Annotated in this window: 49 protein-coding genes (1 of these 49 running past the window's edge); 18 read left to right on the plus strand and 31 right to left on the minus strand. The window is 43.6% G+C overall.

The features are described 5' to 3' along the window. Positions 1-154 precede the first annotated feature (154 nt). Complete coding sequence (locus JMY02_RS11340; RefSeq protein WP_201598357.1) at positions 155-433, minus strand: hypothetical protein; 279 nt, start codon at positions 431-433, stop codon at positions 155-157. Between the two features lie 872 nt (positions 434-1,305). Further along, entirely contained in the window at positions 1,306-1,578 is a 273-nt protein-coding gene (locus JMY02_RS11345) for a hypothetical protein (protein WP_201598359.1), read from the minus strand. A 133-nt stretch (positions 1,579-1,711) separates the two neighbouring features. Here JMY02_RS11345 and JMY02_RS11350 point away from each other — a divergent pair, with 133 nt between their 5' ends. After that, positions 1,712-1,996 (plus strand): hypothetical protein, encoded by a 285-nt coding sequence (locus tag JMY02_RS11350; protein WP_201598361.1) that lies wholly within the window; start codon positions 1,712-1,714, stop codon positions 1,994-1,996. Positions 1,997-2,238: 242 nt separating this feature from the next. On the opposite strand, the gene purC is transcribed toward JMY02_RS11350, so the two are convergent. The 4 genes from purC to JMY02_RS11370 form a co-directional block, all read right to left on the minus strand. Beyond that, on the minus strand, positions 2,239-2,952 hold the full coding sequence (gene purC / locus JMY02_RS11355; protein WP_021814021.1) for a phosphoribosylaminoimidazolesuccinocarboxamide synthase: 714 nt from the start codon (positions 2,950-2,952) through the stop codon (positions 2,239-2,241). 129 nt (positions 2,953-3,081) lie between these two features. Beyond that, entirely contained in the window at positions 3,082-3,396 is a 315-nt protein-coding gene (locus JMY02_RS11360) for a hypothetical protein (protein WP_227678494.1), read from the minus strand. Between the two features lie 72 nt (positions 3,397-3,468). After that, positions 3,469-4,374 carry a 4-hydroxy-tetrahydrodipicolinate synthase gene (gene dapA, locus JMY02_RS11365; RefSeq protein ID WP_201598363.1) on the minus strand — a complete coding sequence of 302 codons (906 nt, stop codon included), beginning with the start codon at positions 4,372-4,374 and terminating at the stop codon, positions 3,469-3,471. Between the two features lie 408 nt (positions 4,375-4,782). Then, positions 4,783-6,147: a Do family serine endopeptidase gene (locus JMY02_RS11370; RefSeq protein WP_406947760.1), complete on the minus strand. Its 1,365-nt coding sequence runs from the start codon at positions 6,145-6,147 to the stop codon at positions 4,783-4,785. A gap of 792 nt (positions 6,148-6,939) precedes the next feature. Between JMY02_RS11370 and JMY02_RS11375 the strand changes: the two genes are divergently transcribed. Further along, complete coding sequence (locus JMY02_RS11375; RefSeq protein WP_201598365.1) at positions 6,940-9,132, plus strand: cation:proton antiporter; 2,193 nt, start codon at positions 6,940-6,942, stop codon at positions 9,130-9,132. A 220-nt stretch (positions 9,133-9,352) separates the two neighbouring features. Here JMY02_RS11375 and tmk read toward each other — a convergent pair whose 3' ends face one another. Further along, the gene (tmk, locus tag JMY02_RS11380; protein WP_201598367.1) at positions 9,353-10,057 is read right to left on the minus strand and encodes a dTMP kinase; all 705 of its coding nucleotides are present in this window, start codon (positions 10,055-10,057) and stop codon (positions 9,353-9,355) included. A gap of 234 nt (positions 10,058-10,291) precedes the next feature. After that, entirely contained in the window at positions 10,292-11,545 is a 1,254-nt protein-coding gene (mltG, locus tag JMY02_RS11385; protein ID WP_201598369.1) for an endolytic transglycosylase MltG, read from the minus strand. A 316-nt stretch (positions 11,546-11,861) separates the two neighbouring features. Here mltG and JMY02_RS11390 point away from each other — a divergent pair, with 316 nt between their 5' ends. After that, a complete protein-coding gene (locus JMY02_RS11390) occupies positions 11,862-13,433 on the plus strand; it encodes an RCC1 domain-containing protein (RefSeq protein ID WP_201598371.1) in 1,572 nt (523 codons plus the stop codon). A 281-nt stretch (positions 13,434-13,714) separates the two neighbouring features. Here the strand turns inward: JMY02_RS11390 and JMY02_RS11395 are convergent, their stop codons facing one another. Both JMY02_RS11395 and JMY02_RS11400 read right to left on the minus strand, forming a co-directional pair. Beyond that, positions 13,715-14,638 carry an aminotransferase class IV gene (locus tag JMY02_RS11395; RefSeq protein ID WP_227678495.1) on the minus strand — a complete coding sequence of 308 codons (924 nt, stop codon included), beginning with the start codon at positions 14,636-14,638 and terminating at the stop codon, positions 13,715-13,717. A 69-nt stretch (positions 14,639-14,707) separates the two neighbouring features. Next, entirely contained in the window at positions 14,708-15,382 is a 675-nt protein-coding gene (locus JMY02_RS11400; protein ID WP_201598375.1) for a hypothetical protein, read from the minus strand. Between the two features lie 379 nt (positions 15,383-15,761). Here JMY02_RS11400 and aroE point away from each other — a divergent pair, with 379 nt between their 5' ends. Further along, positions 15,762-16,625 carry a shikimate dehydrogenase gene (gene aroE, locus JMY02_RS11405; protein ID WP_201598384.1) on the plus strand — a complete coding sequence of 288 codons (864 nt, stop codon included), beginning with the start codon at positions 15,762-15,764 and terminating at the stop codon, positions 16,623-16,625. Between the two features lie 145 nt (positions 16,626-16,770). Here aroE and JMY02_RS11410 read toward each other — a convergent pair whose 3' ends face one another. After that, the gene (locus JMY02_RS11410; RefSeq protein ID WP_201598386.1) at positions 16,771-17,898 is read right to left on the minus strand and encodes an FUSC family protein; all 1,128 of its coding nucleotides are present in this window, start codon (positions 17,896-17,898) and stop codon (positions 16,771-16,773) included. Between the two features lie 394 nt (positions 17,899-18,292). Here JMY02_RS11410 and JMY02_RS11415 point away from each other — a divergent pair, with 394 nt between their 5' ends. Both JMY02_RS11415 and JMY02_RS11420 read left to right on the plus strand, forming a co-directional pair. Continuing rightward, positions 18,293-20,113, plus strand: a complete 1,821-nt coding sequence (locus JMY02_RS11415) for an acyl-CoA dehydrogenase C-terminal domain-containing protein (protein ID WP_201598388.1) — start codon at positions 18,293-18,295, stop codon at positions 20,111-20,113. 125 nt (positions 20,114-20,238) lie between these two features. Beyond that, the gene (locus tag JMY02_RS11420; RefSeq protein ID WP_201598389.1) at positions 20,239-20,715 is read left to right on the plus strand and encodes a hypothetical protein; all 477 of its coding nucleotides are present in this window, start codon (positions 20,239-20,241) and stop codon (positions 20,713-20,715) included. A 52-nt stretch (positions 20,716-20,767) separates the two neighbouring features. On the opposite strand, the gene JMY02_RS11425 is transcribed toward JMY02_RS11420, so the two are convergent. Beyond that, on the minus strand, positions 20,768-21,142 hold the full coding sequence (locus JMY02_RS11425) for a 5-carboxymethyl-2-hydroxymuconate Delta-isomerase (protein ID WP_201598391.1): 375 nt from the start codon (positions 21,140-21,142) through the stop codon (positions 20,768-20,770). Positions 21,143-21,295: 153 nt separating this feature from the next. Continuing rightward, positions 21,296-21,784, minus strand: coding sequence for a Cys-tRNA(Pro) deacylase (gene ybaK, locus JMY02_RS11430; protein WP_201598400.1), 489 nt, complete (start codon positions 21,782-21,784; stop codon positions 21,296-21,298). Positions 21,785-21,931: 147 nt separating this feature from the next. Between ybaK and plsB the strand changes: the two genes are divergently transcribed. Then, entirely contained in the window at positions 21,932-24,727 is a 2,796-nt protein-coding gene (plsB, locus tag JMY02_RS11435) for a glycerol-3-phosphate 1-O-acyltransferase PlsB (protein ID WP_201598403.1), read from the plus strand. Positions 24,728-24,814: 87 nt separating this feature from the next. On the opposite strand, the gene ettA is transcribed toward plsB, so the two are convergent. Further along, positions 24,815-26,476, minus strand: coding sequence for an energy-dependent translational throttle protein EttA (ettA, locus tag JMY02_RS11440; RefSeq protein ID WP_201598405.1), 1,662 nt, complete (start codon positions 26,474-26,476; stop codon positions 24,815-24,817). 447 nt (positions 26,477-26,923) lie between these two features. Here ettA and JMY02_RS11445 point away from each other — a divergent pair, with 447 nt between their 5' ends. The 4 genes from JMY02_RS11445 to JMY02_RS11460 all read left to right on the plus strand — a co-directional run bounded on the left by JMY02_RS11445 (position 26,924) and on the right by JMY02_RS11460 (position 31,065). Beyond that, positions 26,924-28,126: a flavin reductase family protein gene (locus JMY02_RS11445; protein ID WP_201598407.1), complete on the plus strand. Its 1,203-nt coding sequence runs from the start codon at positions 26,924-26,926 to the stop codon at positions 28,124-28,126. A gap of 180 nt (positions 28,127-28,306) precedes the next feature. Next, complete coding sequence (locus JMY02_RS11450) at positions 28,307-29,737, plus strand: fatty acid desaturase family protein (protein ID WP_227678496.1); 1,431 nt, start codon at positions 28,307-28,309, stop codon at positions 29,735-29,737. A gap of 179 nt (positions 29,738-29,916) precedes the next feature. Further along, positions 29,917-30,210 carry a GNAT family N-acetyltransferase gene (locus JMY02_RS11455; RefSeq protein WP_201598409.1) on the plus strand — a complete coding sequence of 98 codons (294 nt, stop codon included), beginning with the start codon at positions 29,917-29,919 and terminating at the stop codon, positions 30,208-30,210. A gap of 561 nt (positions 30,211-30,771) precedes the next feature. After that, positions 30,772-31,065, plus strand: a complete 294-nt coding sequence (locus JMY02_RS11460; RefSeq protein ID WP_201598411.1) for a 4a-hydroxytetrahydrobiopterin dehydratase — start codon at positions 30,772-30,774, stop codon at positions 31,063-31,065. 105 nt (positions 31,066-31,170) lie between these two features. On the opposite strand, the gene JMY02_RS11465 is transcribed toward JMY02_RS11460, so the two are convergent. After that, the gene (locus JMY02_RS11465) at positions 31,171-31,326 is read right to left on the minus strand and encodes a DUF1328 domain-containing protein (RefSeq protein ID WP_021814049.1); all 156 of its coding nucleotides are present in this window, start codon (positions 31,324-31,326) and stop codon (positions 31,171-31,173) included. Between the two features lie 506 nt (positions 31,327-31,832). Here JMY02_RS11465 and JMY02_RS11470 point away from each other — a divergent pair. The 3 genes from JMY02_RS11470 (at position 31,833) to JMY02_RS11480 (ending at position 35,313) form a co-directional block, all read left to right on the plus strand. Continuing rightward, entirely contained in the window at positions 31,833-33,113 is a 1,281-nt protein-coding gene (locus tag JMY02_RS11470) for a saccharopine dehydrogenase family protein (protein ID WP_201598420.1), read from the plus strand. 482 nt (positions 33,114-33,595) lie between these two features. Continuing rightward, entirely contained in the window at positions 33,596-34,423 is an 828-nt protein-coding gene (locus tag JMY02_RS11475; RefSeq protein ID WP_201598422.1) for a hypothetical protein, read from the plus strand. Between the two features lie 389 nt (positions 34,424-34,812). Beyond that, a complete protein-coding gene (locus JMY02_RS11480; protein ID WP_201598423.1) occupies positions 34,813-35,313 on the plus strand; it encodes a hypothetical protein in 501 nt (166 codons plus the stop codon). A 98-nt stretch (positions 35,314-35,411) separates the two neighbouring features. On the opposite strand, the gene JMY02_RS11485 is transcribed toward JMY02_RS11480, so the two are convergent. Beyond that, positions 35,412-37,943, minus strand: a complete 2,532-nt coding sequence (locus tag JMY02_RS11485) for a Tex family protein (protein ID WP_201598425.1) — start codon at positions 37,941-37,943, stop codon at positions 35,412-35,414. Between the two features lie 396 nt (positions 37,944-38,339). On the opposite strand from JMY02_RS11485, the gene ompR reads away from it, so the two are divergent. Together ompR and JMY02_RS11495 are read left to right on the plus strand one after the other, a co-directional pair. Then, entirely contained in the window at positions 38,340-39,098 is a 759-nt protein-coding gene (gene ompR / locus JMY02_RS11490; RefSeq protein ID WP_201598433.1) for an osmolarity response regulator transcription factor OmpR, read from the plus strand. 24 nt (positions 39,099-39,122) lie between these two features. After that, complete coding sequence (locus JMY02_RS11495) at positions 39,123-40,355, plus strand: CobW family GTP-binding protein (protein WP_201598435.1); 1,233 nt, start codon at positions 39,123-39,125, stop codon at positions 40,353-40,355. Between the two features lie 248 nt (positions 40,356-40,603). On the opposite strand, the gene JMY02_RS11500 is transcribed toward JMY02_RS11495, so the two are convergent. From JMY02_RS11500 to ubiG, 4 genes are all read right to left on the minus strand, one after another. After that, positions 40,604-40,870 carry a DksA/TraR family C4-type zinc finger protein gene (locus tag JMY02_RS11500; RefSeq protein WP_201598437.1) on the minus strand — a complete coding sequence of 89 codons (267 nt, stop codon included), beginning with the start codon at positions 40,868-40,870 and terminating at the stop codon, positions 40,604-40,606. A 167-nt stretch (positions 40,871-41,037) separates the two neighbouring features. After that, positions 41,038-41,874, minus strand: coding sequence for a YciK family oxidoreductase (locus JMY02_RS11505; protein ID WP_227678498.1), 837 nt, complete (start codon positions 41,872-41,874; stop codon positions 41,038-41,040). 118 nt (positions 41,875-41,992) lie between these two features. Beyond that, the gene (locus JMY02_RS11510) at positions 41,993-42,703 is read right to left on the minus strand and encodes an HAD family hydrolase (protein ID WP_201598438.1); all 711 of its coding nucleotides are present in this window, start codon (positions 42,701-42,703) and stop codon (positions 41,993-41,995) included. A gap of 69 nt (positions 42,704-42,772) precedes the next feature. Beyond that, positions 42,773-43,639 (minus strand): bifunctional 2-polyprenyl-6-hydroxyphenol methylase/3-demethylubiquinol 3-O-methyltransferase UbiG, encoded by an 867-nt coding sequence (gene ubiG / locus JMY02_RS11515; protein WP_201598439.1) that lies wholly within the window; start codon positions 43,637-43,639, stop codon positions 42,773-42,775. A gap of 391 nt (positions 43,640-44,030) precedes the next feature. Here ubiG and JMY02_RS11520 point away from each other — a divergent pair, with 391 nt between their 5' ends. Then, entirely contained in the window at positions 44,031-44,651 is a 621-nt protein-coding gene (locus tag JMY02_RS11520) for a thiol:disulfide interchange protein DsbA/DsbL (RefSeq protein ID WP_201598440.1), read from the plus strand. Between the two features lie 168 nt (positions 44,652-44,819). Here the strand turns inward: JMY02_RS11520 and yjgA are convergent, their stop codons facing one another. From yjgA to mazG, 8 genes are all read right to left on the minus strand, one after another. Further along, positions 44,820-45,332, minus strand: coding sequence for a ribosome biogenesis factor YjgA (gene yjgA / locus JMY02_RS11525; protein WP_201598448.1), 513 nt, complete (start codon positions 45,330-45,332; stop codon positions 44,820-44,822). Positions 45,333-45,389: 57 nt separating this feature from the next. Further along, positions 45,390-46,355, minus strand: coding sequence for an RNase adapter RapZ (gene rapZ, locus JMY02_RS11530; RefSeq protein ID WP_227678499.1), 966 nt, complete (start codon positions 46,353-46,355; stop codon positions 45,390-45,392). 42 nt (positions 46,356-46,397) lie between these two features. Further along, positions 46,398-47,306: a pantoate--beta-alanine ligase gene (gene panC, locus JMY02_RS11535; RefSeq protein WP_201598450.1), complete on the minus strand. Its 909-nt coding sequence runs from the start codon at positions 47,304-47,306 to the stop codon at positions 46,398-46,400. Positions 47,307-47,342: 36 nt separating this feature from the next. Continuing rightward, complete coding sequence (gene panB, locus JMY02_RS11540) at positions 47,343-48,143, minus strand: 3-methyl-2-oxobutanoate hydroxymethyltransferase (RefSeq protein ID WP_201598452.1); 801 nt, start codon at positions 48,141-48,143, stop codon at positions 47,343-47,345. An 86-nt stretch (positions 48,144-48,229) separates the two neighbouring features. Further along, positions 48,230-48,766 (minus strand): 2-amino-4-hydroxy-6-hydroxymethyldihydropteridine diphosphokinase, encoded by a 537-nt coding sequence (gene folK / locus JMY02_RS11545; RefSeq protein ID WP_406947761.1) that lies wholly within the window; start codon positions 48,764-48,766, stop codon positions 48,230-48,232. Positions 48,767-48,879: 113 nt separating this feature from the next. Beyond that, positions 48,880-51,123 carry a polynucleotide adenylyltransferase PcnB gene (pcnB, locus tag JMY02_RS11550; RefSeq protein ID WP_201598461.1) on the minus strand — a complete coding sequence of 748 codons (2,244 nt, stop codon included), beginning with the start codon at positions 51,121-51,123 and terminating at the stop codon, positions 48,880-48,882. A 166-nt stretch (positions 51,124-51,289) separates the two neighbouring features. Beyond that, on the minus strand, positions 51,290-51,664 hold the full coding sequence (locus JMY02_RS11555; protein ID WP_201598462.1) for a ComEA family DNA-binding protein: 375 nt from the start codon (positions 51,662-51,664) through the stop codon (positions 51,290-51,292). Beyond that, positions 51,648-52,514, minus strand: coding sequence for a nucleoside triphosphate pyrophosphohydrolase (gene mazG, locus JMY02_RS11560; protein WP_201598467.1), 867 nt, complete (start codon positions 52,512-52,514; stop codon positions 51,648-51,650). Before mazG ends, JMY02_RS11555 begins: the two co-directional genes overlap by 17 nt. A 215-nt stretch (positions 52,515-52,729) precedes the next feature. On the opposite strand from mazG, the gene JMY02_RS11565 reads away from it, so the two are divergent. After that, positions 52,730-54,220: a phosphohexomutase domain-containing protein gene (locus JMY02_RS11565; RefSeq protein WP_201598469.1), complete on the plus strand. Its 1,491-nt coding sequence runs from the start codon at positions 52,730-52,732 to the stop codon at positions 54,218-54,220. Between the two features lie 31 nt (positions 54,221-54,251). Here JMY02_RS11565 and JMY02_RS11570 read toward each other — a convergent pair whose 3' ends face one another. The 3 genes in view from JMY02_RS11570 to JMY02_RS11580 are tightly spaced (at most 39 nt apart) and all read right to left on the minus strand, a layout consistent with a single transcriptional unit that may run on beyond the window. After that, positions 54,252-55,676, minus strand: coding sequence for a UDP-glucose/GDP-mannose dehydrogenase family protein (locus tag JMY02_RS11570; RefSeq protein WP_201598471.1), 1,425 nt, complete (start codon positions 55,674-55,676; stop codon positions 54,252-54,254). 39 nt (positions 55,677-55,715) lie between these two features. Further along, positions 55,716-57,386, minus strand: coding sequence for a glucose-6-phosphate isomerase (gene pgi / locus JMY02_RS11575; RefSeq protein WP_201598473.1), 1,671 nt, complete (start codon positions 57,384-57,386; stop codon positions 55,716-55,718). 3 nt (positions 57,387-57,389) lie between these two features. Next, on the minus strand, positions 57,390-57,671 hold the end of the coding sequence (locus tag JMY02_RS11580; protein WP_201598475.1) for a UTP--glucose-1-phosphate uridylyltransferase. It continues 603 nt past the right edge of the window; the window shows 282 of its 885 coding nt (coding positions 604-885); its start codon lies beyond the right edge, outside the window — the gene reads right to left on this strand; the stop codon is at positions 57,390-57,392.

A 57,671-nucleotide genomic window follows, 5' to 3' on the forward strand; every position in this document is an offset into this window, starting at 1 on the left:
CTACGGGTCACCATCTAATCAGCTTAAAACTCTGAGGAAATGGTGTGATATTTAATCCTTATCTACTACAGCCCCTTATTTTAAGTGTTTAAGCTAAAGAAACGAAAAAACCACGACTTGTCGTGGTTGTAATATTTAGAAATGTGCTTAATTTTTATAAAATTCCAGCACGTTTAGCAATGAATTTACTATTAGGTAAGATTGTTATCAGTTGGTTGTTTCCATCCAATCGATTTGAAATCATTACTTCGACTTTATCCCTAATTGCCGTTAATTCTAATCCAAAAGTACACGCTCGCTCATCCTTTTCTTCTTTATTTTCAGCTGGATAGGCAACTGAAAATTCTTTTATTTTTATCGATATTAATTGATCTCTCAGGAAATTCTTAATTATACCTAACTCGTAAACGGTCAATCTTGTGTCGTTACTCATTTTGTATCACTCATTTTAAAGAACTAAGGAGTAGTTATTACAGACCTGTAAGACTTATTGTAGGCTTTCCAACGAACCTTTAGTGTTTGTTTTTAGGTGTACAAATGTATAAGCTTATGGTTGGAAATATATATTCAGTATTTAAAATGTGTTTTGCTAAAAACTATATTAGCAATTATTTCTGTCAATCATACAAAGCGACCTAAATATTCAATTTTCCTGATAGACAGGTTGGACGAGTAAACCAACTAGGGTCTAAAACAGTTGATGAAGCAGTAGACATTATCGAAACCTTTTTTTATTTTATATAATCATCGATATGAATAAGTACTGATAAGTTAGCATAGAAATAAGATCAGATATTGAAGACACTGTTGGCGCTATGCTTGATTTTTAATATGAATTAAGCTACAAACCTATGCCTACAAGTTTGATATCGGTAGTATGTGGTAGCCATCGATAATTATGACTAAAAAGAAATTCATTATTGCTGGTTATTGATAAATAGATAAGAATAGCAGTCTGTTATAAGTGGTTCCATTATATAAGTCTATTTTAAGTGGTCTATTAGTAGGTTTATTGGTCTTACTATGTGGTTCCCTTAGGGTACACCTAAATAGAACTAGTGAAAACTGCCTTCTTCTATCCAAAGTCATTTGTCATAAACTTTGTTTACAGACTCATAGTCGACATAATAGATCTAATAATTAATCTATATGAAAATGATAATACTAAAACAGTCAAGATCAGGATAAGTATTTTATCATTTCTCATTTTTACTTAACCTCTTGCCTACAGCAATCAAATGTTTTGGGATATACTTTTATGAACTACCGAATTCTATTAAGCTCTAAGCTAAAGGGTATTAATATTTAAGAATACAATTGATTGTTTTCGAAGAAAGCAACCAATCTCCATTGGTCGTTGGGTGCATTGATATCGCTTAGCCAACACATATATACATCTAGCCCCATATATTCATTATTATAAGTATCTTCATCTATATAATTTCTAAAATTTACCCAATCACCACTAGAGTGTCCAAAAATATCCCTGAGAATTGGCTGAGAACTTTTTTGAGCTATAATTTGAGCTATAAGCATATCAAACTTAAGACTCAGATCATTTTCATTTACATTACTCATATTATGGCTCTCTCCAATCAGTTGCTGAACTATCAGAAATAGTGAGTATACAGCTTAAGGTTCGATGCCCGTATAGCGCACCGACCACAGATAGAACATATACGGTTTACACGCTTTTTATAAGGAACTTATTATGGCTTGGGAGAATTGGGAATACTATTTATCAGAAAGAGATTTACACGAAAAGGTAAACATACCAGAATGGTTTAAGGTTATCCAACTGAAACAAGAACAACATTCAGACGGTCGCATTTATCACTTCGATATATTCTCACGTTCTGAAATTATTGAAGCATTAAACCAGTTTGAACCTTCTTGTTATGACTGGATAAGTTCAACTCATCATCAAGATGGAATAGATTACTTGAAAAAATCAGAAGCCACAGAGTTTAAAGTAACCGCAATATGTTGGACTTAAAGTAAATATTGAGTGTGGTTTACATGTAGCGCACTGACCATGAATGAAATATGTATGGTATGTACATCATGGAGTACACTGTGACTATTTTAGCGAGTTAAAACTTTGATACCATTAGCTTACTTATAGCCTAAGATTCAAGTCCTTACTAGGGTAACGAAATTAATGTGATACCATAAAAAAACTGAGCGCTAGGCTCAGTTTCTATGTTTTATACTGTCAAAATAATTTGGCAAAAGCGCTTAACTTAATGGTACACCAATACGATTAGCGACTTCTTCATAGGCTTCGATCACATCGCCTAACGACTGGCGGAAACGGTCTTTGTCTAGCTTTTTCTTAGTAGTCTTATCCCAAATACGGCAACCATCTGGTGAAAACTCATCACCCAAAACGATACGGTCATGGAACACGCCAAACTCTAGCTTGAAATCGACCAATATCAAATCGCCTGCATCAAACAAAGCTTTTAATACGTCGTTGACTTGATGGGTCAACGCTTCCATTCTAGCCAACTGCTCTGGAGTTGCCCAGCCCAGTGACACAGAAAGTGATTCATTGACCATCGGATCACCAAGTGCATCGTCTTTATAAAACAGCTCGTACGTAGGCGGTGTCAATGCTTGGCCTTCTTCTAAACCTAAACGACGAACCAAACTGCCCGCTGCAAAGTTACGCACCACGCACTCAACAGGAATCATCTCTAAACGCTTAACCAAGACTTCGTCTTCAGACAATTGCTTTTCGAAATGCGTTTCGATGCCCGCGTCCGCCAATTTTTGCATAATAAACGCATTAAAACGATTATTGACGACGCCTTTGCGTGCCAATTGTTCGATACGCTTACCATCAAGCGCTGAGGTATCATCACGGAAGTGTAAAATCAAAAGATCGTTGTCTTCTGTCTCGTATACAGATTTGGCTTTGCCTTTATACAGCAGTTGTTGCTTTTGCATTATGGGAGTTCCTGTTCGTTCAAGCTTATGTGGTAAAAACGCGCAGCTACCGCTGAGTCTGTATTACCGTCTTTATCATATGTAAAGAAATAACAGTAACAAGCCGGCGGTATAAATAGGGAAATGGCATTAATTAGAAGGACTGCTTACCGCACGCTGAGGCTTTGGCAGTTGATACTGACTACCTGATTCGTTCTGTAGTTTGAGTGTGTTTGCCCCAGTGCTAGGTGTTGGGTACAAAGGCACAAAAGGCAACGTCTCTTGGTCAGCGGGTAGTTCTACAGGCGCAAGCTTTTTGCTTTGCTGATACTCTAAGCTGCCATTATCACGTTTACCAAGTAATTCTTTTGTGCTTTGGCAGCCGCTCAATACCAAGGTGCTTCCCAAGATTAAGGTCAGCATCGTAGGGAATATCTTTGCAGTTACTGATGATGTTTTCATCATGTTATCTCTCTGAGTTAGCAGTTATAGGACTATTTTTAAGTTCACACAAAACTATAATAAGTTCGCACGAAACTATAGTAATTTTGCACGTACTAGGGCTTCATCAATAGTCGCATGATGTTTTTCAGCCAGCCAAACTAGGGGCAAACGAATACCTGTGTCTATCAGACCCATTTTATGTAGGGCGTATTTCGCTGGAATAGGGCTGGATTCAATAAACAAATCACGGTGTAAATGCTTGACGACATCATGTACTTTATAAGCTGCGTCGAAATCGCCGCGCAATCCTGCAGCGAAGGTTTCGCTCATGGCTTTGGGTGCCACGTTGGCCGTCACTGAAATATTGCCTTTGCCGCCAAATTTCATCAATTCAAGCGCCGTACCATCATCACCTGACAACACAACCATTCTATCGCCAACGGCTTTGATCAATTGCTCACCGCGTACTACTGAGCCAGTTGCGTCTTTGATCGCGACGATATTATCTATATCCGCTAAGCGCTCAACGGTCTCTTGCGCGATATCAACAACCGTACGTCCCGGCACGTTATATAGCATCTGCGGTATATTCACCGCTTTAGCGATGGCTTTATAATGTTGATATAAGCCTTCTTGTGGCGGCTTATTATAATAGGGCGCGACCAATAAAGCGCAGTCTGCACCAGCATCCGCCGCATCTTGGGTCAGCTTGATGGCTTCCATCGTATTATTGGCGCCTGTTCCAGCAATCACTGGTACGCGACCTTTGACATGCTGCACAAAGTAGCGAATGACATCGCTGTGCTCTTGCATAGACAATGTCGCTGACTCGCCAGTGGTACCGACCGCAACCAAACAATGCGTGCCTTGCTTAATCTGCCAATCTATGAGGTCTGCCAGACGTTTATAATCAACCGTGCCGTCAGGATGCATGGGCGTTACCAAAGCTACCATTGAGCCTTGTAGTCGGGTTTTGATCTCGTCGTATGCTGTGCTCATAACCGTGCCTTACTGTATTATCCTAGCTTTTGTCAAAGCTGTCACATGATAGGTCGTGTGCAAGTGCCCATTCTATTGTCTATGTCCGCACGCATGATGGGTGCAGACATAAACACTTTGGGTCATACCTTGCTTGATAGTAGTGCTAAATATTTGTCTATTATAAAGGCGTTCGCAGCATAAATACTTATGCGCTTAACTCCATATTGACGGTGTTTTTGCCAACGATCAATGATGCCGATTCAACAATCAATATTTAGTCATAAAAACGCTTACTAGTGTAGCATATTTTGATTTGACCGCTATCAATCAATTAACACCAAACCAGCCATTATTTCTTTCTGCTTTTATATAGTTCATCCTAAATAAAAGAAATACAAGCATTGTAACCTGCTGAGCATCTAGTATTTACTCGATGCGTAGGCCGATAATCGCTGGGATACCTTGGCGAATGATCTCAATCGTCACCACCCCTTTTTTGGGTAGAGAAGAGATAGCTTTAGAGAAGTCCGTTACCTTCTTAATCGGTTTTTGGTGAAAATTGGTGATGACATCGCCTGCCAATATACCGGAGCGCGCAGCCAGTCCAGTCGGATCCACTGTGGTAACCAAAATCCCTGTTTTATTGTCCGATAAGATTTCTGCTTGCTCGTCAGCGGTCAAGTTTCGTAAACGTAAGCCCAGTTGCACATCATCATTCTGCTGATCGCCGCTTTGTGCTCTGACGTCATTGGGCGCATAAGCGAGTTTACCGCTAATGGTCATTTGCTTGCCATTACGCTGTATTTGCGCACGGAATGCATCGCTGGGTTTTGCGCGATTGAGTAGGTTCAGTAAATCTGAGGCGCGCATAATTTGCACATCGTTGTACTGTAAAATGATGTCACCAGCTTTTAGGCCTGCTTTTTGTGCGGGTGAATCTGGCGAGACACGGGTCAGCAACGCACCTTGCGGACGCGCTAAATTATAGGCTTCGGCCAGATTGCGATCGATATCTTGTGGATAAATGCCCAAATAGGCACGCACCACTTCACCATCTTTTTTGAGTTGCTCATAGATATCCATAGCAGCGTCAATCGGAATGGAGAAAGACAGACCCATATAACCGCCAGTACCGCTAAAGATGCGCGAGTTAATACCGATGACTTCACCGCGCTGATTAAAGAGCGGGCCGCCTGAATTACCAGGATTCAATGCCACATCTGTCTGAATAAATGGCACACTGGTCTCACGCGAAAAACTGCGTGATTTGGCACTGACGATGCCAGCGGACGCTGAATAATCAAAACCAAATGGCGAACCAATCGCTAGCACTGGCTCCCCTACTTTTAACGCATTTGAATCACCAATAGGTAATGCTGGGAACTGACTACCCTTGACTTTCAACACCGCCACATCTGAACGCTCATCACTACCAATCAAGGTTACATCAAGCTCCGTTCTATCATTGAGTGTGACCGTAATTTTATCCGCACCTTCAACCACATGATGATTAGTCAGCATATAACCATCGGATGTGATAAAAAAAGCAGTGCCATACGCATGCTCAATCGCTGGCGTGACCGCCTGATCTGGAATACGCAGACGATCACCAAAAAACTGGCGCAACAACTCAGCAGTCTGCGCCTTGGCAAGTTCGGCCTCACTAACCGTTTTTGTGACATTCACGCGGGCAACCGCTGGCGTGACTTGTTGCACCAACCCAGAAAAATCTGCCGTGGTCACTGCGGCTTGCGCGTGGGTCATGGTCGTGACTGTGATACCAGTGACCATTGCTGTGCTGACAGCAAGTGCCAGCGCACCCCGTTGCAACCAATGCTGTAGACGAAACTCTGAGTGTGCTTTAAACGTATTGATAGGCATGTTGACAGGCATATTGTCCTCCACGTGAGTGGTCGATTATTATTATTAAGAGCGATGTTGTGCAATTACTGATAGCGACTTGTAGAAGATAAGGTCGTTTTTATAATGTAAAGCGATATTAAATAATATAGTCAAAGCAGTTTACTACAGTTAAAAGGCTTTAAAAGCGCCACCCTGCTATTTGCTTGCTTTTTTTGCTTGCTGTGTCGTTGCAGCCAAAATTTATCCCAGTCTCGCTGGCTCTCTTTTGTATTCACCTGATTATATTTCACTGACACTCATTCTTATCGGTGCTAGGACAGATCGATGACATCCTGTTTGGCTCAGCCGTGATAGTCATGAAATAAAACCATGATATGATGATAAGCCAAATAACTTTATAAATGAACAAAAGTTTATTTATATTAATAAGTTTATGACACTGGCAATCATCACCCATATTTTTTATTTTTGCATGTCCAAAGCTTTTCCATATATAGGGAAAAGCTTTTGTCCTCATTACTTTATAGTAGTTATATCATATCTGACCGATGTTGTGACTCATAATGAATAGCATGGGTATGGCTCAGATTTTATAGAAATTTGCCTGTGCCCGTTATTCTGTAAAAGCTGTTGATATAGTCGAATCTAAATAAAACAGAACCATTCTATTGCAACGCTGAACTGGTATAACGTATGACAAGATTATAAAAGGATTCATTTATGGATACCGCCCTATTATTATCCGGCGTTGTTGGGATTGGTATTGCTGCCCAATGGTTGGCTTGGTACTTAAAGCAACCGTCCATTTTATTTTTATTACTGATTGGCATTATTGTGGGGCCAGTGCTGGGTGTCTTCGACCCTGACTTGGTGTTGGGGGAGCTGATGTTCCCTTTCATCTCGTTGGGGGTGGCGATTATTTTATTTGAAGGCTCGCTGACGTTAGAATTTGATGAAATCAAGCAACACGGTACGGTTGTGCAGATGCTGGTCTCGGTTGGCGTCCTTATCACCATTGCTATCGTCGCGTTATCAACGTATTTGTTATTTGATGTTGATCCGCTAATTGCCTTGTTGTTCGGCGCGCTGGTGTGCGTCACAGGCCCAACCGTCATTATGCCGCTACTGCGTAGTGTACGTCCCAATAAGACAATATCCAATATCCTAAAATGGGAAGGTATCATCATTGATCCCATCGGCGCGATTGCAGTGGTGTTGGTCTATGAATACATCATCTCAGGCGGTGAAGCCAGCAGTATCTTATTGTTTGCCAAAATTGTAATATTGGCAACCGCCCTTGGTCTGGCGGGTGCTTGGTTACTGGCCTTTCTGATGCGCCGCCACATGGTGCCTGAATTTTTACGCAATGTTTTTACCCTTGCCTTTGTGTTGGTGCTGTTTTCTGTCTCAAACCATTTAGAACATGAGTCTGGTTTATTGACAGTCACTGTACTGGGTGTGGCATTGGCAAACTGGCCAAAATTCCCGCGCGAAACGATTCTTGAATTTAATGAGTCATTAACCATTTTACTGATTTCTGTGCTCTTTATTATTCTTGCTGCCCGTGTGGAGCTGGCAAGCTTGCTTAATATCGGTTTTGCAGGCTTAGTACTACTCGCCATCGTGATGTTTGTGGCGCGTCCATTATCGGTGTGGGCATCGTCAATCGGCTCAAACCTCAAGACCAATGAAAAGCTCATGATTAGCTGGATTGGCCCGCGTGGTATCGTCGCTGCCGCTATTTCTTCATTGTTTGCTATTCGTCTGCAAGAGTATGATATTCAAGGTGTTGAGCTGCTTGTTCCGTTGGTCTTTATGGTCATTATCGGCACAGTGATGATTCAGGGCTTGGGGTCAAAAATCGTCGGCAATCTGCTGGGTGTACGTGAACCTGAGACCAATGGTATTCTTATCGTCGGCTCAAACCCAATCGCACTTTTGATTGCCACTTCACTAAAAGAGCAAGGCTTTGATGTTATCGTCGCGCACAATAACTATACCAATATTGCCCGCGCGCGTATGAGTGGTCTGCGCACCTACTTTGGTAATCCCATTTCAGACCACGCTGATCGCCACCTTGACCTTATCGGTATTGGTCGTTTGTTTGCCATGAGTATGGATAAGGAGATGAACACTTTATCTGAGATTCATTACCGTCATGAGTTTGGTGAGCGCAAATTATATCGTCTCAAATTCAGTGACGAAAAAGTCAAAAGCGAGCGCGATGACAAACAATCAAACTTCCATTCGCAGTGGTTGTTTGGCAAAGACGTGACGTATACCAAGCTTGCCAGTATGCTATCCAAAAAAGCCCGCATCAAAATCACCAACATCACTGATAGTTATAGTTTTGAGCAATATAAAGCCGATAACAAACAGTTTGTACCTCTCTATACCATAGACAAAGAAGGTAAGCTGCACGTCATTACAGACCAGTTCGATGGCAACGTACCACGTGACCGCAAGCTCATCTCATTGGTGGTAGAAGACGAAGTACAACCAAAACCTGTAGATGTAACGCTGAAGCAAGAGCAAGCGCGTATGGCAGCAGATGCCGACTTTGAGTCCAGCTCAAAAGCGCCTGAGAAGCGCAAATCAATAGAGCTGAACGACGATAGCGTGACTGAATTAAAGCCAGATTCTGTCACAGATAGGGAGACAGAGGCCAAGCCACCTGTTACTAGTGACTCATCAGCAAATTCAATCAGCCAATCCGTACCTAAGACAAGTGAAACATCAAAAACCAAAGCCTCGGTGACTGGCAGTACCAATGGTAATGGCAGTGCCCCTAAAAACAAAAAAGGCGCGCTTGACCCAAACCGTCTGCCCGACTCTGGTCAAGATAACGCTACCAACGCCGATGGCAATATTATCAAGGAGAAAGAGCAAAAAACCTCGGACGATTATGTATAGTTGAAATACTTTAAAGTCGCTACAGTATTGCTGGTGTAAATTTTTTGTAGCCTCTGTCTGCGTAGGCACAGCAAGCAAGAAAAATTTGCACCAGCAGTACGTGTTTTATCGATATTACTTGTCACCGATTATAGATAAACCTTAACTTCCTTTGTCCTGCCAGCGCATAAAAAAAGCCCCAACACGATGTTGGGGCTTTTTTATAATGGTCCAACGCGCTCTAATATTCAACTGAAATATTCAACTGATCTTGCACCGTTTGCCACACCCGCTGACTCACGTCATCAGCGCTGCCTGATCCATCGACACGCTGTATTCGCGCAGGATACTCGCTGGCAAGCGTACTAAAGCCCTTATGCACCCACGTAAAAAACTCAGTGGCCTGCTGCTCAAACCGATCGGCAGTGCTGCGTTTATTGGCGCGTGCCATGCCCTCTAATACTGGCAAATCCAACCACAATGTCAAATCCGGTAATTGCGGGACAAACTGATGAATAAGTGTGTCAATCTTGGCACGCATCGCCTTATCACCATGTCCGCGTCCAAAACCCTGATAAGCAATGGTCGAGTCGGTAAATCTGTCGCATATCACCCACGTACCACGTTGCAGTGCTGGCAAAATCACTTGCTGCATATGATCGCAGCGCGCCGCAAACAGCAACAATAGCTCTGTATCGTCCGTAATGTCAGTCGCTGGATCGAGCAATATAGCACGCAAACGCTCAGCAAACGGACTGCCACCCGGCTCACGCGTACGCAAGTAATCGATGCCGCTGTCTTGCAAGCGCGCGCACAGCTGCTCGATAGCCGTCGTTTTACCCACGCCTTCTGTACCCTCAAAGCTAATAAAGCGCCCTTGAGTAAAAGCTGAGGAAGTTTGAAGCACATCAGATTGTGCTGAATTGGCTGGCAGAGATGCTGACATGATATGACCTTATGTCATTAATGAGCGTTGTATTTTTTATATAGTGGATTCAATCGAAAATAAGTCAGCATTACTGGTATGAGTTTTTCGTAGCATCTGTCACGCTTACGAACAGCAAGCAAGAAAAACCATACCAGTAATACGTGACGGTAAGCGTATTTTTTATACTACACAGTCCTCATAACACTTATTCAATGATAAGTGATTTAAAGAACGGTAATATAAAAAAGTCACTTACTGCGGCGGCGCAAGCGATTTCTTTTCACGCATGACGCTTAGATAGTCTCTTACCGCTTGATTGTGCTCCGCCAAGCTATTGGTAAATTTATGACCACCCGTGCCAGTTGCCACAAAATATAGCGCCTCACTATCAGCAGGATGCAAGGTTGCTTCTATAGCAGTGGCCGAAGGCAGTGCGATTGGCGTCGGCGGTAGCCCATCGATTTGGTAGGTATTATAGGATGTTTTTTCATCGATGTCGCGGCGGCGAATATTGCCTTCATAGCGACTGCCCATGCCATAAATAATGGTGGGGTCGGTTTGCATACGCATGCTTTTATTCAAACGGTTGTTAAATACAGCGGATACCAACGGGCGCTCTTCAGGGACACTGGTTTCTTTTTCGATAATAGAAGCCATCACGAGCGCTTCATAAGGGTTGTTATAAGGCAAATTGGGCGCGCGGTTTTCCCATGCCTCAGTCAGCGCTTGCTGCTGGCGTTTATATAAATCCGTCAGCACCTGCTTGTCGCTGGTGCCTTCACCATAATAATAGGTATCAGGTGCAAACCAGCCCTCAAGATTGTGATTGACGATGGGGTCGTTACTATTGATTACCGCATCTGGCAAGATACCGACCAAATCCAACGCTTGGGCAATACTGGCATTGTCACTATCATCGGTTAGGATTTCTTTTTTGATGCCCGGATTGTCACGCAGGGTCTGATACAAATCTTTAGAGGTTTTGCCTTCGATAATTTGTATCTTGACCATCGCGGCTTTTGCGCCCTGCTCTAATACTTGCAGCGTCTCAGCGATAGTAGGATTCTCCGGTAATTGATAAATACCAGCATGGAGCGGTGCATCGACTTGCGACTTGATATAAAGCTTGGCGACACTGGCAGAAAACAAAGGTATCTGCTGTTGCCACTGCGGCAATAATCCATAATAAGTCTGACCTTGCTCGATGGTGACCATTTGCTGTGGCTGGTCAATACGTCCAAACAACGTTTGATAGACCATCACTAAGAAAAACGCAGCGATAAGCCCCAGCACGAGTAATACCTGATAACCACGCTGCATAAAAAACGATGGATTGTCCGTTTTATATTTGCGGGGTTTACTGGCGCCACTGATGAGCGAGACATCTGTCGCTGGGGTTTCCTTTACGTCATCTGTTGGTTGGGAATTTGGTAGCGCGGTGTCATCTTGATTATTCAATGGGCTATTAGGACGTTCAGGAGGCGTTTCAGGGGTAAGCTTACTCATGGCAACTCGCGAGGCAGATGTTTGCTAGAATTTAGCATTGAAACGTCTGATTTTCAATGTTATTTGCTTAGCTAATGAATTAACTTAGTCTAAACGCTTGCTTAAAAACGAAGAAGTTGTTCTGTGTCTAGATGATTTTAGCATTACTAGGATATGTTGAGCTTTCACAAGAAGACACTGCTACTTCCTTTTTCAAGATTTCTACCGTTCCCAAGAAAGCTTATTTTTACTTATTGTAACTGGATAGATATAACTGTAAAACAACCAACAAAATTTCTACACAAATTTTAACAGTTTACGTTATTTAGGAAAATTTATGAGAACATTTACTAAGACCACACTGGTTATTGCTGTAGCTAGTTTACTTACAGCATGCGGTGGAGGCTCTGACTCCTCTACTTCCCAGCCTGAAACTCAACCACCTGTAGTTTTACCTCCATCTAGTCAGCAAACATTATCGGCTACATTGATTGGGTCTGATATGCTGACATGGGAACAATTAAAAACGACAAATGTTCAACTCTTAGATCAAAATAATGATGTCGTTGAAGTAGCCAAATGTGTGTCTAATGATAATGTCAGATTGACCGTTGCCGCTGACTGTTCGGCAATGACCGTACATCGCTTAGGTCAATCTACGCTTACAGTGACTGGTGCTAATAATTTAACCACCAAGTTAACAGTAAATGGCGTACCGACTAACAGTCCATTAGCCGTTAGTTCTGGAGGTAACAATGATGCTAATCGTATTGTGACGGCTAATGGGCAAGTACTTACTTGGGGTACGAATTATGGTAGTCAGCTAGGTACTGTAGGTGCCGATAAGCTAGAGTACCTGCAGTATCCTGAGGCTGTAATAACCAATGCACAAGGTGACAAGCTAACAAACATCTATCAGGTTGCTCATTCAAAATCTACAGGCTATGCACTAACAAACCAAGGAACAGTGTATGGCTGGGGATACGTATACCGTTCCACTGTATCTAGTCAAAGTAATGTTTTATTTGCTGAGCCAGTACAGGATGCCACAGGTCGTAGTCCCTTAACTAATATTGTCAGACTAGCCTCTGCCTCCATAGGTGAACAAGTTATGGGCTTGACAGATGATGGCAGAGTCATGCGTTGGGGATCTAGTGATGCTAATAATCCTCAGTTTGAGGTCGATAATAATGGTGAACCGTTAAAGGATATCGTAGCAATCGCGCTTAATTATAAGATGGCGTATGCCGTGAACAAACAAGGTCAAGTTTATCAATGGGATTTAGATCCGAATGCTGACATCCACCCTGTAAGCTTGGTAAAAGATAAAAGCGGTAATCCAATCACAGATGTTACAAAAATTGTGACTAATGCACAGCATACTTTAGCATTAACTGAAACTGGAAAAATATATGCTTGGGGTACAAATAATCAACTGCAATTGGGTGATCCAGACCTAGCAGACAATGCCGTTATCAACTACGCTAACTATGTGAAACTTGGTAATTCACCATTAGATAACATTAAGGACATAGCTACAAACTTCAGTTCATCTTATGCGCTTACACGTTCAGGTAATGTGTATGCTTGGGGATTCAATGCATCAGGTGAGCTTGGTGACGGCGTTAATAATCCAGCAGGAGATCGGAATGCTGTTCCAGGACTAGTAGTAAGTGAATCAGGTCAAGGAAAATTATCTAATGTAGTGGCTATAACAGGTATGGAGTCTGGTGCGCTAGCCTATAAGTCTAATGGTACGATAGTAGGCTGGGGTCGGAACTGGCACGGTGTGTTGACACAGGATAATCCTGTAGGAGTCGATGAATACCCTTATCCAGTGCTGATCCAGCAATCAAAAGGTAATACCTTGAATATTGGTAATTCAAGTGAATTTACTAAACTCAATTAAAATTTTTAATATTAGCGCTCTAGTTATCTAACATTAGGGCGTATTGAAAATTTTGAAGATATTGATGGCAAAAAATAGCAAACAGGCAATTCTTATGTTCTCATAACAAAAGACCTCGTTTGCTATGCCTCGCACCACTTTTTAAGATAAGCACTGCAATTGGCTCATACACATATTACTAGAACGTAAGATGTGTATGAGAAAAGTGATCTGAAACAAGAAGTCGGAGGTGTACTGTATCGTATGCATATAAGCTGTCTTTCAAATAACCGCTAAACGCTTCAAAAATTAACAATCTCACCTGACAATAACGTCAGATTACTCATAGGCATGACACCGCGCAGGGCATTACAAAAGAACAGCCGCGTTACTTTTGGCAAATCTTCGTCCTTTAGCGACCGTATCTTAACTGGATACTCCGACGTGGACAACGCATCAATAATTACTTGTCGCATCACGCCAGCGACACCAGATTGTGCCATAGACGGCGTGTACCATTGACCATTGGTTAGATAGTCGGCGTGGTTTTTTGTATCATCAAACAGGTTTTTTGGCTTTACTACTGGTAGCTCGGACGCGCCTAAAGGCGAAGGCACATCTGCCAATTGGTAAAACACATTGCTCATTGTACCCTCAACCCACTGTCCACTCATATCACGTAGTAGGCCTTCACTAAGGCTTGTGACAATGCCAGATGCTAATGGCTCAGCCTTTATACCCTGCAACTCGGCACTTGCCAGCACAGTATCAAGGCGATTGAGGCTTTTTAATCCCGCAAGCGACGGCGGAAGACAGGCAATTTGGGAAGACAAACAAATAGCAGCGCTGGTAGGCTGCACAGGGATTGAGCGCCCATCAGCTAAGTGCAGCTGCTTGGTGGTAGCCACTGTCATCGCTGAGGATGTTAGCCAAATCTCGCAAGCGCTGCCGGACATGCTGGGGGTGTAACCGTAACCGCGAATATCTTGCTTGGCACGGGTCACGATAAGCTTGAGCATGCCCTGCTGCAATTGCTGAGCATGGATTTGTAAAGTCGTTAGCAGTGAGTCACTATCGAGCGCCAATTGCAAAGCGTCCGCATGAGACATAAGACGCTGGTGATGATAGTCTAGCCATAAGATCAAGCCATCAATGACAGCCATGGTGGTAAAAAAACCATCACCATACGCCAGTCCGCGATTGTCTAGCAATGTTGGCACTGCCACGTCATTCTCATTTTGGCCTGACGAATGTAAACATAACCAGTGGTTGGGCGGCATTGTGGCTACCACAGCTTAGCTATTGTCTGTTTGAGCAGCAGATTTATTGATGACCAGCATACAGCTGTAAAATTCGCATTTTGCCAGCTCTACTTTTTGACTGCCAACGACTCTGTTTTTGATGATTTGCCCGTTGAGCATATCCGCTATCAACTTACCGCCCTCATCACCCATCAATTGCCGCGCCAGTTTATAAGATTTTTTGGCATGGTTTTGACTCAGCTCTTTTTCTTGATCAGAGTCGGTAGGATTGGCAAAATACCAGCCAAGCTCCAGATATTTTTCAGAGTCGATAAGATCTAAATAAGGCTCATCGTTATTCATAAAACGATATTTGGTCGCAGGATTACTGGCATAGTCTAGGCTGTTTTCGTCGGTGGTCAGCACCTTACCAAAAGTTGCTTGGATACCATCCAGCTCATCAACATTCAGTGGCTCTACGTTGTCAGTACTCCATGCCGATACGTCATAGTTGATGGGCGTGCCTTGCTCGGCAGTTGCACCATCTAAGTCAGCATTAGCCGATGCGCTGTCCTCTACTGGGGCTGTCTCAGCGACTGTCTGCTCGCTGGTGTCGGCATTCGCGTCTTGATTTTGGGCGTCGCCTTGGCCACTATCACAACCACTCAGCGACACACTGACCGCCATTATTGTACCGACCAGAAGGGTCTGTAGGTTATTATTCCACATGGACAATTTACTCACACTTTTAGATAAGTCTCAAAATAGTATTAACGAGCTGGCAAACATGCCGCTGATAACGCACCTTGTTTTTTATTCACACGCTTTTTGGCATGTCGTTTTTTAGAACGTAATCATTACTATAGCATTTTTTTCTTGCTCTATAGTTTACCCAACTGCTTAGCGCTTGACCACCTTTTACGTTACGGATAACACTCCCAGCGAGTACAGATTTGTTAATTACCTCACGTTGCAAAATTCTGACCTATTCAAGTGCTTATTTACTCAGCCTTAGGTTTGTCAAATGTCGCAGTATCCCTTATGATGATTGAGTTTTACAGACACCTTTATTAAGGGTGTTTTGCCTTTTACCGCCAGTGGAACCGTTATGACTCAGCATTTTATCGTTATTGGTAATCCGATTGCCCACAGTAAATCTCCCAAAATCCATACGCTATTTGCCGAGCAGACGGGCATTGATATCTGTTATCAACGCCAGTATTGTCCCGATGACAATACCAGCTTTACTGCGGTCGTTGAGGCGTTTTTTCATGGCGGCGGCGTGGGTGCCAATGTGACCGTACCGTTCAAACAAGTCGCTTATGATTGCTGCCTATCGCGTGGCGGTTTGTCAGCGCATGCCAAAATTGCAGGCGCGGTCAATACGCTTTTGTTAAATAAAACGCTATTAGAAAATGGCGCACCATTGGCAGAGGCGCTCTATGGTGATAATACGGACGGTCAAGGATTGGTCAATCATATGACCAGCTTGGGCTGGCCGCTAACAGGCGCGCGCGTTGCTCTGATTGGCGCAGGTGGTGCCGCTCGCGGGATCGTCCTGCCGTTGATAGAAGCGGGTATTGCATCGCTGACCATCGCCAATCGCACACTGAGTAAGGCAACCGAGTTGGTCAATGAGCTGAGTGCTGCCAGCCTTCTGATTGCTGCGCGGCACATTGACGCTTGTGAGATTGCGCAACTGAGCGGATCGTTTGATATGATTATCAATGCCACGTCTATTGGCTTGTCCGCTGATACGCTACCGCTGAGCGAATCATTAAACTGCCAGTATGCTTATGACATGATGTACGGTCGCCCGCTACCATTTTTGCAACATTTTGCTGACCGCGGTGCTCAGACATCTGACGGTTATGGCATGCTAATTGGACAAGCCGCCTTAAGTTTTGAGCGTTGGACAGGTCAGCAGATTGATGTGGCACAAGCGACTGAGATCTTGAATAAGCTTAAATAAGAGCTAAAGCCATATAATGAATAAAAAGGCGTATGAATCCAGCTCGTACGCCTTTTTATTATCTATAGTCAAATCAATATAAAAGAGACTCAGTGAGACTGGGATAATTTTTTTGTAGCCTCATTATTATTTTACTCAAAAAACCTTAGCCAAAACGACCAAGTAGCCAGTTTTCCATACGCCGTAGCGGCATACGCAAATTGGTCGAATGCATCACTACCCCGCCACTCAGTCCAATCAAACAGCCAATCACCGTATCGAACAGCCGTGCCCAAATCACCGTTTGATAGGCTTGCTCAGAAAACGGCAAACCACTGCCATACTCAGCAATAAATATGGTCAGCGGCGTGATGAGTATCACTGCCAGCCCATAATGCCGATCCACCAAATTTTCGATGCAGAGCATCATTAGCAAAATCGTCAGTGCCACGCCCCATATCGACAGCCCCCAAGACAACATCCAACCAGCCAGCACCACGCCAACTATTGTCCCTAACAAACGATGTATTTGCTTAATCCACATGGTACGTAAATGGATACCTTGAATAATCAGAAAACAACTAACCGCTGCCCAATAAGGATTCGATAGTTTCAAGGCTAAGGCTATCAGTAAAGTCAAACTGACAAAACCAGCCACAATCACACTCTCACTGATCGTATCTGGCTCGTAGCTATAAGTGGGCGTAGGGGTAGAGGGGCGCGTCGCTAATAAAAACAGAGAATATAGCAGCGCCATTATGAAAGAAAAACCACTACCAAGCATCACCAGACCCGTGGCTGGCATAATGTCTGCTAAAGGCATGGGAATGAATAAGGCAATAGCACCTGCCATCATCACAAACAATCCTGCTGGCGGTGGCTGACGATAATAACGCCCAGAAACCACAATACCAAAAGCCATCAGAGTAAATATTGGTAATATTAATATAGGGATTTGCTGCGCAATCAAACCCAGCGCAAAACACAGAGACATCGCAAAGCCCCATGCCATCACTGTCACCAACCGATAGGACAGCTTACCAACCAAAGGGGTGTTTAAAATAACCATCGCCCCTAATGATGCCTTGATACCAGATGGCAACGTGCCAAAATAAGCCCCTACAAAAACAGGAAAGCTAATGGCAATCGCGGCGACAATCGGCATATGCCATGGTCTTTTGCTACGGTTTATAGTCAGTAGATGATTCATCTCACCATTCATTAAAACTCTTATGCGAGCAAATAACGCTGTTAGCCAAGAGGCTCGATTTGTCTCGCGCTTTAATGCACTCATGATTGGCGTTCCTTATATTGTCAATGCACTTACTTATCGTGTTTTTGCTAAGACTGTGTTGGTAATAAACAGTTAGTTACAAAGCGGATTTTTAGAAAACCACTGTCTTATTCATAACTTATTATTTTCTTTTTATAGATAAACAATGAATATTAGTTATTGGTTGTATATTTGTCGTCAGAGAAGACTTATACTGACAGTACTGTCGTCAACGCTGTTTTATCAAAAAATTCTTAACAGTAATCAAAATAAATAAGATTTTCTTAACAAACCTAAGTGATAATCAGCGATATTGTCTACCTTTACCCCAAATAATGAAATACTCGTTTGTGTAAATGGGGGTTTGATTACCAAGCCAACCGTTTCTGATAACGACTAACTCGAGAGAGCGACTATGTTAACTTACAAAGCCCCTTTGCGTGATATCAAGTTTTTGATTAACGATGTCTTTGACTTTCAAAAGCATTATAAAGATCTGGATAACGGCGAAAACGCTGATCCAGAAACAGTGGATATGATCCTACAAGGCATGGCTGATTTTGCTGAAAATGTCCTTGCCCCTATCTATCAATCAGGTGACGAAGAAGGCTGTCATTTTGAAAATGGCGAAGTGACCACGCCAAAAGGCTTCAAAGAAGCTTATAACCAGTTTGTCGAAGGCGGCTGGCAAGGCATCTCGTATCCTGAAGAGTATGGCGGTATGAACTTACCAACATCAATCAATCTGATTAAAGCTGAGATGATTGGTACTGCCAACTGGTCGTGGGCGATGTACTCTGGTTTATCAACCGGTTGTATCAACACCCTACTTCAGTATGGTACAGACGAACAAAAAGAGACTTACTTGCCTAAATTGGTCGAAGGCTCGTGGGCAGGTACCATGTGTCTGACTGAGCCTCAGTGTGGTACAGATTTGGGTCAAGTCAAATCAAAAGCCATTCCGCAGGATGACGGTACTTACAAAATCAGTGGTACTAAGATTTTTATCTCAAGTGGTGAGCATGACTTAACAGACAATATCATCCATATCGTCTTAGCCCGTTTACCGAATGCACCAGAAGGCACACGCGGTATTTCACTATTTATCGTACCAAAATTTATACCGAACGCTGAAGGTGAGTCTGGCGAACGCAATGGTGTGGTTTGTGGTTCAATCGAACACAAAATGGGTATCAGCGCTTCTTCAACGTGTGTATTGAACTTTGATGGGGCAGTCGGCTACCTGATTGGCGAGCCACACAAAGGCCTAAAAGCCATGTTTACCTTTATGAATACTGCTCGTATCGGTACTGGTATCCAAGGTCTAGCGCATACTGAGCTGTCTTTCCAAAATGCCCTACCGTATGCAAAAGAGCGTCGTTCTATGCGGACACTATCAGGTACTAAAGACCCTGAAAAAGTAGCTGATGCTATCATTCATCATGCCGACGTACGCCGTATGCTATTGACGCAAAAAGCCTTCGCCGAAGGTGGCCGCTCGATGATTTATCATTCTGCACGCTATGCCGATAAGATGGCGCAAGGCATCGTCAATGGTGATGATGAAGAGTTCGAAAAATGGGATGACAAACTGGGCTTCTATACCCCTATCCTAAAAGGCTTCTTGACGGAACTGGGCATCGAAGCTGCCAAACATGGTCAGCAGGTTTATGGTGGTCACGGCTATATCAAAGAATGGGGCATGGAACTCATCGCTCGTGATGCACGTATTGCCACTATGTACGAAGGCACGACTGGCGTACAAGCGCTTGATTTATTAGGTCGTAAAGTGATCTTGCAGTCAAAAGGCAAAATCATCCGCGATTATACCTCTAGCATCATGAAGTGGTGTGGTGAGTACGCCCTTGATAAAGACATGCGTAAATTTGTTTGGGCGCTAACCAAGTTATGTGCTGAGTGGAACACGCTGACTGTGCGCTTGATGCTCATGGCTCGTAAAGACCGTGAAATCATCTCTGCCGCCTCAGACGATTTCTTGATGTACTCAGGCTACGTGATGATGGGTTATCACTGGGCACGTATGGCGGCTGTCGCTTATGACAAGCTGAAAAACGGCGGCACTGAATCGCCAGAATTCTACAAAGCCAAAATTCAAACCGCAGAATTCTACTTTGACAAGCTGTTACCACGTACCTCTGGTCACGCCGAAGCGATGGTCGCACCAAGCGAAAGCATGACCGCTATGGAAATCGATAACTTTGCTTTCTTAGACTAAAAATGACTAACATTGCATCAATAATCAACAAAAAAGCGCCTATCATTTAGGCGCTTTTTTGTGTTTAACTGAAAGTATTCTGACGGAAGACAATAAATAGTAGATAGCCAAATCAGGAGTTCCTCATGCTACCAACTCATTATAAGACCGCTTCATTAGCCGCACGATATATACGAGCATTGGTCATTAGTACCACTCTCGTCAGCATAGCCACAAATAGTGCAATTGCTAAAAGTAGCGACACCCCTATTCAATTTGTTAAAGGCGCTATTAGTAGCACCACTACTGGTCAGTTAAATCCCAACGAAGATGAGCGCTGGTATAGTTTCGATGCTGCAAGTCAGCAGTATGCCGTCATTAATATTGCACCACTCGCAGGCACGTCCGAGACGGCGAATGTTGGCATACTACATATGCCAAACGGCATGCAAGATGGCACTAAAGGCGGTATCATTTATCAAGGCTGTTTGCCCTCAACGGGAAAATATCGTTTGCGTATCGCACGCAATCTCATGGCCACCGAGGGTAAGACTGCTGGTTATAAGGTTGAAGTAATGATACTACCGAAGTATGCCAGCGAGTCTTTATGCAAGAGCTTATAGCCATTTATGACGAATGGCTTCAGCTTATAAGTAATGGAAGGTACAAATGCTCTTAACTGCCCAGCATCTTCTTATGATATACCGCACTAATCTCTTCGACTTCTACACATATCTGTAATGCGGCGCGCCCTGATTGCGCGGCACTTAGCGTATTTTCTATAGCGACCGTCAATAGCTCAGCGAGTTGATTGCGAACATCCATATCACGTCCGGTCATTATTTTTAAATGCGCAAAGATAAAACCATTGTTTTGCTCATCGTCCTCTATTCCCACCAAAAATGTCTCCAGTGGCACGATACGTGTTTTTATTTCAGCAGGCTGCTTGAAGTGACCACTGTCCCACAATGCTTTGTTTATCGATTTGAGCAATGACTCTTCATGAGCGATACTGACGTTGGGGGTTACTTGAATGGTTAAATGCGGCATAAATATATCCTTATAAAATATGAGTGAAAGATGACAGCTCAGCCGTTTTGCAGTGCCGAATCTATCCTATAATTAGGGCGTGTTTGATTATTCAACCATGGCACTGACAGAGACTACTTGTGAATATCAAACACGCCCTAGTAATAAAAACGTTTATTCATCGGTAATAGTATCAAAGTGAGCGGCTAGCGTTTCAGCCAATTGCATAGGTGGCAATTCAATCTCCAAACCACGGCGACCGCCACTCACATAAATCATTGACTGAGTCTGCGCTGAGCGATCTATCACTGTTTTTAAACGCTTTTTTTGTCCCAATGGACTGACGCCGCCCAGCACATAACCAGTACTACGCTCTACTTGCTTTGGGTCTGCCATCTGTACTTTTTTGCAAGACAGTAATTTACTAGCAGATAAGGCTTTGGCCATTTTTTTAAAATTTAATGTTTTGTCTACTGGTAATATCGCCACAGCAAGTACACCTGCATCCGTCGATACTACTAGCGTCTTAAAGACTTGTGCCACATCCCCACCAAGCTTTTCGGCGGCTTCGAGTCCAAAAGAAGGGGCGTTACTGTCATGAGTATACTCGTGCAATTGATAGTCAAGACCGCGCTGTTTGGCAAGCTCAATGGCTGGCGTCATAAGGATTGTACCTTTTTTATTTAGCATTAGGGCGTGTATAAAATTCGATCATATGAATATTTATAGTATATACAGACACTATATATCGCTTTGGTGGCTTTTATGGCATCATAAGCGCAACATATTTGACTATTTTTGATACTGATTATGATACCGAAGTTTCTAAAAAAACGGATTTTTAAAGCGCCAGTTACGACTGACAGCGCGTCTACAACTGATGTCCATCCAGTTGCTTCCAAGCCTTATACGAAAACACCGATCAACCAGCTGTATCGTAAACTGTCTGGGCAACTGCTTGATGTCGCTGTCAAACCCAAGCTGCTAGGTGAATTGCCTGAATTTGAGGCTGACGATCAGATACTAAGATTTTATGTGCTGCAAGATTATTCACGCTCTAACAGTATCTTGATTGATTTGCAGACGCAAGAGTACAATTTACCACCAGCACTCGTGGGCGTAAATGATGCTGCTCATCATATTAAAGAAAATGCGGCCATCATATTTTTAAACCATCCGCATGCCAAAGACAATCAGTTATCACCGCGTCTTTCACGCTTGGTTTCTGCGGTATTACAATATCCAGAGCTAAAAGTACGTTTAGTGCCAGTATCTATCCTATGGGGACGCGCCCCAGAAAAAGAAGATTCGCTATTTAAACTGCTAACCGCTGATAACTGGGAAGACCCTAGTATCACTAAGCAATTATTTAATATCGGAGTGATGGGACGTGATACTTTTGTACAGTTCCATCCGCCACAAGATTTACGCACCATTATTAATGATAGCCTTAAAATAGATTTGGCGGGTAATCATATTCTTGATTCAGCCGTCTCTGAGACGCAAAGCTTTGAGACACAAAATTCTGAATTACAAAGCGCTCATGTAAAAAGCAGCTCTATGCACAGCATCGATGAAAATAACCTCGATGAAGCACCCAAGTATACAATGGTTGCCTCAGCTGATGGCAACCGTGAATTGGTGCGTATGTTGCAGCAGCATCTGACCGTTTATTTAGACAAGCAACGTGCCAGTATGCTCGGTCCTGATTTATCAGACAGGCGCAATTTGGTCGACAAGCTGGTGTACTCGCCAGCCATTAAACATGCGATAGAGACCGAAGCCGCAGAGACAGGTACCAGTGTTCGCGATGCTCGTAGTTTGGCGAGAGGCTATGCCAATGAAATGGTCAATGATTACTCACACTCTATTATTCGCGGCTTTTATAAATTTTTGACTTGGTTATGGACGCAGTTATACGATGGTGTAGAAGTCCATCACTTTGAGCGCGTGCGCGAGCTGGCAACTGACTATGAGTTGGTTTATGTGCCTTGTCATCGCAGTCATGTCGATTACCTATTACTGTCTTACGTCATTTATAAACGTGGTCTCAGCATTCCTTATATTGCAGCAGGCGACAATTTAGATGTACCCGTATTAGGCCCTATATTACGGGGCGCGGTGGCTTTTTATATACGTCGTAGCTTCCGTGGCAATGCGCTCTACACTGCGGTATTGCGCGAATACATGCACACTCTTATCACTCGTAACACACCGATTGAATACTTTATTGAAGGCGGTCGCTCGCGTTCAGGGCGTTTGTTACCGCCGAAGATGGGCATGCTAGCAATGACCATACACAGTCAGTTGCGCCAGACCAATAAGCCAATGGTATTCATACCTACTTATATCGGTTATGAGCGCATTATGGAAGGTGGTACTTATGTCGGTGAATTAAAAGGTAAGCCAAAAGAATCTGAGTCTTTGATGGGATTGCTCAAAGTTGGTCGTAAAATTGAGCGTATCTTTGGCAATGTGCATCTGAGCTTTGGCAAACCCTTATACCTCAGTGACTTTATGCAAAAATTCGATGTATCAGCCAACAGTCTGCCTGCTGATCGTACCGACACCCCACTCGATGATAAAGCCAGCGCTATGGTTGATAACATCGGTGTGAAAATCATGCAGCACATTAATAAAGCGGCCGTGGTCACGCCTGTGTCCTTGTTGTCATTGGTATTGCTATCAGCACCCAAAGCGGCATTGGATGAAAATAGCTGCCGCGAACAAATCGCGCTTTACCAAGGCCTTGCTCAACAGCTGTCCTACTCGGATGACACCGTCATCACCGATATGAGCCCGCAGCAAATTATTGATTATGGTATCAAACTTAAGCTCATCGAACGTACGCCGCACATCTTGGGCGATATTATTCAGGTGGCGGGCAAGCAAGCGGCATTGCTCAGCTATTTCCGTAATAACATCTTACATGTCTTTATCTTACTGTCTTTCTTGGCCGCTTTGGTGGCACGCAATGGCCGTATCGAACGCAGTCGCCTAAACAGTATCACTGAGCAGCTCTATCCATTCTTGCAGAGTGAACTGTTCTTATATTACCCAGCACATGGCTTGGCTGATACGCTCAACAAAAAGCTCGACAGTTTGCTGTCTCATGGACTAATTGTTGAGTTGGGTGATGGTGTACTAAGCGTACCTGAGTCAAATAGCAAGTGCTACCAGCAACTGCAGGTACTAGCGACTCCTGTTGGACAAAGTCTAGAACGCTACTTTATGACGCTTGCTCTACTCGCTCAGCAAGGCTCAGGCAACTTGACCGAAAACGAAGTCGTTGACCTGTGTCATCTGCTGGGTCAGCGCTTGTCTGTGTTATATGCCGACGACATTCCTGATTTCTTCGACCGTGCTTTATTCACCAGCTTTATCAGCGCCTTGACCCGTCTCGATTACTTACAAAAAGATGAGGCGACTGGCGTGTTGACCTTTGATCATCGTATCAATGATATTGCCCATCATGCCAAGTACGTGTTAACGCCTGATATGATGCAAATCTTGCAGCAAGTGGCGAGTTTAGACGAAGATGAAATAACCCATGCGATTACTGAAATTAGCAATAAAAAGCAGCGTAAATTTGGGCGTAAGCGTTAAGTATTATTCCCTTAAAACAAGTATAAAAAAAGACCTCTAATCATTAGAGGTCTTTTTTATTGGATGTAAATATATTAATTAGAAGTATTAGTTCGTAATCTTTTTATACTTCGCACGCTTAGGACTGGCGTCATCACCCATGGTCTTTTTGCGATAGGTTTCAAACTCAGAGTAGTTACCATCGAACCAAACCGGACCTTCATCTTCGAATGCCAAAATATGGGTGGCAATACGGTCAAGGAACCAGCGATCATGCGACACGACCATTACTGTACCAGGGAATACTTGAATCGCATCCTCTAGCGCACGTAAGGTTTCGATATCCAAATCGTTTGAGGGTTCATCAAGGAGCAATACGTTTGCGCCCTGCTTTAGTGTCTTCGCCAGTTGCAAACGGTTACGCTCACCACCTGATAGTTGACCGACACGCTTTTGCTGGTCTGAGCCTTTGAAGTTAAAGCGGCCGATATAAGCGCGGCTTGGCGTCGTATAGTCACCAACCGTAATAATATCAAGACCGTCAGACACTTCTTCCCAAACAGTTTTGTCATCATCTAAATGATCACGTACCTGACCCACATAGGCCACTTTGACACTTTCGCCCAAATCGACTGAGCCAGTATCTGGCGTATCACGCTCAGTAATCATGTTAAATAGCGTGGTTTTACCCGCACCATTTGGACCAATAATACCGACGATAGCACCCGCTGGCACGTTAAAGGTTAAGTTTTCATACAATAAACGATCGCCAAATGATTTGGAGATATCATTTATTTCAATGACTTTATTACCCAAACGAGGACCAGGTGGAATATAGATCTCGGCCGTTTCATTACGCTGTTGGAACTCGGTTGAGTTCAATTCTTCAAAACGCTGTACACGAGATTTAGACTTGGCCTGTTGGCCTTTTTGATTTTTACGAATCCACTCAAGCTCTTTTTTCAGCGCTTTGGCAAATGATTCTTCTTGCTTATTCTGCTGCTCTAAACGCGTATTCTTTTGCTCTAGCCACTCAGTATAGTTGCCTTCATACGGATAGCCATGGCCACGGTCAAGCTCCAAGATCCACTGAGCAACATTATCCAAGAAATAACGGTCATGGGTAATGGCAACGATGGTACCGCTGTAGTTTTGCAAGAACTGCTCTAGCCACGCGACAGACTCGGCGTCCAAATGGTTGGTCGGTTCGTCAAGTAATAGCATGTCAGGGCGTGACAATAGTAGACGGCATAATGCCACACGGCGTTTTTCACCACCTGACAGTTTGCTAACATCCGCATCCCATGGTGGTAGACGTAGCGCATCAGCCGCTTTTTCTAATTGGTTGTTTAAGTTATGAGCGTCCCATGATTGGATGATGTCTTCCATCTTGCCTTGCTCTTCAGCAAGCTTATCAAAATCGGCATCCGGTTCAGCGTATTCTGCATAGATGGCATCTAGACGAGCCAACGCATCTAAGGCTTCGCGCATACCATCTTCGACATTACCACGCACGTCTTTACTGTCATCAAGCTGCGGTTCCTGCGGCAAATAACCGATTTTGGTGCCCGTTTGCGCGCGGGCTTCCCCACTGAATTCAGTGTCGACGCCTGCCATGATGCGTAGCAAGGTTGATTTACCTGAACCATTGATACCCAAGACACCAATTTTGGCACCAGGGAAAAACGATAAGTTGATGTTTTTTAAGATTTCACGCTTAGGCGGAACAAGTTTTGACACGTTGTTCATCGTGTAAATATATTGAGCCATTAACACTCCGATAGACTGCATAGAAGAGAACAGCAAATGCAACTCAGCGATGATGCCAAGCGTGCTGTACCTCAAAATCAGGGTTACAAATTATAGGTCATTATCGCATTGTGGCGCATACCCTGCAAGCTGACAGGTCGTTTTAACACCTGTTTTGCTACTTTTATCGTAGAGAACCACGCTTCATCCATAAAAGCTGGTAAAAACCTTCAATCAAGATTATAAGTTAATATTCTGATTCATTACTGTTTTATAAAGTCCACAAAAAATAGCATTAAACCTTTCGAAAATTTAATCAATAGTCGTTAAAATATTAGACCAACTTAATAAAATGACATGCTTTAATTAGAATTATATTCAACAAAATCACTTAAAGTTTGATGTAAAATTGGTTATATCACTCACTCACAAGCATTTATCCACAAGCATTAAAAAGGTAATAAGCTTATGGCCACTGGCTATCGCCCTGAAGTCATTCAACGTGCGTTTGTCGATTTTGTCGGGTCACGCTTACATCCGTTTTGGTCACTGACGGCACCGAAGCTACGTCTTTTAAGGCGGTATGCACTGAGTCAGGACTTAATAGCGCTACAGTTTGAGACCAATCAGGCTTTTAGACAGCAAGCATCTGACTGGCAAGGTGGTCAATATCTTAATTTAAATGTGCTTATTGATGGCATTTATCATCAGCGCAGTTATTCATTGGTGGGTTTAGCGCACCAGCCGCTCTGGTGGCAAGATGATATTCATGATAAATCGCGCAAAAATAGGTCGAACCTTACGGTTACAATCGCTGTAAAACCGCAGGGATTGGTATCAAATTACTTAACCAAACGTATGCCACTTGGTACGACTCTTAATAGTAGTGTCCCAAGTGGCTCATTTACCTTGGCGCAAGCATCATTAACTCAAAGCACCTCGACTGATAAGCACGCTACCGCAGCCACGCTTAAACAGCCAGCATCATTATTGTTTATCGCCGGTGGCAGCGGCATTACGCCAATGCTGGGACTCATCACGCAAGCGCTGCAATGCCAGTATGAAGTAACTTTATTACATTACAATCGTACGGTACTACTTGAGAAACAGTGGCAACAATTGGCTGCCATGTATCCAGCTTTTACTTATCATCTGATTAATACCGAAGATGCCAATAGTTATTTGACAGGCACGCGACACTTGAGCACAGACAGCTTATTGGCACTAGATTTGCCATTGGCAGATACGCAGATATTTGCTTGCGGTTCGCGCGCTTTATTGACTGGCTTATACACTGCGACAGATAAGATAAGCTTGCCCAATGGTAAGCAATTGCGCGACCACGTGATTGTAGAAAACTTTGGTAATGTTTTGCCTAATTTTTATAGTGATCAAACGCACGATAAAGCAGAAAAACCAGACAAGCAGACAATTTATCTGCGTACACGGCAGCGGCAGTTTAGCAGCGACACCACATTATTGATGGCTGCTGAAAAAGTGGGTATTCGCTTGACCCACGGTTGCAGGCAAGGTATTTGCCAATTGTGCCGCTGCCATAAAATCAGCGGTGTGGTCAAAAATATTCAGACAGGCAAAATGAGCAGCGATGGTGATGAATTTATCCAAACCTGCATCAATGTTGCCATGACGGATATCGTATTGGATGTTTAAATAGACTGCTATAGTCGATGCCATTTAATAAAGTGATACAAGTTTATATAGTCAAATCACAAGCACTGATACAACAGAAAAATAGCCTGACGTTACGTCATGCTGTATGCTAAAAATTAGACAACTCATTGAACCAAACCCATTATTCGTTATTTGAGTGGTTTCGGTTAAGGACTATTTATGCGCTTATTACCTCCCATGAACACCGCCCACTCTGCTGTGCCAATTTTGACGACACTGACGGATGCTCAACTGGCGACGCAAGAAAATCTCCCGCTGAAACCACAACCCACCCATTCGCATCATGCGTATACGGCAATGAATGGAAGTGGCTTTCGTAAAAGCGATCCTTCTCAGCCTATGCGCTACCCTACGTTGACTGGCACTCCACTAACAAAAGCACAGACAGAAGCGTTGGGGGAAGAATTACAAGCAATCTATCAAACCGTGATGGATTCGTTAGGTAGCGATGACGCACGATACATTCAACGGGTGTATGCTACAGTGGTCTATAGTGAACTGGTCGCACGTGGTTTACTTGCCACAGCAGGTCGACTGTCGTCACGACGCGCGCAAGTGGGTACTTGGCTACTAGGTACTTCTTTGCTCAGCTTTAGCAAAATACTCAACAATATGGAGCTTGGTCATAACGTCATGCATGGCCAATACGACTGGATGCAACATCCGCATCTCAATAGTCAAAAGTTTGACTGGGACAATGTCTGCGCCGCCCCGCTATGGCAACATTCTCATAATTACTTACATCACACCTTTACCAATATTGTTGGCCGCGATCATGACGTGGGCTATCATTTGATTCGAGTGACAGATGAGCAGCCTTGGACACCAAGCGACCGCTATAATCTGCTTAGTACGGCAGTATTGGCATTTGGGTTTGAGTGGGCAGTTGCCTTTCATGATATTCAAATCAGTGTGGAAGAGTATGCCGACTCACCTGAGCTGCACAAAACAATGCAACAAAAATCGCGTGCATTGTTTGCCAAAATCGCACGGCAAGTGGGTAAAGACTATATAGCGTTACCCGCTACCGTAGGACTGACACTGGGTCGAGGCAGTGCCATCAGCACACTAAGCGGTAATATGACTGCCAATGTTGCTCGTAATCTTTGGACATGGGCAGTGATTTTTTGTGGGCATTTCACAGAACAAGCGCATATTTATACGCAGCTTGATCCCAATGAGAGCAAAGGCGATTGGTATGTGCGCCAGATTTTGGGTTCCAGCAATATCCAAGGCAGTAAATGGTTTCATATTTTGACGGGTAATTTATCGCATCAAATTGAGCATCATATCTTCCCTGATATGCCTGCTCGCCGCTATGCCAGTATTGCTCCGCAGGTACAGGCTATCTGCCAAAAATATAATTTAGCCTATAATACGGGGCGCTTTGGTACGCAGTTTCGACAAGTAATGGGACGTATCCATCACTTTAGCAAACCGAGCAAGCAAGAATGGCAAGCTTATACACAATCAGTATCAAATGCAGACAGTATGAACTCTCAAAATATCGAACTAGAGGCGCAAACTAAAAAGGGGCTTGGACGGTTTTTGCCTCCGATCGTCCGTCAAGCTATCTCCTACGCGTGGTAGCTGATTTGATTAACACCTGATGCTCTTACGTTAAGTATCTAGCGTGTTGAATGCTAATTGTTCATACTAAAACTCATTTAGAATTTTATAGCAGTGGGTTTTTATGGCTATTATTGCTATCACGACCAACCTAAAAACGATAAAAGTTTGATTCTACTATTTAATAATGGAGAGTTTACATGAGCAACCAAAATCCTAAATCAAATCTAGATATTACTCACAATCAAGCAGCGAAGCGTTTTGAGGTGTCTATCGACAACCAAATTGGTTATATCAGCTATCAAGAGCGTGACGGTAAATTGATATACGACCATACTATCGTACCGCAAGAACTGGGCGGACGTGGCGTTGGTTCAGCATTGGTCAAGCACGCGCTTGATTATGCCCGCGAGCAAAATAAAAAAGTGCGACCACAATGTTCATTTGTGTCGTCCTACATCAGCAAACATTCTGAATATCAAGATTTGGTATAGTCCAACATAATTCAGTCTTCAACAGACCGTTTAATACATCCTAATATCGTTTTAAATATTTGATAGCTTCAACTCAGCTGATATATTCAAACATTCATATGACATTGCCCTCCTCTTTATTTGCAGTCTACGATTATATTTTTTCAAATATATAGAAAGGCGGCAAATATAGGTGGGTCTTTTATCCTATACTAATTATAGAATAAAGTTTATTCTATAATTAGGGCGTGTCTTCATTTCAAAAATGGTGATAAAAATGAGATAAATTGCCGTCAAACAAGAAAAATAGCGCAGATAATATCGGGATATTAATCAGCTATTTGACGATGTTTGGCAAGATTTAGCCATTTTTAGCCCATTTAGATGACTATCGAGTGAATTGAAGACATGCCCTAGTATACTTGATCCACTGTGATACCTATCCCAAAATTAGAGTAGTAAACAAGGCTATTGTCAGTCTTACGTATGGTTGAATAAACCAGTTTGACGCAGCTTATCGTATTTTTGGGGTTTGGTATAATTTTAATAAACCAATCCAACATAACAATAAAGGTTATTAATATGAGTAGTTTATCGGACAAACAAATCAATTTGCAGCTAGAAGATCTGGCAGGTTGGCAGCGTGACGGTAATGGTATTGTCAAAAGCTATCATTTTGCCGACTTCATTGAAGCCATGAGCTTCATGAACCAAGCCGCTTTTCATGCTGAAGCGCTAGAGCATCATCCAGAATGGCAAAACACTTATAACGTGGTAAATGTACGATTGACCACGCACGACACCGGCGGTATCTCCAGTCTAGATATCCGTCTAGCGAAACGCATGGAGCACATTTTGCAGCCAAAACATTTTTAGACCTGTACGCTTGTTATCCAATTGACGACTCAACATGCTTCAATAAAACACAAAAAAGTCCTCAATTGAGGACTTTTTTATTCGTAAATACGATATGGTTTACGGTTACATCTTGCGACTGACAAATGCAACGATGAACAAGATAACGGCCACTGCTAAAAAGATATATGCCAAATTGGCCGATAAACCAGCAACACCGCCGAAACCTAACAAGCTCGCTAACAGTGCAATGACTGCAAAAATAATAGCCCAACGAAACATAACTTTCTCCTCAAATTTTTGTCAAAAAACCAGATGAATAAATTCGTATAGTAAATTTTAAGCAAACCTTTACTACTAATATCCGTTTTTATCTATCTAGTGATGTTTTTTCTAACTTGTTGTTTTAATACCAATCACAATTGCTTACAGCCATAGATTAGCAATGTTTCTCTTCAAAAAACGTTCGTTTTAGTAATAATGTCAGTAGGTTATGTAATTTTTGTAGCAAATCTTAGCATTTTGCCATTTTTACCTCGCTTTATAGGATTTATGTGTGTACATGGTTAGCTATTACTGAATAGCACGTCTTTCTATCCTATAATCTGCTATAAATATAATAATAGGTAATAAGTATTTCCTGCGTATGACAGTCTTTTAAAAGATCGCTATTAGTAAAACACAAGTTTTAGCAATAAAAACTGGGAAATTAAATAGACTCTTAACTTATATATATGATTTGGCCTTGGGTTAAATTATTTACCAAACCCTTATTAAGGATAATAAATATGGACAACAATACGGATACCTTAAGCATGCAACAGAGCAGTAGTGAAAAGCGGTCTTATGCAATCATTTTATACGGTGCGACAAGCTTCGTTGGAAAGATCACAGCGCATTATTTATCAGAATTTTTAGCCAACGCAAAAGGCAAGAATGGCGCTAATGTTGCTTGGGCGATAGCTGGACGTGACGAAGATAAATTGCAGCAATTGCAGTCTAAACTCACCAGTAACGTCGATATTATCGTGGCTAATAGTAATGAGGCGGCCAGTCTTGATCAGATGACCAAACAAACTCAGGTGATCATTTCAACCGTTGGCCCCTATCTGAAATATGGTGAGCCTTTAATCAAATCTTGTGCTGACAATGGCACAGACTATGTCGATCTCACAGGCGAAGCTATTTTTATCAAAGACATGATGGACAAATATCAAGACACTGCCAAACAAAGCGGCGCTCGTATTGTCAACTCCTGTGGCTTTGACTCTATTCCTTCAGATTTAGGCGTTTATTTTACCCAAACCAAAGCAGAAGAAAAATTTGGTGACGCTTGCGATGTGATTCACATGCGGGTAAAAGCGGCCAAAGGCGGTTTATCTGGTGGCACTATTGCGTCGATGGCCACTATCTTTGAAGAAGTCGGAGAGGATAAATCCCGCCGTAAGCAAGTTGCCAACCCTTACTTGCTCAACGATGATAAAAACGCCCCAAGTGTACGCCAAGATAATATCAACAAACCACAATATGACAGCGAACACAAACGCTGGCTTGCGCCTTTTGTTATGGCAAGCATCAACACGCGTATCGTCCATCGCACCAACCAATTGCTTGGCTATGAATATGGCCGTGACTTCAAATACGATGAAGCAATGTGGATGAAAGACGGGGTAAAAGGTCAACTATCGAGCTATGCAATGAGTGCCGGCTTATTTGGCTTTGCGACAGCCATGATGATCAAACCGAGCCGTGAATTACTGTCTAAGCATGTGCTACCCAAGTCAGGTTCTGGACCTTCTGAAGAGGAACAAGAAAACGGTTATTTCGATATTCGGCTCTTTGGGCAAACGGCCAAAAAAGAAACCATTAATACCAAAGTAATTGGTGACAAAGACCCCGGTTATGGCAGCACCTCACGCATGCTAGCTCAAGCGGCATTATGTTTGGCACAAGATATTAGTAAAGAGGATGTCGTTGGCGGCTTTTGGACGCCCGCCTCTGCTATGGGCGACAAGCTCTTAACACGTTTAGAAGATCATGCAGGTCTTAGCTTTGAAGTTGTCGATTAATAGAACGCTTAAAATCGTTTAGCTATAGACTTTAGTATTTATTATTTTAATGACCGCATCTTGCTTTCAAGGTGCGGTTTTTTATTATCCCAACTTTCAGTTTAATTATAAACAATGTTAACGAATAATAATACCGTAGCATTTTGGTGAATGATGTTGCCGCTTTTCGATTTTTCAATACATTATGCTACACATTCTTAGCGTAATGTCACAGTTACATTGCAGCGATTGTCATAGGATAAAACAGGTCATGGCTTTATTCTTATGACGTTATATTTAGCGTACTGGCTTTAAGAAGTAGGACAATACTTTAAAAATAAGCCTTTCTAAAAATAAGTAATGAATTCTATAAAGGTAAATGCCAATAAAAGAAGCCCCTTATAAAAAACGCTTCAAAAACAAACTTCGCTGTGTAATTTGCGCGGTTTGTATTTGCAATCTTCTACAGTCAAAAATTAATCTATCATTGAGAGGAAACTATCATGAAATTGAATCTACTAACAGCCGCTGTAATGACCTCAGGTCTTGCTATGTTCGCTAGCTCTGCCAACGCTGCCATGACAACCGACGGGCATGGCAATAGTGGTTATGACAGCTATGAAGAGTGTGTCACAGCCGTCAAAAATGGCTACGCCAAATTCTATACACCTTACACGTATCAAAACCCTAAACGCCAAGCTGGCGAAGTAACTGTCAAAAAGATGCGCTTGTCAGATGTAATGATTCCGCAAAGTGTGGTTGATAATAATAGCTTGCATACTAATGATTACTCTGCTGGTGCTTGCGATCTAGGCGTAGGTCAATCAAACGGTCGTTACGGTGTTTCAGGTGCTCTAGTGGGCAAATATGTGCCTATCGCGGCCGATATGCCAGTCAATGTTTATATGGACAGAGCCGGTAATCCTGTACGTCTAACCATGCAGCAGTGTGACAACCATTTTGGCAGTAAATTCCCAACACCCGTTATCAGCGAAGTCAAAGCGCCAGAAGCACAAATGGCCATTACCGAAGTACGTATTATGGAACCCGTCATTGTTGAAACCACTCGCGTCATTCGTCCTACCAAGTACAGTGTTAAGGGCGTTATCATTGCCCCAGAAGATCAAATCAAACGTTTGAATACCACTCAAGGCACAGCAGTTGCTGTTGAAGGGGTAAATCGTACTGTTATAGTCGGTGAACAAGCGGACGCGAACGTGATTAATAACATCGAAATTGATCAAACGTTTCCAGTCATTCGGGTCCCTAACGTTGACAACCAACAACGTACTGTTGACCCAAGCACGGGCAAGTATATTATTATTGAATAAAAAACTAGCGAAAAACTTAGCTTAATTCTATACGAAATATGAGAATGACGTTTTCATAACGTCACAATCATATACCAAGCTGTTAGACTTTTAATCTATGTACTACTGAATGATTGAGTACTTAGTTGCTACTCTCGCACTTGGAGTTTGTAATTGATTTAGGTTGGCTTATAAAACTCTTCACCAAAATGGATCATGATAATCGCTTAACGATTATCATGATTTTATTTTTTCTAAAGCTTTAATGTTAGAAATAGTAAATATATATATTTGAAATACTAAATCAATTTTTAATATATATTTTTGCTAAATAGAATAATGCTGAATAAGAGTCAAGTTTGAACCCTTTTAAACTGACATTACAAGACTATAAATTAAGGAATTCATTAATGAAAAAACGTACTCTACCTTTATCGCTACTCGTTGCCGCCACGCTTACTATTCCGAGCTTGGCAATGGCTGCTCCTAATAATACCGCAACTACTGCCACAACTGCACAAGTAGACATGCAAAGCGCAAAAGCAGCAGCAGACATGCGAGCAGCGCAAACGGCATCTGCTAATAATGCCATCGGGACGGAGCGCGCAAATGCTAACAGTGCAAACGCAAACCAATCTAATCCGTTTGTCATTAATGAGACGCAAACTATCTCAAGAGCTCGTGTTAATAGCAATGCTCCAGTGAACAACAATGCCAATCAACGAGCAATGCCTACTGAGCTACAAATTCAACAACAACAAGAGATGGATCTACAAGCCCAACAACAAGTTATGCAAGAACCCGAAGAAGACATGTTGCAAGAAGGCATGGTAGAGCCAGAAGAAACCTTATTACAACAAGATATGCAAGATCCAGAGGAAGACATGTTACAAGAAGACATGGTCAATTAGAACAACCCGTATTTTTTCTAAGAGATGTTTTCTAGATCAATATAAAAAAGGCAGCCATTAGGCTGCCTTTTCTTATTTCTAATAACAAGTAATACCAATTATTTCTTAGATTTAGTGATGCCCGCTTCTTTCAACAAAGCACCAAGCGTACCCATTTTACTAGGAGTTCCAGCTTTATCCGCTTTTGGCGTCGGCGCTTTGCTACGAGTATCGGTACCGACTTTGTCCTGACGATTGCCACGCGGCTTTGACGAGCGCTTGTCAGTTGCCGGACGATTGTTATTGCTACGTGGGCGACTGGCTTTTTCATCATTAGCTGTATGTGCCTCAGAAGATTTTGCTGCTGGGCGAGCTGGCTTTTCAGCTTCAGGCTTCATACTAAAACCAATACGGCCACGTTTTTCGTCGATAGAAATGACACGTACCGAGATAATATCACCTGGTTTTACGCGGTTCATCGGATCTGCCACAAAATCGTTGGCCATCTGTGAGATATGAACCAGACCATCTTGATGGACGCCGACATCGACGAAACAACCAAAGGCAGTTACGTTAGTGACAACACCTTCTAACGTCATCCCTTCGCTAAGGTCTTTGATACTATTGACATCATCACGGAAATTGGCCGTCTTAAATTCGGGACGGGGGTCACGTGCAGGCTTCGCAAGTTCATCTAGAATGGCTGTTACACTGATATTATCGTCGTGAGCTGTAAGCGCAGTGGTATCAATAGTATTTAACACCCCATCGTTACCGATGATTTCTGGTAATGCTTTACCCGTTTGCGCCAATAAGCTATCAACCAAGGCATAGCTTTCAGGATGCACCCCTGTCGCATCTAGTGGATTGCTACCATTATGGATACGTAAAAAACCTGCGGCTTGCTCAAACGTCTTAACGCCTAAGCGCGGAACGTTTTTCAATGACTCGCGGCTATCAAATGCGCCATGCTCTTTACGATAACTCACGATTTGCTGCGCGACGTTTTTATTCAAACCAGCAATATGCGCCAAAATCGCAGGACTGGCGGTGTTCACATCGACACCAACGGCATTTACGCTGTCTTGAGTCACTTTATCCAAGCTATCGGCTAGCTGCGTTTGGTTCACATCATGCTGATACTGACCCACACCAATGGCTTTTGGATCGACTTTGACCAACTCTGACAATGGATCTTGCAAGCGGCGGGCGATGGATACTGCTCCGCGTACCGAGACATCTAAGTTCGCCAATTCATCACTGGCCAGCTCACTGGCTGAATAGACAGAGGCGCCAGATTCATTGACGATGACAGCTTTGGCTTTTAGCGCATCATTGGCCGCTAAAATCTCTTTAATCATGGCGTCTGTTTCACGACTTGCCGTGCCATTACCGATAGCCACTAGATCAACGTTATAAGTGCTTAACAAGTCATCGATTACCGATTTTGCTGCAGTCATCTTATTATCAGGGGCAAACGGATAGACTGTTGCCACAACAGGCTTGTCGGCGCTATCTAGCATGACATGACCTTGGGCATCGACAATAGCCATTTTGACACCATGACGAATACCAGGATCCACGCCCAAGATAACTTTACGACCAGCAGGCGCTGACATCAATAAGTGCTGCAAGTTATTGGCAAAAACATCAATGGCATCGGCTTCAGCCGTCAGACGCTTTTCAGTTAATAAGCGGTGCTCGATATGCGGACGCCATTTGTCTTTCCACAAGCTACTGGCCGCTTCTGCCAAAAACTCGCGGCGGGCAGCAGGTGCTTTGGCATCGACATCAAAATGACTGATTATTTTTTCGATAAAAGGGGCATCTTCCCCTTCGATCTTTAGACCCAAGACGTTTTCTTGACGACCACGTAACATCGCTAACAGGCGATGATTGGGCAGACGCGCAAGGCTTTCGCTATGCTCAAAATAGTCTTTGAACTTCTCACCGACTTCACGTTTTTCATCACTGGCAACGGCAGACACGATACTGGCCGTTTTGGCAAATCCACTGCGCAAATTGTCCAGCAAGCCTAGTGCTTGTGTCCATTCATCAACGATAATGGCCTGCACACCAGCGAGCTGCTTATCGATATCGCTAAAATCAACCTCGATCTCATTACCACTGTCATCGGTAATGCTAGATTGCACTTGATAGTCGGCCAGCGCGTCCGTTGGAGTCATATCTTGCGTCAAGACTGCTTGTGCGGCAACGTCGAGACCAGCAGCACGAGCTTTAGCAGCGGGTGAACGGCGGCGGGGACGATACGGCAGATAGATGTCTTCAAGCTCAAGCTTCGACGTCGCATTATCAATGCGCGTCTGTAGCTCGTCGGTCAAATTGCCTTGCGTGCTCAATAGCTCAGTAATTTTGAGGCGACGGGTGGCCATGTCACGCTCATAATTGAGAGACTTCTCTAACGCTCGCAATTGCGCATCGTCTAGATTCTGCGTTTTTTCTTTGCGGTAACGGGCAATAAACGGAACAGTCGCGCCTTCATCGTAAAGTTTGACAAACGCATTGACTTGAGCAGTCTTAATGCCAAGCGCGCGAGCAAGCTTGTCGTGAATATTCGCGTGTGTGGTTGCATCCAAAACCTGTGCATTTGTCGAGGTTTGAGATGGCGTTAAGGTATCAGTGCTACTCATATACGTATCAATCGTTGAGAAATGTAGCTTTGCATTATAGCAAAAGCTGCATGAATAAAAATCCTTTTTATCTTTTCGTTATTTATCGCGTGTTTTGTAGCAAAAATCGTCTCATATCATAAGTTCTGTCGCCTTGTTAAACAAACGCATACAGCATTTTTCCTTATGAGTGATGCAATTATGACTGCAATCTTATACACTAAAGTACCAATCGTACAAATATTGCTAATGACTGCTATATTGAACAAATGTAGTTATTTTTAAAAGATTTCTCGATAATCAATGGATTGACCATTAAACAATGACACAAGCAATGACACTATTTTTGTGAACCATCATATTTTTGATAAAAGTTAATTGTTTCTACTAATAATAATTTTATAATAGGATGCCTGTATGACTGATAATACCAGCCCCGATACTCTGACTCAGCGTATTTTAGTTGTCGATGATGACGCCCGTCTGCGCTCTTTGTTACAGCGCTTTCTAGAAGACGATGGTTTTGTCGTTCGTACGGCGCACGATGGCAGCCAGATGGACAAACTGATGCAACGTGAGCTTTTCTCCTTAGTGGTATTAGATTTGATGTTACCAGGCGAAGACGGTATCAGTATCTGTAAACGTTTGCGTGAAAATAATGGCGATATCCCCATTATTATGCTCACTGCTAAAGGAGGCGACGCGGATCGGATTGCAGGACTTGAAGCGGGCGCGGACGATTATTTGCCAAAACCTTTTAATCCAAAAGAGCTGTTGGCTCGGATCAAAGCGGTATTACGTCGTCAAAACCGCGAGCTGCCCGGTGCCCCAAGTCATCAACTTGAAGTGGTTGAGTTTGGTCCATGGACACTGGATCTATCGACTCGCACACTCAAACGTGACGGCAACGTAGTCACCTTAACGACAGGTGAGTTTTCGGTATTAAAAGCATTAGTTCAGCATCCACGCGAGCCATTGACTCGTGACAAACTCATGAACCTTGCGCGTGGTCGTGAATGGGGTGCGATGGAGCGCTCTATCGATGTACAAGTCTCTCGTTTGCGTCGTCTGATTGAAGACAACCCTTCACAGGCGCGTTATATTCAGACCGTATGGGGCGTGGGTTATGTATTCGTTCCTGACGAAGCTGACGTTGAAGCCGTTAAAAGTGAGTAATTTTCATTCAATACCTTTAACGCTATGAGCCCTGCTTTGAACACCTCTACTATTTTTCAAAATATACCCTGCACCTTGGTGACAGGGTTTTTGGGTGCTGGCAAAACCACGGTAATTAACCAGCTACTGGCTATTAGGCCTGCTGCTGAGCGCTGGGCGTTATTAATTAACGAATTTGGTCGGATCGGTATTGATGGTGCCCTACTGGCAAGCTCGCAAGACAATACCGCTGAGCAAAACAACATTGCTATTCGTGAAGTCAGTGGTGGTTGTATTTGTTGTACCAGTCAGCTGCCCTTACAAATCGCTATCAGCCGTCTGCTCAGCGACCACCATCCGCAGCGACTACTTATTGAGCCCACAGGGCTTGCGCATCCACGTGAGCTGATACGTCAACTCAGTGCGCCGCATTGGCAAACAGCGCTAAAAATGCAGGCGGTGATAACGGTGCTTAGCGCGCTGCAATGGCAACAAGAAAAGTATCGTACTCACGATGGTTTTCAAGCGCACGTCCGTGATGCGGATGTGTTGGTGATTAATCGTTACGCTCAATTGGACGATAGCGAAAAACAAACGTTGCAACAATGGATAGCCACGCTCAATTCGCAGGCAAACATCCTTTGGGCGCCTTCTGTGCAAACCACGCCAGAGGACGAATATTCATTGAACGCCTATCTATCAGCATTACGCACCCAGCTGACCAAGCCCAGTCATACCATCTCGCAACAGCGTATTGTGAATATTGCTCACCCTCAACACTCCACTGTTCGCTTACAGCCACTGAATAAGTCTCTATCGGCTGACTCACTTTCAAGCCTTTCTACTGTCGATAATGACACTCAGACTGACACAGATCTTGAGCAGCCTTATCGTTATCATGAACAGCAGCAAGACATCCTACTGGCAGGTTGGCGGCTACCCGCGCAATATGTGCTAAAAGCAGATGATTTACAAGATTGGCTATTGAAACTGCCAAACTGGCAACGTATCAAAGGGGTTGTCCATACCTCTGACGGCTGGCTACAGATCAATTTTACCCCTGATAGCTTAACCACTAGTACCGTCAGCCCACAGGTTGATAGTCGGTTAGAAATTATTCTACAGTTAGATGAAGATAATGATGAGGCTCAAGATACAATCGTAGGGAGCCATCAAGTAGGTACAGAAAATGAGTCTTTGCTTGCCACTGTTATAGAATTGCCGTCTGTCATCGATTGGGAGGCGTGCGACCGCGAGCTAATGGCGATAGTTATCTGATGAACGCTTTCGAAAAATGAGAGTGCAATTGATCCTAAATAAAAAAAGTACAATCATTAAAACGTACTGCTGGGATAATTATTTCTTGCTTGCTGTGCCGTTGCTGACAGAGGCTGCGAAAAATCACCCCAGCAGCACTATATTCGTTTTATAGTGGATTGACTATAGTAAGGTAAATACCGCTATACGATAAAATCAGCATAAAAAAAGCCCTCTACTATTTTATATAGCAGAGGGCTCTTTTTTAATTAACGTAATTGGCTGTCTTTACTGCCGCGCCGGTTGAACAACTCAGCGGCTCTCGCCTCTTGCTCAAGCTCGGCTTGACAACTCACACAATGCTGTACGCCAGGTACGGCCAATCGCCGTGCTTCTGGAATGGGGTTGCCACATTCATCGCAAAGCTCAGCACTAACGCCTGTGGGCAGCGAACGCCGAGCACGTTCTAGTGCATCATTCACGGTCGCATCCATTTGTTCGTGCTCAGCACCATCTCTTGACCAGCCACCTGCCATAATCCCATCCTATTTATTATTGGTTATATTTAGTCTATTAATGAAATTCAAATAGAATAAAATTCTTTAAGAACAAATAGATGGGGTTCCTACTCACTGATTACAACCTATGAGTGGACGTACAAGATCTATATAAAACGTGATGGTATTGGCCAAAAATATCGCTGCTAATCCTTTGGCTGTAGCTCGATCACTTGCCCGCGCACACCAATACTTTCATCACTCATCAAACAGACGTAGCCTGCCATGATGTCCTCTGGTGTTTTTAGACTCATAGGATTTTCCCCCGGATACGCATGAGCACGCATGTTGGTACGTGTGCCGCCAGGATTGATGCAGTTAAAGCGTAAATTGGTGGTATTTTTTGTTTCTTGGGTAAAGATATCACTCATACCTTCCACCGCTTGCTTTGATAGCGCGTAAGCGCCCCAAAAGGCGCGAGGATTTGTACCAACTGTGCTAGAGGTAAAGACTATAGAGCCATTATCAGCATCTTTTAATAACGGTAATAGCGCTTGGGTGAGCATAAAGGTCGCGGTAAAGTTGACCTTCATCACTTGGGCAAAGGTATCAACGTCATACATCTCAAGCGGTGTCAGCTGTCCAAGCATGCCAGCGTTATGCAAGATACCATCCAGCTGACCAACTTCTTTGTTAATCAGTCCTTCTAGCTGCTGCATTTCTGCATAAGTTGCGCCTTCTAGATTCATCGGTAGCATGGCTGGCTGCTTACCACCAAAGCTCTCAATTTCATCATACACGTACTCAAGCTTGCTACTGGTACGTCCCAATAGCAAAACGGTAGCGCCATAACGGGCATAGGTCAGTGCTGCCACACGGCCAATACCATCGCCTGCACCCGTCACCAAGATAGTTTTGCCGTCTAGGCAGTTACTAGCTGGCACGAAACGTCGAATGTCGTCATGAGTCAAAGGCTGAGTAGAGTTTTGGGCGGCTTGAGAATTATGGTGCTGCGTAGCTGACTGATTGGTCTGGTCACTCATGGTATTACTCACTACTTATCGTTTATATAGTTAGAATGCGAAGGCGTGTCATCAATTCAGCTGACTTTAATTTTCATAATCTAATGGATGACACGCCCTAGGTAATAATCAAGGCAATTTATAAATATTCAAATTTACCCGAAGAAAGCAATAACCGGTTTAATTCTTCAGGAGTATTGGTGATGTAATCAGCATTCCATTTCTTTAGATTCTTTTGGTCTTCAGGTGGAATATAACCATAAGCGGCTAAAATCGTTGGCATGCCAGCCGCATTGCCCGCTTCGATATCCCTTATATGATCGCCAACATACAGAACACAGCCAGCGGCACCGCGAGGGATAGCGAGCTTTTCTAACGCCATATACATGGGCTCTGGATCAGGCTTGGAGCGGGACACATCATCAGGACAGATCAGAACGGCACAGCGCTCATCTAACTGCATCTTTTTTAGTAATTGCTCTGCCAAATAACGGGGCTTATTGGTCACGATTCCCCATGGCACATTCTTTTCTTCAAGAGCCGTTAATACGGCTTCTAGTTCATTGAACACGCAACTGTCGACGCATATCTCTGCTTCATAGTCGTCTAAAAACTGCTGGCGAAAATCGAGTAACTCTGCCTCACTGACCTCAAGTTGATCGTTGTGCCGTAGCATCAATTGTACCATTGCCGACGCACCTGCAGAGACTTGCTCACGAATGTCTGCTTCAGGTGGCGCTTGCCAATCATTTTCGCGACTCATTTTACTGATGATACGGACAAAGTCAGCAGCAGTATCGATTAATGTCCCATCAAGGTCAAATAACACCGCTTTTACAAATTGGGTCATAGTGAATGCTCTCAAAATTGATAACGTGTTTAATAAAATAGCATGGCGTACAAATAACGTACTATGGCATTAAGCTGAAATTATGGGTTTTTGTACGGCCATCATATAGTTAACATCGACATTTTGTGCCAGCCAGTAGCGCTTGGTCAGCGGGTTATAATGCAAACCAATAATGTCTTGGCGTGTAAATCCAGCATCGATGGCCATTTTGTCTAGCTCAGCTGGCGTAATGAATTTGGCATAGTCATGCGTACCGCGATCCAGCAAGCGTAATACATACTCTGCCCCAACGATGGCAAATAAATAAGATTTCGGATTGCGATTAATTGTCGATAACACACAAACACCGCCTGGGGCCAATAGCTCAAAACAGGCCTGTACAATTGAGCTGGGGTCAGGCACATGCTCAAGCATCTCCATGCAAGTCACCACGTCAAATTGACCAGCGTGCGTTTTTGCTAGATCTTCTACTGGGATATGCTGATAGCGCAACGTATCTTCTAACCCGCTTTGCTCTGCATGCAGTGCCGCCGCTTTTAGGTTCTCGGTACCCAAGTCAATTCCTGTTACATCTGCACCGCGCCGTGCCATGGATTCTGACAATATACCGCCGCCACAACCGACATCAAGTACTTTTTTACCAGCCAGCCCAGTATCTGCCGTTTTATTCACGGCTGCCATATTATGGCTATCATGGTCATTTTGATAACCTTCATAACCCTGATAGCCATGCTTGATATTTTCTTCTATCCAATTCAGACGCAGAGGATTGATTTCGTGCAAGGTCGCAAACGCGCCCGTATTGCTCCACCATTCGCTGGCCAAGTTGTTGAACTTTTCGACTTCGCTAGGATCTACATTGATGGCGGTCATTTTGTCATCGAGAGAGTTATTTGCTTGTTCGTTCGAAGCAGTCGAAGATAGAGCTGCGCTCATAGCGTTTTTCCTTTATTGTCATTATCATTATTATCGTATCAGGTGCACGAAGCTGGATTTAATATTAGCATGAGAGGGACGGCTTTGTCGTGAGTACATCGTCACCGATTGTGAATGGGCTTAGCAAGTCTAAGCAACCATAGATGCAAGTCGACAGAAGCAAGATACCTTAAAGAATAGCTCACAGCTTTACAACCATCAGTTAAGAATCGGATTCACAACTACATACGTTTTGCGTTATTATAGTCGATACGCCACTTCGGTTCGATTGCACTTGGTTTGACTGCCCTCGGCGCTATGGCGTTTATACACTTTAAAAACTATGTCTTCAAAACCATAGATACAGAAATACCCTAATGAACCCTAAGTCTTCACACCTCAAGGATAAAGTATGAAACGTGTCATCACACTGACTGGTCTGGCTATGGCCATTGGACTTTCCACTATGGGCGCACAAGCGGCCGATTATGTCGCTGGCAAAGACTATCGCGTGCTAGACAATCCAGAAAAAATTAGCGGTGATGCTATCATTGTTCGTGAGTTTTTTTGGTATGGTTGCCCGCATTGTAATGTTCTGAATCCACACATGGAAAAATGGGCAAAAACCAAGGACAAAGACGTTGCATTTTTTAAGACTCCAGCCGCGCTAAACCCTGTTTGGGAAGCCAACGCTCGTGGTTTTTATGCCGCTCAGCTACTAGGGTTTGAAAGCAAAACGCATGACGCATTGTTTGATGCCATTCACAAAGACGGCAAAAAACTATTTGATCAATCTTCATTGAGCAAATGGTATGCAACAAAAGGTGTGAATGAGAAAAAATTCAACAGTCTTTATAACTCATTTGCTGTTGGTACAAAGATTGGCCGTTCACAAGCAGGTGCTAAGCGTTACCAGCTCTCTGGCGTACCAGCCGTGGTCGTACAAGGCAAATACGTTGTAACGGGTGAAAGTGCAAAAGTGCCTAAAGTTGTGGATTATTTGGTCGATAAAGCACGCGCTGAAAAGAAATAATTCAAACAGTACTGATGCAGGATGTATTTATATATCAAAAAAGCCAATCATTCGATGATTGGCTTTTTTGTTTGTTATCGATTATATAGTCAATACCAAATAAAATGGATACACAATATTATGAGGCGCGACTGACCATGCGAATCATATCTTTTAGAATTGAGATTACTATTTTTTTAACTGCGATAAGATAGCCACTTCACGAATATAACTTGCCAAGTCTTCTTTGGCCTCTGCCATCAGCTCATCATCTTGCGTGTGTTTGGCGTACTCAATCCACAATAGCAATTGATACATGCTATGGTGCTCAGAGGCTTTGTATTGTTTGACGAATTGTTTGAGTGTCCCTTCATCATCGATATTTAAACGCCCATACCAACTTTCTATTTTTGAGATTTGCTCTTTTGGAAAAACCGCATCAAACAACGCTTTTACCAGTTCATGGCGATTTTCTTCGCTAATAAGTTTGCCGACACGCTTGGTTTGGCGATTACGCGCATTGGCGCTGGTAATATCAGCCAGTGCCATCAACTCTGCCATAAAATAATCGCTGGCTGGCAGGGCTTTTAGCTGCTTTTTTGATAAGTTGGCAAGCGGAATCGACAACTGTTGCAAGCGCTCATGGGATTTTTTGAGTTCCGTACGCGAGACGCGCATGTCCTGTTCTGACCAGTCAATCATAAAAACTTTCCAAAATAATAAGTAATAGAATAAATCAAATTTGTTGTTTGTTAACAGCTACCAACGACTTTTTTCGCGATGCTTCGCCAGCACTTTTATGCCTTGTGGCATCGTATCGGCGAGGCGACGTTGTAAGTTATCAGCGATAAATACTGAGCGATGTTTACCACCCGTACAGCCTATCGCCACCGTCACCGTATGACGATTATTGTGCAAAAACTCTGGTAGCCAACGCATCAAGAATCGCTCGATATCATCCGTCATCTCAGACACTTCTGGACAATCTGCAAAGAATGTTACAACCTCTGCATCAAGACCTGTTGCATTACGCAGCTCAGGATTCCAATGTGGATTTGGTAAAATTCTCACATCAAATACAAAATCGGCATCCATAGGGCTGCCATATTTAAAGCCAAAAGACAGCAGGTTGATGACAATCTGATTATTCACACCAACGTATTCACGCAACTTGTCTTTTAACTGATGAATATTCAGATTGCTGGTATCCATTCTGATATCGGCGTGATTAGCGACTGGCTCTAATAGCTCCACCTCTTTTTTGATTGCAGCGGGTAGGTTAAAAGCAATATGCTTAGCATGATCACTATCGGTGTCCTGCAACATCAGCGGATGGACACGGCGAGTCGCATTAAAACGTGCTATCAACGTACTGTTTTGCGCGGTTACATACACAATTTTTACGGCATGTTCGCCATAAGTTGCTTTTAGAGATTCATGCATTTCTACAAAGTTGGACAAATCCGCGCGTGGCGTTCGGATATCCACACCGAGTGCAATACGGCGAATACCACTTTCGTTAACCAATTTGTGCGCGGCGTTGGGCAATAGGGACAGCGGTAGATTATCAATGGAGTAATACCCCAGATCTTCTAATATATTCAATACTGACGTTTTACCTGATCCTGAAAGACCAGATACCACTAGAATACTCAGCTTATCCATTGCTGATTTATCCACTATCTGCGCCTCTTGGTCGTTGCTTTTATCCTGATTTACATCCATGATTCATCCATCCTAGTCCATTGCATCCAGCAAATCACTGCATCAAAATGATTGATTCACCGTCACTAATTGGTTGTCCAATAAACGTGCACGTCCTAGCCAAGCAGCAACCAAAACAATTAAATTTTTATGTCCTACGGTGGAGGCTGTAGCATTATTAGCGACAGCTTCTAACTCATCCGTTTTTATTGCTAAATAATCAATAATGAAACCCGCCTCGGTAATACGCTGATGTGTTTCTGCCAGTAACGACTCAAAATCCTGCTCACGCTGATCGTTGCTTTCTAGTTTCTGTACCAGATATTGCAGCTCTCTATGGAGTACAGGTGCTATCTCGCGTTCAGCCGCATTCAAATACTGATTGCGTGAGGATAGTGCCAATCCATCAGCAGCACGGACGATAGGTGCACCAATGATTTGAATAGGATAACTTAAGTCACGCACCAACTGCTTGATAATAGCGAGTTGCTGATAGTCTTTTTGCCCAAAAACAGCAATGTCAGGCTGAACGATGTTAAACAATTTGGAGACGACAATACCAACACCGTCAAAATGTCCAGCACGCGATTGACCACACAATTGAGCCGTGATAGCACCAGCGAGTACAGAGGTCGGTGGCGGCAAGACTGGATACATCTCGTCGATATTGGGGGCAAAAACATAGTCTGCCTCCACAGTGGCCAGCTTTGTGACATCCTCATCCAGTGTACGAGGATAGCTATCAAAATCTTCGCCAACCCCAAATTGAGTAGGATTGACAAAGATACTGACCACCACGATATCTACCTGCTGTTTGGCAATTTTTACCAGCTCAAGATGACCATCATGCAGATTGCCCATCGTTGGCACTAGCGCAATACGCTTTAAACCAACCTGACTGTCATTTTGATGACCACGATAAGACTGTAAGGCCGTTTGTAAGGCTGAGATATCATGATAAATAATAGGCATTGTTGAGTATTCTTCTATTTAAAATCTTGAATAAAACTAACTAAATTGGTGCTGTTCTGTTGGGAATGTGCCTTCACGTACGGACTGCTGATACAGTGCAAACGCCCCTTCAATACTGCCAGCGCTGTTACGCTCATCAGTCAAAAAATCATGTACAAAACGCGGTACGCGGCCGTGAGCCATGCCCAGCATGTCATGCATGACCAGCACTTGACCGTCGGTATCTGCACCAGCACCAATGCCTATCACAGGCACTGCTACAGCTGCCGTCACGGCTTTTGCAAGTTCAGCTGGTACACATTCTAACACCAACAGCGCGGCACCAGCAGCGACGACAGCCTTGGCATCCATCAGTAGCTTCTCAGCCGCTTCATCACCGCGTCCTTGGATTTTGTAACCACCAAAGACATTGACAGATTGCGGTGTCAGACCAAGATGCACACAAGTTGGCGTACCTGCCTGCGCCAATATGGTGATTAACTCACAAAGTTCACTGCCACCCTCGACTTTAATCACATGCGCGCCAGCTTGCATCAATTGCCGACTATTGATAACGGCTTCTGGCAACGTCACATAACTCATAAATGGTAAATCAGCCAAAATCAAAGCGTGCTTATTACTACGGGCAATATTGGCAGTGTGATAAGCCATGTCATTGACTGTCACTGGTAGCGTTGAATCATGACCTTGTACGACCATGCCCAAGCTATCGCCAATCAAAATGGTATCAATTTGCGCTTTATCCATCATCCGTGCAAACATTGAGTCATAACACGTCAAACAAGTAAATTTGATACCGTCTTTTTTAAATTTATTTAAAGTAGATAACGTTGTCATATCACTCTCTATTAATCTGCAATGCTTTTAATTGTCACTAACTATCACTTTCGCTAACCATTGGCTTAACGGTAACGAAAAAACCATCAGTCACATGATAATAATGTTAAGCCTGTCCAATCATTACTCTGTGGATAGTCCACTATTGGTATTCCTGCAACCGTCAGTGTTGGCGTTAATTCTCGTAATGGTATCAATACAAAATTACGCTCAGATAGCCCAGCATGCGGTATGGTCAGCTGGGGATCTGTCATTTGTAAGTCGCCATACAGTAAAATATCGACATCCAGACTACGCTCACCCCAACGTCGTATACGTGCCCGCTTAGCCAACGCTTCCAACTGTTGGCAATATGCCAGTAGTGTAAATGGGGTCAATGTCGTCTGAAAACCAGCCACCGCATTGACGAAATCTGGCTGGTCTTGTGGCCCCATAGGCGCTGATGCATAAAATGAAGAGGCTTGAAGCTCACGTATTTGGCCATACTCTTGCATGCTGGCAAGGGCGCGCGCTATATGCTCGGAAGGTGAACCCAACTCGTTCATTAGATTGCTGCCCAAGCCCACATAGCAGCTAACCCATGTAGCAGCCCGACTGTTATCTGCATTAAAATTTGTCTTCATACTGCTAGGTTTGGTATTGCTGTCAATGCTGAACATGGCATAGTAATCACTTTATGTAAAATCCACACTCAATCGCTGCTGTCATTATTAAATACGATTAAGACTAAGCACGATTAAGCATTATCCGTACTGGGCTGGCGGCGACGACGCTTTGATGGTACAGGGCCTTTATTGTCATTCACCGTACTGGCTATCACTGGACTATTGGTCACTTGATTGCTTTCAACCGACTTTGCTTTGGTGGATTTTTTAGCTTTGGCAGGCGCAGCAGCTTTCACGGTTGCCTCATGCTCAGCCGTATTTTTAGCTTGATTATTCGCTTTACCAGTAGAGCCAGCGGTTGATTTTGGCGCTTTTTTCGTATACTTTTCAATCGTTTGATCGCTATTGTCAATTGCTTGAGTCTCTACACTGCTTGTGTTGTCTACAGTAGGTTGACGGCGGCGACGCTTATGCGGAATCGGCTCATTATTCATGCTCACTAGCGCAGGCGACCTTGCTACCGAACGAGTAGCGTGCGCGCTCGTTGTTGGTGGCGGCTCAATCTCTGAATGACTGACTTTAGATGGCTTGACACTACTTGAACGATTGCTTTTAACCTCAGCTTTTGGCGACTGATGCGGTGCTTCTTTTTCAGTTGCTGCCAGCTTGGTTGCTGGTTTTTTCTGCACAGGTGCTTCGATACGTCTATGATTTTCGGCATCTGACAGCTGTTTTTGTAATGGCGGCACGACTTTTTCGTGTTCTATGACAAATAACGGTGCAGGCTTAGCGTTATGGCGTTTGTTTGACGCTTGATTACGGCTATTAGCAAGAGACAACTGCTGTAACTGGAGAAGCTCATTGCTGTCTTGTGTTACTTGCTGCTGCGTGTCGTTACCTTTACTGCCATTAGATTGTTGCTTAGCCGGTGTGGCTTGATTTGCTGCACGGCGGCGACGTGATGGGATATTTGATGAATCATTTACCATTGTCTGATTATTCACACCTTTTTCAGTCATACCATTGGTTTTGCTATGCTTGGTATTGTGTTGATTAGATACTGACTCATCAGCAGGAATGGACTCTGGATTTTGACGATTACGGCTGCGTCCACGTGACCCTGATCCTTGTTTATAAGCACCGCGGCGAATATTTTCGTCAAAATCATTAATGGCTTGCTGCTGCTCTTGCTCAGACAGCGTTTGATACGTCTGCCACCAATCGCCCATATCATTGGTTGACTCTGACAATGGATGCTCGGCATCACCGCACTGTTCACGCAGTAATAAAAAATCAAACCCTGCACGGAAACGCGGATGCTCAGAGAGCTGGACAATTTGTTTACTACGCGGCGCTGCAAGTTTCGGCTGTAGCACCCAAATATCACGGATAAATTGCTCAGCAAATTTGGGAATCGCTGTTTTGATACGTTGACGGTCGATAACTTTGCTGGCGGCATGCATTTGCGCTTCTGCGAACGGCATATTGCGTTTTTTGGCTTTTGCCAATTGGTGCAGATAATTTTCCCACAATAGCGCGGCATAAAAGAACGCAGGATTGATACTTTTGCCTGCCGCAATACGTTTGTCAGTATTGATCGCTACTTGATTCACCAAAGCACTTGGTTCAGACGGTGGATAAATGACTAAACTATCAATTGCGCCAGACTCAAACAATAGTGGTAACAGCGGTACCAAATAGCCACCCGTGAACATTTTTTGCGTCTCATCATAGAGACGATGCGGGGATATTTGCTCAAGTAATGCCCAATTACCATCATGAAATTGCTCGGACAAGGCGTCATCAAATTCAAAACCCAACTTGGCTTTAAAACGTAAAGCTCGCAACAATCGTACTGGATCTTCTTCTATACGAACGGGCGCATTACCCAAGAGGCGAATGATTTTATTATCAATGTCTTCGAGCGCACCGCAAAAATCATGAACCACGCCTTTGAGCGGCTGATAATAGAGAGCGTTGATGGAAAAATCACGGCGAGAAAAGTCTTGTTTGATGTCACCCCAGACGTTATCACGCAAGATCATGCCGTCTTGATTGGTATTGGCATCACTGGTTGGCGGACCACGGAAAGTAGCAACTTCAATCAATTCTCGTCCTGAATACACATGCGCTAACTGAAAGCGGCGACCGATAATACGGCAGCGCTTACCAAAGACATCTTTTATTTCATGCGGCTTGGCATCAGTGACAGCGTCAAAGTCTTTTGGACGCAGACCCAATAAGGTATCACGCACACCGCCCCCGACGATATAGGCATCAAAGCCAGCTCGGGTCAATGTGGCAATCACTTCAGTAATGGAATTGGGTAATTCAGATTTATTCAGTTCTAACTGCTTGGCGGCACGCTCGGCCATGCATCTACTCCTCGCCGGTATTCTTTGACCACCTCTGACGAACACAGCGTTTATCAGGCGGATGTACCTGCTAGTTTAACAAATTTTGGGCGTGCTGGGTGTGTTATGACACTTACTTACATGCTATTTTATCAATACTAGCGTTAATTAATGCAAAATCTCATTATTAATCTTGCACACTTAACCGTCCTCTATTTTTCTCAATGGTTTTTGCGCCTATACCTTTGACCTTGGCTAGCTCATCAACCGTTTTAAAATCGCCAAACATCTCACGATACAAAATGATTGCTTGCGCCTTACTGCTGCCAATACCATGCAATGACACCAGCTCGCCTTCACTGGCACGATTGATATTAATCATTTTTTGATCACGGGCTTGTATGGCTGATTTTTCTTGTGCTAATAAATACTCATAGGCGCGTTGCGGGTTGTCAAAACATGGGGCTGCATTAGCGTTATTAAGCACAGCAATAACCAATACTAGGCAGCAAACGGCGTTCGTTATTAAGCCAGCAAACGAGTATTTATTGTGAACGTTCATGTCGTTTAGCCGCTTCCCACAGTGCATCCATCTCTGTTATGTCGCTATCTTCTAGGCGCTTGCCGACCTCAGCTAACTGCGCTTCAATGTAACCAAAACGTGATTTAAACTTATGCACACAAGTCAGTGTGGCGGTTTCAGCATCGAGGTTCAATTTACGGGCAACGTTGACCAACGCAAACATACAATCGCCCAGCTCTTTTTCTATTTCTCGGATATTGGCCTTGATGTCCGCTTTGGATGTATCTGCCAGCTCAGCTTTTAGCTCATTAATCTCTTCATCGAGCTTATCAAAGGCGCCGCTGATACCCTCCCAATCAAACCCAAGTTTTGATGCTTGTTTCTGTACATCTTGTGCTTGCATAAGCGCACTGCCCGCTTTGATACTGTCCAAACGACGCGTTGGTTTACCACGTACCTCACGGGCTTGCTTCTCCTCCGCTTTAATCTCATCCCAGCGCTCTTTTACCGCTGCGTCATCTTTGAGGGTTTCTGTTTCAAATACATGGGGATGACGACGAACCAGTTTTTCCTGCAAGGTAGTAATGACATCATTAATATCGAAGCGACCTTGTTCCGCATACATTTGACAATGAAAAATGACTTGTAGCAGCACATCACCAAGCTCGCCTTTGATATCCTCGTCATCATCACTTTGCACCGCCTCGCCCAATTCATAAGCTTCTTCAATGGCATACGGAATTAAGCTATGATTGGTTTGTTTTTTATCCCATGGACAATCAGCCCGTAGACGTGCCATGAGTGCCAAAAGATCCTCAAATTGACCACTTGCGTCCGGCAACCCTTGCACAGGTTCAGGGGCTTTGATTTCGGTGTCTAACGTACTCATAGGGGATGCTCTTATAGTTTTTTTATCATTTGATTTAGTGTTTAAAAATGAAGAATAACTCAGCACAGATTTATGCTGTCACTATCTACATGCGCTTTATCTGCATTGGCTTTATTCATTGAATAGTTAGTGTATCATTGAACACAGTTTGGCGTATCCTCGCCCTATTTACTTTTTTATTTTATCACTGCTCACGCGCAAGGAATTTTATTATTATGTCCACTTCTGCGACCAACAGCTATCAACCGGCCACTGAGTTTGATCCTATTGTTATCGATTCTTTTAAAGCTTACGATATTCGCGGCGAGCTTGGGGTCAATCTTGATGAACACATTGCTTACCGTATCGGGCGTGCCTTTGCCCAGATTTTATTTCAGCGTTATCAGGCATCCATTGCGAGTCAAGCCTGTGATGATATGGAAAATCTGCAGTCTGCTATCGTTATCGGCAGTGATATTCGTCATTCAAGTGAGCCATTAAAACAAGCAGCTATCAAAGGTATGATAGACGCGGGCGTTGATGTGATTGATTTGGGCATGACTGGGACAGAAGAGGTGTATTTTGCCACCAGTCATTATCATGCATTGGGCGGTATCGAAGTGACCGCCAGCCATAACCCTATTAATTATAATGGCTTAAAACTGGTCAAAGAACACTCAAAACCCATCAGTGCAGATGATGGTTTAGCAGAGATTCAGGCGCTGGCGGAGTCTGGACAATTCATCAATGATAACCAATCAGGGAAGTTGCAATTATTGACGGACAAAAACGCTTATATTAAGCATGTGATGACTTTTATCGACATGGATAAACTCAAACCGCTCACACTGGTGATTAACTCAGGCAATGGCAGCGCTGGCCCTGTGGTTGATTTATTAATCGACAGGCTGATACAAGCTGGCGCGCCACTTGAGGCAATCACACTGCACCATACCCCTGATGGTAGCTTCCCCAATGGCATTCCTAATCCAATGATCGAAGCCAATAGACTCACAACCCAGCAGGCAGTACTAGAAAACAATGCAGACCTTGGTATTGCGTTTGATGGCGATTTTGACCGTTGTTTCTTATTTGATGAAAACGGTGAGTTTATTGATGGTAGCTATATCGTGGGTATGCTCGCGCAGGCGTTTCTGAACAAGTATCCAAACGAGGCAATCGTCTATGACCCACGTGTGATATACAATACTGAGGCTGTGATTGCAGACCATAATGGTAAGGCAGTCATCAGTAAGTCTGGACACTCTTTTATCAAGCAAGTGATGCGTGAGTCAGGCGCAGTATATGGTGGCGAGATGTCAGCCCATCATTATTTTCGCGATTTCTTCTATTGTGACAGTGGCATGATTCCATGGTTATTGACCATTGAGCTGTTGTCAATCACTGGCAAAACCTTATCAGAATTGGTCACAGGTTATATTCAAGCGTATCCCAGCTCAGGTGAGCTAAACTTTCACCTAACAACCCATGATGCAACGACGATCATAAGCGCTATTGAAGAGAAATTTAGTATACAAAACCCAAGCAAATCGACACTGGATGGCTTAAGTCTCAACTTTGGTGAATGGCGCTTTAATTTACGGGCGTCCAATACTGAACCGCTCATCAGATTGAATATCGAAAGTCGCGGTGATGAGCAATTATTGGCAACCAAAACCCAAGAAATTCAGCAATGGCTAGCATTACAAGGTGCTATACCAGCTTAGGATTATATAGGGCGTGTTGAACATTCAACCGTTATTTAGAGCGACCGATCCCTATATAATCACCTACTAAGCGCTCGATTTGCGGTCGTGTCAATGTATTTTGCGCATCGAACATTGGCATTGCTTGCTCATTGATCTTAGTAATATCTAGCTGATCTCTTGGTGACCAGCTTATAATAAAAATTGCTTGGGCTTCATGAAGCTGCTGATAAGGACTATTAATCAGTTCAAACAATGGCTGCGACTCATACAGCATGGCCAGTTCAGTCTGTGCTTTATCACTATACACCAAAGTACGAATGTCATAAGACCATAGTAGCGCCAATAATGGATGAATGGCTGAGCCAGCAGTACGTCCAGATCCCGCTTTATAACTTCCGCCCCAAATCATGACCGTTTTATGGTCAATAAAGCCATCAAAATACTGCCAAAATTTACGAAATATCAGCTCTTTTTGGTCTTCATTGATATGCATGCTAGCTTGTAGTAGCGGCATATCTAAACTGTGCGTTTGGCTCGACTGCTGTAATTTGGTCAACTCAGTTGGCAAAGTATCACCGCCAAATCCCCATCCAGCTTGCAGGTAACTACTGCCAACCCGCTCGTCTAATCCCATAATACGGCTTACTTGGCTGATATCAACCTGTTGGCTATCCGCCAAGCGTGACATCTCATTCATGAAGCTCACACGCGTCGCGAGCATAGCCATAATACTACTACGGGCAAATTCTATCGTTGCAATATCAGCATAATGAGTGGCATGCGCTTGCTGCATTAAAGGGTTCAGTATCTCTAGATGTTGGCTACTATTCGGCGTCTTTTCGCCAAGCAACCACAATGAAGGATTCAACATCGAGCTATAAGCATCACCATCTTTCAGGAACACAAAGGGTACATAATATACCCAAGCACGCTGCAAACGCTGCGCCAATGTTGAAACATGTCCCAGTTGCTCAATATCGCTCATAATTAGCGGTAATGCTTGCTGATGACTGTGATTAAACGCCGTGATCCAGCTGTCCTCCATCCAAACGGACTTGATACTGTTTAAAAACAGCCAGTAAAGCGCCACTGTTTTTTGTTCATCGATATTGTGACTATGACCAATGTCACGGTTAATATTATGACTGGCATCATGATTCACTGCTTCATAGCGGTGTATAAGCTTGTCGGCACTATCTGGTAAATCATGACTCACAATAAGCTGCTGCTGCTCATACATTTGCCATAATGCTTGCAAATGATGCTCAAAACCATACTGCTGTATGTGCTGCGCCAATGCCTGCCTATCTGCATACAAGTGGACACGCTGGCCCAAGCTCGCCAGCACCACAGCACTGGTAATAGCTTCAATACTATGACCAACAAGCACACAAATAGAAGCACTGCTAAGCTGATTTAGTGCAGAATTATTTTTATATTCAGAGGTAGATTCGTAATTTGCATCGGTACTCATGGATTCGCCTTTTAACATTATTAACCGATCAGCAGCCTCTTAAGACAGCTTTTTAATGTACTGTAACAGCTGTTCAGTAGAAGTATCAAATTGGCCACTATTGCCGTGCTGCATGGCGTGATGCACAGATTCTGCCATCTGCTTGCCCATTTCAACGCCCCATTGGTCAAACGGATTGATGTCCCAAATGCTGGCCATCACATAGACTTTATGCTCGTAGAGCGCAATCAGCGCTCCCAAACTATGAGGAGTGAGTTCATCGATTAGTACGGTGGTTGACGGCTGATTGCCACGATAATACTTATATTTGTCTGCATCAGCATCCACTTTGGCATCAGCTATTTTTGCAATCGCTGTATTACCAAAAGCCAATACGCGACTTTGCGCCAAACAGTTGGCCAAAGACAGCTCATGCTGCTGCTGTAATGGCGCGTTTTTTACATTATCACTGTAACGACGTACACAAGCGATAAAGTCGCAAGACACCTGCTGCGTGCCTTGATGTAGTAATTGATAAAATGCATGCTGAGCGTTTGAACCAATTTCACCCCATAAAATTGGACAAGTGTCGTAGTCAATGTCATCGCCATGCTGGGTAACCGACTTACCGTTACTCTCCATCTCCAGCTGTGTTAAGTAGCTCGGCAAATAACTTAAACGACCATCGTAAGGCAACACTGTGTGCGCATTCACCTGTAAAAAGGTACTGTTCCAAACGGCAATTAGCCCCAACAATACCGGTAAATTGTCTGCAAAATCAGCCTCAGAAAAATGCTCATCCATACTATGAGCACCGCTCAATAGCGCCTTGAACTTGGGCATACCAATTCGGATGGCTATCGCCAGCCCAATCGCTGACCATAATGAGAAGCGGCCACCGACCCACTCCCAAAGCTGCAGCTGATGCTCAGGATGAATACCCCACGCGCTCATTTTCTCACTATTGGCTGAAATACCGATAAAGTGCCGGCGCAATACGCTGTCTTCAGTACCCGCCCGCAGTTTGGCAGTGGCAAGTAACCATGATAATGCCGTTTTAGCATTGGATAAAGTATCCACTGTGCCAAAAGATTTGGACGAGATAATAAATAAGGTTGTTTCAGGATTTAGATGCTTGAGTAAATTATCAAGCTGAGTGCCATCCATGTTAGAGACAAAGTGCACTGCAATTTCGGTATCTGCCCATTCATCCAGCGCAGTCGTCGCCATCAGTGGCCCAAGATCAGATCCACCTACCCCAATATTAACCACATCGGTAATGGCTTTTCCTGAAAAGCCGCGCCATGTACCATGACGTACTCGCTCGGACAATCTGGCCACTTGCATCAGACTGTGATGAACATCAGCCACCACGTCTTGACCATCAACGTTTAACCTTGCTGTTTCCGGTAGACGCAGCGCCGTATGTAGCGCGGCACGCTGCTCACTCGTATTGACCATAGCACCTTGCATGAGCGCATCAATTCGTCTCGATACCTCACAGCTCTCTGCTAGCTGCAATAGATTTACCAACACTTCCTCATCAAGACACTGCTTACTGTAGTCCATATACAGTGCTCCAGCTTTCGTGCTAAAGCGTGTCGCGCGGTTATCATCTTGCGCAAACAAATCTGCCAGTGACCATGGCTGCGTCGCAAGCGTTTGCAATTGCTGCCAATATTTAGAACTACGAGCATTGTTAAATGCCGTTTTGCCCTTGATCGCGTCCATCAGCTACTCATCATCTTTTAATTGCTGCTCGGCAAAATAGATAAAGGCTTGCATATACGAACGCATATCACCTGCATCATAGCTGTCACCGCGCATGGTCGTTACGTTAACGCCATACTCACTGATCAGTGCATCAATGGCATCGGTTAACTGTATTTCGCCACCAACAGAGGCGATAGTATTGGCCAAATAATCAAAGATTTGATTGCTAAACACATAGCGGCCTACCACGGCCAGTTTCGAAGGTGCATCGGCTAAACTCGGCTTTTCTACAAAACCTGCGAC

This window comes from Psychrobacter vallis (assembly GCF_904846715.1).
GTDB lineage: Bacteria > Pseudomonadota > Gammaproteobacteria > Pseudomonadales > Moraxellaceae > Psychrobacter > Psychrobacter vallis.

Bases quoted from the DNA above. Each gene is read 5' to 3' on its own strand.
- JMY02_RS11480 (WP_201598423.1), top strand. From the start codon at position 34,813: ATGAAAAAACGTACTCTACCTTTATCGCTACTCGTTGCCGCCACGCTT.
- pgi (WP_201598473.1), bottom strand. From the start codon at position 57,386: ATGGACGCGATCAAGGGCAAAACGGCATTTAACAATGCTCGTAGTTCT.
- JMY02_RS11375 (WP_201598365.1), top strand. From the start codon at position 6,940: ATGGATACCGCCCTATTATTATCCGGCGTTGTTGGGATTGGTATTGCT.
- JMY02_RS11350 (WP_201598361.1), top strand. From the start codon at position 1,712: ATGGCTTGGGAGAATTGGGAATACTATTTATCAGAAAGAGATTTACAC.
- mltG (WP_201598369.1), bottom strand. From the start codon at position 11,545: ATGAGTAAGCTTACCCCTGAAACGCCTCCTGAACGTCCTAATAGCCCA.
- JMY02_RS11370 (WP_406947760.1), bottom strand. From the start codon at position 6,147: ATGGTCACTGGTATCACAGTCACGACCATGACCCACGCGCAAGCCGCA.
- JMY02_RS11360 (WP_227678494.1), bottom strand. From the start codon at position 3,396: ATGATGAAAACATCATCAGTAACTGCAAAGATATTCCCTACGATGCTG.
- JMY02_RS11570 (WP_201598471.1), bottom strand. From the start codon at position 55,676: ATGAGTACCGATGCAAATTACGAATCTACCTCTGAATATAAAAATAAT.
- JMY02_RS11465 (WP_021814049.1), bottom strand. From the start codon at position 31,326: ATGTTTCGTTGGGCTATTATTTTTGCAGTCATTGCACTGTTAGCGAGC.
- panB (WP_201598452.1), bottom strand. From the start codon at position 48,143: ATGACAACGTTATCTACTTTAAATAAATTTAAAAAAGACGGTATCAAA.
- ybaK (WP_201598400.1), bottom strand. From the start codon at position 21,784: ATGACGCCAGCCATTGAGCTTGCCAAACAGCGCGGTCTTGACTATCAA.
- JMY02_RS11425 (WP_201598391.1), bottom strand. From the start codon at position 21,142: ATGCCGCATTTAACCATTCAAGTAACCCCCAACGTCAGTATCGCTCAT.
- JMY02_RS11415 (WP_201598388.1), top strand. From the start codon at position 18,293: ATGTTAACTTACAAAGCCCCTTTGCGTGATATCAAGTTTTTGATTAAC.
- JMY02_RS11475 (WP_201598422.1), top strand. From the start codon at position 33,596: ATGAAATTGAATCTACTAACAGCCGCTGTAATGACCTCAGGTCTTGCT.
- JMY02_RS11505 (WP_227678498.1), bottom strand. From the start codon at position 41,874: ATGAGTGACCAGACCAATCAGTCAGCTACGCAGCACCATAATTCTCAA.
- mazG (WP_201598467.1), bottom strand. From the start codon at position 52,514: ATGAGTACGTTAGACACCGAAATCAAAGCCCCTGAACCTGTGCAAGGG.
- tmk (WP_201598367.1), bottom strand. From the start codon at position 10,057: ATGTCAGCATCTCTGCCAGCCAATTCAGCACAATCTGATGTGCTTCAA.
- plsB (WP_201598403.1), top strand. From the start codon at position 21,932: ATGATACCGAAGTTTCTAAAAAAACGGATTTTTAAAGCGCCAGTTACG.
- JMY02_RS11500 (WP_201598437.1), bottom strand. From the start codon at position 40,870: ATGGCAGGTGGCTGGTCAAGAGATGGTGCTGAGCACGAACAAATGGAT.
- JMY02_RS11510 (WP_201598438.1), bottom strand. From the start codon at position 42,703: ATGACCCAATTTGTAAAAGCGGTGTTATTTGACCTTGATGGGACATTA.
- rapZ (WP_227678499.1), bottom strand. From the start codon at position 46,355: ATGGATGTAAATCAGGATAAAAGCAACGACCAAGAGGCGCAGATAGTG.
- JMY02_RS11345 (WP_201598359.1), bottom strand. From the start codon at position 1,578: ATGAGTAATGTAAATGAAAATGATCTGAGTCTTAAGTTTGATATGCTT.
- yjgA (WP_201598448.1), bottom strand. From the start codon at position 45,332: ATGATTGACTGGTCAGAACAGGACATGCGCGTCTCGCGTACGGAACTC.
- purC (WP_021814021.1), bottom strand. From the start codon at position 2,952: ATGCAAAAGCAACAACTGCTGTATAAAGGCAAAGCCAAATCTGTATAC.
- pcnB (WP_201598461.1), bottom strand. From the start codon at position 51,123: ATGGCCGAGCGTGCCGCCAAGCAGTTAGAACTGAATAAATCTGAATTA.
- aroE (WP_201598384.1), top strand. From the start codon at position 15,762: ATGACTCAGCATTTTATCGTTATTGGTAATCCGATTGCCCACAGTAAA.
- JMY02_RS11520 (WP_201598440.1), top strand. From the start codon at position 44,031: ATGAAACGTGTCATCACACTGACTGGTCTGGCTATGGCCATTGGACTT.
- folK (WP_406947761.1), bottom strand. From the start codon at position 48,766: ATGAAGACAAATTTTAATGCAGATAACAGTCGGGCTGCTACATGGGTT.
- JMY02_RS11460 (WP_201598411.1), top strand. From the start codon at position 30,772: ATGAGTAGTTTATCGGACAAACAAATCAATTTGCAGCTAGAAGATCTG.
- JMY02_RS11455 (WP_201598409.1), top strand. From the start codon at position 29,917: ATGAGCAACCAAAATCCTAAATCAAATCTAGATATTACTCACAATCAA.
- panC (WP_201598450.1), bottom strand. From the start codon at position 47,306: ATGCCTATTATTTATCATGATATCTCAGCCTTACAAACGGCCTTACAG.
- JMY02_RS11400 (WP_201598375.1), bottom strand. From the start codon at position 15,382: ATGTGGAATAATAACCTACAGACCCTTCTGGTCGGTACAATAATGGCG.
- JMY02_RS11410 (WP_201598386.1), bottom strand. From the start codon at position 17,898: ATGAGTGCATTAAAGCGCGAGACAAATCGAGCCTCTTGGCTAACAGCG.
- JMY02_RS11420 (WP_201598389.1), top strand. From the start codon at position 20,239: ATGCTACCAACTCATTATAAGACCGCTTCATTAGCCGCACGATATATA.
- JMY02_RS11390 (WP_201598371.1), top strand. From the start codon at position 11,862: ATGAGAACATTTACTAAGACCACACTGGTTATTGCTGTAGCTAGTTTA.
- JMY02_RS11555 (WP_201598462.1), bottom strand. From the start codon at position 51,664: ATGAACGTTCACAATAAATACTCGTTTGCTGGCTTAATAACGAACGCC.
- ubiG (WP_201598439.1), bottom strand. From the start codon at position 43,639: ATGAGCGCAGCTCTATCTTCGACTGCTTCGAACGAACAAGCAAATAAC.
- JMY02_RS11445 (WP_201598407.1), top strand. From the start codon at position 26,924: ATGGCCACTGGCTATCGCCCTGAAGTCATTCAACGTGCGTTTGTCGAT.
- dapA (WP_201598363.1), bottom strand. From the start codon at position 4,374: ATGAGCACAGCATACGACGAGATCAAAACCCGACTACAAGGCTCAATG.
- JMY02_RS11340 (WP_201598357.1), bottom strand. From the start codon at position 433: ATGAGTAACGACACAAGATTGACCGTTTACGAGTTAGGTATAATTAAG.
- ompR (WP_201598433.1), top strand. From the start codon at position 38,340: ATGACTGATAATACCAGCCCCGATACTCTGACTCAGCGTATTTTAGTT.
- JMY02_RS11485 (WP_201598425.1), bottom strand. From the start codon at position 37,943: ATGAGTAGCACTGATACCTTAACGCCATCTCAAACCTCGACAAATGCA.
- JMY02_RS11470 (WP_201598420.1), top strand. From the start codon at position 31,833: ATGGACAACAATACGGATACCTTAAGCATGCAACAGAGCAGTAGTGAA.
- JMY02_RS11565 (WP_201598469.1), top strand. From the start codon at position 52,730: ATGTCCACTTCTGCGACCAACAGCTATCAACCGGCCACTGAGTTTGAT.
- ettA (WP_201598405.1), bottom strand. From the start codon at position 26,476: ATGGCTCAATATATTTACACGATGAACAACGTGTCAAAACTTGTTCCG.
- JMY02_RS11450 (WP_227678496.1), top strand. From the start codon at position 28,307: ATGCGCTTATTACCTCCCATGAACACCGCCCACTCTGCTGTGCCAATT.
- JMY02_RS11495 (WP_201598435.1), top strand. From the start codon at position 39,123: ATGAGCCCTGCTTTGAACACCTCTACTATTTTTCAAAATATACCCTGC.